Annotated in this window: 58 protein-coding genes and 1 pseudogene; 19 read left to right on the plus strand and 40 right to left on the minus strand. The window is 67.0% G+C overall.

Going from position 1 to position 54,978, the window contains the following annotated elements:
* Window positions 1-132 precede the first annotated feature (132 nt).
* Window positions 133-459 carry a hypothetical protein gene (locus tag BKG60_RS19705; protein ID WP_075909882.1) on the minus strand — a complete coding sequence of 109 codons (327 nt, stop codon included), beginning with the start codon at window positions 457-459 and terminating at the stop codon, window positions 133-135.
* A 10-nt stretch (window positions 460-469) separates the two neighbouring features.
* A complete protein-coding gene (locus BKG60_RS19710; RefSeq protein WP_075909883.1) occupies window positions 470-694 on the minus strand; it encodes a hypothetical protein in 225 nt (74 codons plus the stop codon).
* A gap of 96 nt (window positions 695-790) precedes the next feature.
* Between BKG60_RS19710 and BKG60_RS19715 the strand changes: the two genes are divergently transcribed.
* The gene (locus BKG60_RS19715; protein WP_075909884.1) at window positions 791-2,038 is read left to right on the plus strand and encodes a TetR/AcrR family transcriptional regulator; all 1,248 of its coding nucleotides are present in this window, start codon (window positions 791-793) and stop codon (window positions 2,036-2,038) included.
* Here the strand turns inward: BKG60_RS19715 and BKG60_RS19720 are convergent.
* The 7 genes from BKG60_RS19720 to thiC all read right to left on the minus strand — a co-directional run bounded on the left by BKG60_RS19720 (window position 2,005) and on the right by thiC (window position 8,924).
* Window positions 2,005-2,274 carry a DoxX family protein gene (locus BKG60_RS19720; RefSeq protein WP_070185627.1) on the minus strand — a complete coding sequence of 90 codons (270 nt, stop codon included), beginning with the start codon at window positions 2,272-2,274 and terminating at the stop codon, window positions 2,005-2,007. The two genes, BKG60_RS19715 and BKG60_RS19720, sit on opposite strands and share 34 nt — an antisense overlap.
* 16 nt (window positions 2,275-2,290) lie before the next feature.
* Window positions 2,291-3,775 (minus strand): flavin-containing monooxygenase, encoded by a 1,485-nt coding sequence (locus BKG60_RS19725; protein WP_070946571.1) that lies wholly within the window; start codon window positions 3,773-3,775, stop codon window positions 2,291-2,293.
* Window positions 3,776-3,853: 78 nt separating this feature from the next.
* The gene (locus tag BKG60_RS19730; RefSeq protein ID WP_075909885.1) at window positions 3,854-5,236 is read right to left on the minus strand and encodes a cytochrome P450; all 1,383 of its coding nucleotides are present in this window, start codon (window positions 5,234-5,236) and stop codon (window positions 3,854-3,856) included.
* A gap of 46 nt (window positions 5,237-5,282) precedes the next feature.
* Entirely contained in the window at window positions 5,283-5,828 is a 546-nt protein-coding gene (locus tag BKG60_RS19735) for a septum formation family protein (protein WP_070946569.1), read from the minus strand.
* The gene (locus BKG60_RS19740) at window positions 5,825-6,460 is read right to left on the minus strand and encodes an alpha/beta hydrolase family protein (RefSeq protein ID WP_070946568.1); all 636 of its coding nucleotides are present in this window, start codon (window positions 6,458-6,460) and stop codon (window positions 5,825-5,827) included. Before BKG60_RS19740 ends, BKG60_RS19735 begins: the two co-directional genes overlap by 4 nt.
* Window positions 6,457-7,293 carry a bifunctional hydroxymethylpyrimidine kinase/phosphomethylpyrimidine kinase gene (thiD, locus tag BKG60_RS19745; protein WP_070185153.1) on the minus strand — a complete coding sequence of 279 codons (837 nt, stop codon included), beginning with the start codon at window positions 7,291-7,293 and terminating at the stop codon, window positions 6,457-6,459. Before thiD ends, BKG60_RS19740 begins: the two co-directional genes overlap by 4 nt.
* A complete protein-coding gene (gene thiC / locus BKG60_RS19750; protein WP_075909886.1) occupies window positions 7,290-8,924 on the minus strand; it encodes a phosphomethylpyrimidine synthase ThiC in 1,635 nt (544 codons plus the stop codon). Before thiC ends, thiD begins: the two co-directional genes overlap by 4 nt.
* A gap of 323 nt (window positions 8,925-9,247) precedes the next feature.
* On the opposite strand from thiC, the gene BKG60_RS19755 reads away from it, so the two are divergent.
* The 3 genes from BKG60_RS19755 to BKG60_RS19765 are packed head-to-tail and all read left to right on the plus strand — an operon-like array spanning window position 9,248 to window position 12,443.
* The gene (locus BKG60_RS19755; RefSeq protein WP_207553889.1) at window positions 9,248-11,017 is read left to right on the plus strand and encodes an MFS transporter; all 1,770 of its coding nucleotides are present in this window, start codon (window positions 9,248-9,250) and stop codon (window positions 11,015-11,017) included.
* 50 nt (window positions 11,018-11,067) lie between these two features.
* Entirely contained in the window at window positions 11,068-11,709 is a 642-nt protein-coding gene (locus tag BKG60_RS19760; protein WP_070185155.1) for a class I SAM-dependent methyltransferase, read from the plus strand.
* On the plus strand, window positions 11,706-12,443 hold the full coding sequence (locus tag BKG60_RS19765; RefSeq protein ID WP_070185156.1) for an LOG family protein: 738 nt from the start codon (window positions 11,706-11,708) through the stop codon (window positions 12,441-12,443). The genes BKG60_RS19760 and BKG60_RS19765 overlap by 4 nt, the downstream gene beginning before the upstream one ends.
* Here BKG60_RS19765 and BKG60_RS19770 read toward each other — a convergent pair.
* From BKG60_RS19770 to BKG60_RS32070, 7 genes are all read right to left on the minus strand, one after another.
* Window positions 12,421-13,737, minus strand: coding sequence for a phenylacetate--CoA ligase family protein (locus BKG60_RS19770; protein WP_070946565.1), 1,317 nt, complete (start codon window positions 13,735-13,737; stop codon window positions 12,421-12,423). The genes BKG60_RS19765 and BKG60_RS19770 overlap by 23 nt on opposite strands.
* A complete protein-coding gene (locus tag BKG60_RS32065) occupies window positions 13,730-14,344 on the minus strand; it encodes a hypothetical protein (RefSeq protein WP_070185158.1) in 615 nt (204 codons plus the stop codon). Before BKG60_RS32065 ends, BKG60_RS19770 begins: the two co-directional genes overlap by 8 nt.
* Window positions 14,337-16,199 (minus strand): hypothetical protein, encoded by a 1,863-nt coding sequence (locus BKG60_RS19780; RefSeq protein WP_075909887.1) that lies wholly within the window; start codon window positions 16,197-16,199, stop codon window positions 14,337-14,339. The genes BKG60_RS32065 and BKG60_RS19780 overlap by 8 nt, the downstream gene beginning before the upstream one ends.
* Window positions 16,196-16,813 carry a hypothetical protein gene (locus BKG60_RS19785; protein WP_075909888.1) on the minus strand — a complete coding sequence of 206 codons (618 nt, stop codon included), beginning with the start codon at window positions 16,811-16,813 and terminating at the stop codon, window positions 16,196-16,198. The genes BKG60_RS19780 and BKG60_RS19785 overlap by 4 nt, the downstream gene beginning before the upstream one ends.
* On the minus strand, window positions 16,810-18,378 hold the full coding sequence (locus BKG60_RS19790; protein ID WP_070946562.1) for an AAA family ATPase: 1,569 nt from the start codon (window positions 18,376-18,378) through the stop codon (window positions 16,810-16,812). Before BKG60_RS19790 ends, BKG60_RS19785 begins: the two co-directional genes overlap by 4 nt.
* 93 nt (window positions 18,379-18,471) lie before the next feature.
* Complete coding sequence (locus BKG60_RS19795) at window positions 18,472-19,284, minus strand: exodeoxyribonuclease III (RefSeq protein ID WP_070946561.1); 813 nt, start codon at window positions 19,282-19,284, stop codon at window positions 18,472-18,474.
* Window positions 19,285-19,288: 4 nt separating this feature from the next.
* Window positions 19,289-19,459, minus strand: coding sequence for a hypothetical protein (locus BKG60_RS32070; RefSeq protein WP_165617840.1), 171 nt, complete (start codon window positions 19,457-19,459; stop codon window positions 19,289-19,291).
* Between BKG60_RS32070 and BKG60_RS19800 the strand changes: the two are divergent.
* Window positions 19,446-19,922, plus strand: a pseudogene (locus tag BKG60_RS19800) (SDR family oxidoreductase); the annotation flags it as partial. The gene BKG60_RS32070 and the pseudogene BKG60_RS19800 overlap by 14 nt on opposite strands.
* On the opposite strand, the gene BKG60_RS19805 reads toward BKG60_RS19800, so the two are convergent.
* Window positions 19,909-20,838, minus strand: a complete 930-nt coding sequence (locus BKG60_RS19805; protein ID WP_070946560.1) for an N-acetylglutamate synthase, CG3035 family — start codon at window positions 20,836-20,838, stop codon at window positions 19,909-19,911. The pseudogene BKG60_RS19800 and the gene BKG60_RS19805 overlap by 14 nt on opposite strands.
* A complete protein-coding gene (locus BKG60_RS19810; RefSeq protein WP_070946559.1) occupies window positions 20,838-21,431 on the minus strand; it encodes a peptide deformylase in 594 nt (197 codons plus the stop codon). Before BKG60_RS19810 ends, BKG60_RS19805 begins: the two co-directional genes overlap by 1 nt.
* A 138-nt stretch (window positions 21,432-21,569) precedes the next feature.
* Between BKG60_RS19810 and BKG60_RS19815 the strand changes: the two genes are divergently transcribed.
* The 6 genes from BKG60_RS19815 to BKG60_RS32205 all read left to right on the plus strand — a co-directional run bounded on the left by BKG60_RS19815 (window position 21,570) and on the right by BKG60_RS32205 (window position 25,155).
* Window positions 21,570-21,881, plus strand: a complete 312-nt coding sequence (locus BKG60_RS19815; RefSeq protein WP_036442184.1) for a nucleoid-associated protein NapA — start codon at window positions 21,570-21,572, stop codon at window positions 21,879-21,881.
* Window positions 21,882-21,956: 75 nt separating this feature from the next.
* A complete protein-coding gene (locus BKG60_RS19820; protein ID WP_070946576.1) occupies window positions 21,957-22,427 on the plus strand; it encodes a LytR C-terminal domain-containing protein in 471 nt (156 codons plus the stop codon).
* A gap of 10 nt (window positions 22,428-22,437) precedes the next feature.
* On the plus strand, window positions 22,438-23,148 hold the full coding sequence (gene sodC, locus BKG60_RS19825) for a superoxide dismutase[Cu-Zn] (protein WP_070946558.1): 711 nt from the start codon (window positions 22,438-22,440) through the stop codon (window positions 23,146-23,148).
* Complete coding sequence (locus tag BKG60_RS19830) at window positions 23,129-24,259, plus strand: glutamate--cysteine ligase (RefSeq protein WP_070946557.1); 1,131 nt, start codon at window positions 23,129-23,131, stop codon at window positions 24,257-24,259. Before sodC ends, BKG60_RS19830 begins: the two co-directional genes overlap by 20 nt.
* A gap of 39 nt (window positions 24,260-24,298) precedes the next feature.
* Window positions 24,299-24,925: an LON peptidase substrate-binding domain-containing protein gene (locus tag BKG60_RS19835; RefSeq protein WP_070185169.1), complete on the plus strand. Its 627-nt coding sequence runs from the start codon at window positions 24,299-24,301 to the stop codon at window positions 24,923-24,925.
* A gap of 17 nt (window positions 24,926-24,942) precedes the next feature.
* Window positions 24,943-25,155 carry an alpha/beta fold hydrolase gene (locus BKG60_RS32205; RefSeq protein WP_070185170.1) on the plus strand — a complete coding sequence of 71 codons (213 nt, stop codon included), beginning with the start codon at window positions 24,943-24,945 and terminating at the stop codon, window positions 25,153-25,155.
* 98 nt (window positions 25,156-25,253) lie between these two features.
* Here BKG60_RS32205 and BKG60_RS19845 read toward each other — a convergent pair whose 3' ends face one another.
* The 10 genes from BKG60_RS19845 to BKG60_RS19890 all read right to left on the minus strand — a co-directional run bounded on the left by BKG60_RS19845 (window position 25,254) and on the right by BKG60_RS19890 (window position 33,844).
* A complete protein-coding gene (locus BKG60_RS19845) occupies window positions 25,254-26,156 on the minus strand; it encodes an SAM-dependent methyltransferase (RefSeq protein WP_070946556.1) in 903 nt (300 codons plus the stop codon).
* Window positions 26,143-26,496 (minus strand): monovalent cation/H(+) antiporter subunit G, encoded by a 354-nt coding sequence (locus BKG60_RS19850; RefSeq protein WP_070185172.1) that lies wholly within the window; start codon window positions 26,494-26,496, stop codon window positions 26,143-26,145. The genes BKG60_RS19845 and BKG60_RS19850 overlap by 14 nt, the downstream gene beginning before the upstream one ends.
* On the minus strand, window positions 26,493-26,777 hold the full coding sequence (locus BKG60_RS19855) for a monovalent cation/H+ antiporter complex subunit F (RefSeq protein ID WP_070946555.1): 285 nt from the start codon (window positions 26,775-26,777) through the stop codon (window positions 26,493-26,495). The genes BKG60_RS19850 and BKG60_RS19855 overlap by 4 nt, the downstream gene beginning before the upstream one ends.
* The gene (locus BKG60_RS19860; protein ID WP_075909889.1) at window positions 26,774-27,313 is read right to left on the minus strand and encodes a Na+/H+ antiporter subunit E; all 540 of its coding nucleotides are present in this window, start codon (window positions 27,311-27,313) and stop codon (window positions 26,774-26,776) included. Before BKG60_RS19860 ends, BKG60_RS19855 begins: the two co-directional genes overlap by 4 nt.
* Complete coding sequence (locus tag BKG60_RS19865) at window positions 27,310-28,908, minus strand: Na+/H+ antiporter subunit D (protein WP_070185192.1); 1,599 nt, start codon at window positions 28,906-28,908, stop codon at window positions 27,310-27,312. Before BKG60_RS19865 ends, BKG60_RS19860 begins: the two co-directional genes overlap by 4 nt.
* Entirely contained in the window at window positions 28,908-29,369 is a 462-nt protein-coding gene (locus BKG60_RS19870) for a Na(+)/H(+) antiporter subunit C (RefSeq protein WP_070185174.1), read from the minus strand. Before BKG60_RS19870 ends, BKG60_RS19865 begins: the two co-directional genes overlap by 1 nt.
* Entirely contained in the window at window positions 29,366-32,218 is a 2,853-nt protein-coding gene (locus tag BKG60_RS19875; RefSeq protein ID WP_075909890.1) for a Na+/H+ antiporter subunit A, read from the minus strand. The genes BKG60_RS19870 and BKG60_RS19875 overlap by 4 nt, the downstream gene beginning before the upstream one ends.
* Before the next feature lie 234 nt (window positions 32,219-32,452).
* Entirely contained in the window at window positions 32,453-32,902 is a 450-nt protein-coding gene (locus BKG60_RS19880; RefSeq protein WP_075909891.1) for a DUF1707 domain-containing protein, read from the minus strand.
* A gap of 61 nt (window positions 32,903-32,963) precedes the next feature.
* On the minus strand, window positions 32,964-33,458 hold the full coding sequence (locus BKG60_RS19885; RefSeq protein WP_075909892.1) for a hypothetical protein: 495 nt from the start codon (window positions 33,456-33,458) through the stop codon (window positions 32,964-32,966).
* Window positions 33,455-33,844 (minus strand): hypothetical protein, encoded by a 390-nt coding sequence (locus BKG60_RS19890; protein ID WP_070946552.1) that lies wholly within the window; start codon window positions 33,842-33,844, stop codon window positions 33,455-33,457. Before BKG60_RS19890 ends, BKG60_RS19885 begins: the two co-directional genes overlap by 4 nt.
* 21 nt (window positions 33,845-33,865) lie before the next feature.
* Here BKG60_RS19890 and BKG60_RS19895 point away from each other — a divergent pair, with 21 nt between their 5' ends.
* Entirely contained in the window at window positions 33,866-34,447 is a 582-nt protein-coding gene (locus BKG60_RS19895; protein WP_070946551.1) for a TetR/AcrR family transcriptional regulator, read from the plus strand.
* Between the two features lie 10 nt (window positions 34,448-34,457).
* Here BKG60_RS19895 and BKG60_RS32550 read toward each other — a convergent pair whose 3' ends face one another.
* From BKG60_RS32550 to BKG60_RS19905, 3 genes are all read right to left on the minus strand, one after another.
* Window positions 34,458-34,766 (minus strand): ESX-1 secretion-associated protein, encoded by a 309-nt coding sequence (locus BKG60_RS32550; protein ID WP_242663639.1) that lies wholly within the window; start codon window positions 34,764-34,766, stop codon window positions 34,458-34,460.
* Window positions 34,763-35,425 carry an EspA/EspE family type VII secretion system effector gene (locus tag BKG60_RS32555; protein WP_242663638.1) on the minus strand — a complete coding sequence of 221 codons (663 nt, stop codon included), beginning with the start codon at window positions 35,423-35,425 and terminating at the stop codon, window positions 34,763-34,765. Before BKG60_RS32555 ends, BKG60_RS32550 begins: the two co-directional genes overlap by 4 nt.
* Before the next feature lie 240 nt (window positions 35,426-35,665).
* Window positions 35,666-36,379: a hypothetical protein gene (locus BKG60_RS19905; protein ID WP_131823435.1), complete on the minus strand. Its 714-nt coding sequence runs from the start codon at window positions 36,377-36,379 to the stop codon at window positions 35,666-35,668.
* Window positions 36,380-36,425: 46 nt separating this feature from the next.
* Here BKG60_RS19905 and BKG60_RS19910 point away from each other — a divergent pair, with 46 nt between their 5' ends.
* Entirely contained in the window at window positions 36,426-36,881 is a 456-nt protein-coding gene (locus tag BKG60_RS19910; protein ID WP_070946549.1) for an SRPBCC family protein, read from the plus strand.
* A gap of 48 nt (window positions 36,882-36,929) precedes the next feature.
* On the opposite strand, the gene BKG60_RS19915 is transcribed toward BKG60_RS19910, so the two are convergent.
* From BKG60_RS19915 to BKG60_RS19935, 5 genes are read right to left on the minus strand one after another with little or no spacing between them, the layout of a single operon-like run.
* Entirely contained in the window at window positions 36,930-39,143 is a 2,214-nt protein-coding gene (locus tag BKG60_RS19915; protein WP_070946548.1) for an AAA family ATPase, read from the minus strand.
* Window position 39,144: 1 nt separating this feature from the next.
* Complete coding sequence (gene pssA / locus BKG60_RS19920) at window positions 39,145-40,026, minus strand: CDP-diacylglycerol--serine O-phosphatidyltransferase (RefSeq protein ID WP_070946547.1); 882 nt, start codon at window positions 40,024-40,026, stop codon at window positions 39,145-39,147.
* Entirely contained in the window at window positions 40,023-40,721 is a 699-nt protein-coding gene (locus tag BKG60_RS19925) for a phosphatidylserine decarboxylase (RefSeq protein WP_070946546.1), read from the minus strand. The genes pssA and BKG60_RS19925 overlap by 4 nt, the downstream gene beginning before the upstream one ends.
* A gap of 39 nt (window positions 40,722-40,760) precedes the next feature.
* Window positions 40,761-41,957, minus strand: a complete 1,197-nt coding sequence (moeA, locus tag BKG60_RS19930) for a molybdopterin molybdotransferase MoeA (RefSeq protein WP_070946545.1) — start codon at window positions 41,955-41,957, stop codon at window positions 40,761-40,763.
* A gap of 2 nt (window positions 41,958-41,959) precedes the next feature.
* Window positions 41,960-42,883, minus strand: coding sequence for an SDR family NAD(P)-dependent oxidoreductase (locus BKG60_RS19935; protein WP_070946544.1), 924 nt, complete (start codon window positions 42,881-42,883; stop codon window positions 41,960-41,962).
* A gap of 64 nt (window positions 42,884-42,947) precedes the next feature.
* Here BKG60_RS19935 and BKG60_RS19940 point away from each other — a divergent pair, with 64 nt between their 5' ends.
* Genes BKG60_RS19940 through BKG60_RS19955 form a run of 4 tightly spaced genes read left to right on the plus strand, consistent with a single transcriptional unit; the run spans window position 42,948 to window position 46,756 of the window.
* Complete coding sequence (locus BKG60_RS19940) at window positions 42,948-43,943, plus strand: HAD family hydrolase (protein WP_070946543.1); 996 nt, start codon at window positions 42,948-42,950, stop codon at window positions 43,941-43,943.
* The gene (locus BKG60_RS19945) at window positions 43,940-44,434 is read left to right on the plus strand and encodes a PH domain-containing protein (RefSeq protein ID WP_070946542.1); all 495 of its coding nucleotides are present in this window, start codon (window positions 43,940-43,942) and stop codon (window positions 44,432-44,434) included. Before BKG60_RS19940 ends, BKG60_RS19945 begins: the two co-directional genes overlap by 4 nt.
* A 53-nt stretch (window positions 44,435-44,487) precedes the next feature.
* A complete protein-coding gene (locus tag BKG60_RS19950; RefSeq protein WP_070946574.1) occupies window positions 44,488-45,915 on the plus strand; it encodes a PH domain-containing protein in 1,428 nt (475 codons plus the stop codon).
* Between the two features lie 25 nt (window positions 45,916-45,940).
* On the plus strand, window positions 45,941-46,756 hold the full coding sequence (locus BKG60_RS19955; RefSeq protein ID WP_070946541.1) for an HAD-IIA family hydrolase: 816 nt from the start codon (window positions 45,941-45,943) through the stop codon (window positions 46,754-46,756).
* Window positions 46,757-46,761: 5 nt separating this feature from the next.
* Here BKG60_RS19955 and BKG60_RS19960 read toward each other — a convergent pair whose 3' ends face one another.
* The 4 genes from BKG60_RS19960 to BKG60_RS19975 all read right to left on the minus strand — a co-directional run bounded on the left by BKG60_RS19960 (window position 46,762) and on the right by BKG60_RS19975 (window position 53,011).
* Entirely contained in the window at window positions 46,762-49,038 is a 2,277-nt protein-coding gene (locus BKG60_RS19960; protein WP_083339392.1) for a DUF1214 domain-containing protein, read from the minus strand.
* A gap of 129 nt (window positions 49,039-49,167) precedes the next feature.
* Window positions 49,168-50,874 (minus strand): DEAD/DEAH box helicase, encoded by a 1,707-nt coding sequence (locus BKG60_RS19965; RefSeq protein WP_070946539.1) that lies wholly within the window; start codon window positions 50,872-50,874, stop codon window positions 49,168-49,170.
* Between the two features lie 177 nt (window positions 50,875-51,051).
* Window positions 51,052-51,963 (minus strand): hypothetical protein, encoded by a 912-nt coding sequence (locus BKG60_RS19970; RefSeq protein WP_070946538.1) that lies wholly within the window; start codon window positions 51,961-51,963, stop codon window positions 51,052-51,054.
* Window positions 51,964-52,087: 124 nt separating this feature from the next.
* Window positions 52,088-53,011, minus strand: a complete 924-nt coding sequence (locus tag BKG60_RS19975) for an SDR family NAD(P)-dependent oxidoreductase (RefSeq protein ID WP_070946537.1) — start codon at window positions 53,009-53,011, stop codon at window positions 52,088-52,090.
* Between the two features lie 114 nt (window positions 53,012-53,125).
* Between BKG60_RS19975 and BKG60_RS19980 the strand changes: the two genes are divergently transcribed.
* Window positions 53,126-53,677 carry a TetR/AcrR family transcriptional regulator gene (locus tag BKG60_RS19980; RefSeq protein WP_075909893.1) on the plus strand — a complete coding sequence of 184 codons (552 nt, stop codon included), beginning with the start codon at window positions 53,126-53,128 and terminating at the stop codon, window positions 53,675-53,677.
* Window positions 53,678-53,889: 212 nt separating this feature from the next.
* On the plus strand, window positions 53,890-54,720 hold the full coding sequence (locus BKG60_RS19985) for an LLM class F420-dependent oxidoreductase (RefSeq protein WP_070185067.1): 831 nt from the start codon (window positions 53,890-53,892) through the stop codon (window positions 54,718-54,720).
* Window positions 54,721-54,978: the final 258 nt, after the last annotated feature.

Below are 54,978 nucleotides of genomic sequence, written 5' to 3' on the forward strand. Positions count from 1 at the left end.
CTGGAAGTGCCTTTCTTGTGCTGGTCGGATTGTTGCGTAGAGAACACCAATCTTTCCAGCTCAGAGGGCACTTTCCTCATTCCGACACCCCAACAACCAGCCCATTCATCGGTGGATCAAGGCTAAGCCTGTCTAGTGCGTATCGCGCTTCGGCAGCAGCGTCTCGTGTGCCGAGGATGTAGCGGCCCGGAACAGCACCGCGATCAGGGCCAGCGCCCCGATCGCGACGATCGGGATGGTCCACAACCGACGCATCGTCAGGGCCGAACCGCACTTGTCCACATACTCCTGGCCGGCGGCGTTGGCCTGCACCAGGTGAGCGCTGTACCCGGAACCGCAGGGGATCTGCATGCCGAACTGATCGAAGTCGTCGAGGTAGACCGGCAGGCTCAACAGGTACAGCCCGATGAGAAACACCACCGCTGCGGCGATTCCGATATAGACGGCGCGAAAACTCACCGTGCCCCCTTCAGGTCATGCATACGTCGGTGAACAACAACACGGGCCACGAGACGATCGCCCCCAAGAACGACACCACCGCATCGAGGCTGTCCATCGATTGCAGATGGTCGGTGTGCGTGCCGGAGCAGAAGGTGCCGACCAACAGATACGGCACCCCGAGCACCACGGCCACCACGATCAGTTCGCCGAGTGCGACGCGGTAGGCCAGCAACGTCCGCAACCTGGCAAGCACTGCACCCCCATCTGAGCTTATTGCCGTCTATGTTAATGGCTATTCTCGGCCGAACTACCATTTTGACCCGGCTGTTCGGTCCGTTAGTGTGACGGAATGGCGCGCATCTCGCCCCGGTCGATCGACAGTGGTGCCAACGGTGTGCGGCGCCGCCCGAAAGACCGAAAGGCCCAGATAGCGCGGGCCTCGGCGGAGTCGTTCAGTGCCCTGGGGTATCACGGTGTGAGCATGGAGGCCATAGCCTCGCGCGTCGGGATCTCCGCGGCGGCGTTGTACCGGCACTATTCGAGCAAGTACGAATTGTTCCGCGACGCCGTGCTCAACCTCAGTCAGCAACTCGTCGACGGTACGGCGTTCGCTGAAGAGCCCGACGGGGACCCGCGTGACCAATTGCGCAGGCTCGTGGCCGCGCTGAGCGACACCGCCTTGGTGAACCGGGAATCCGGGGGCCTGTACCGGTGGGAAGCGCGTTATCTGCGCGGCGACGACCAGAGCACCCTGGACGCGCAGGTGCGCACCGTGCACCGCCGGATCCAGCGGCCGTTGATGGAGTTGCGGCCCGAACTCAATTCGCGAGCCCGGTGGACCCTGTCGACTGCGGTTCTCGGCGTGATCGGCAGCGTCGTCGACCATCGGTCCAAACTGCCCGCCGGTCAGATCCGCGCGCTGCTCGCAGAGATCTGCGACAGCGTGCTGGCCGCCGAACTGCCCGACTTTCCGAACGCGACAGACCCCGTCGCGCCACCTACGCCGGCTGTCAATGCGACGAAGTATGAAGCGCTGCTGACCGAGTCGATGCGGCTGTTCAACCAGAACGGCTATCGCGACACCACGATGGAGGACATCGCCGCGGCGGTCGGCATGCCCGCCTCGGGGATCTACCGGTACTTCTCCGGAAAATCCGACATCTTGGCCGCCGGGTTTCGCCGCGCCGCCGACCGGCTCTCGGCGGACATGTCGGAAGTCCTCGGCGCGGCCCAGGACCCCGAACAGGCGCTGGGTGCGCTCATCGACGATTATGTGGCCCGATCGTTCGACCGCCCCGAACTCGACTACGTGTACTACACCGAACGCCTGAACATGACTCCCGCCGACCAGAAGATTCTGCGCGACCTGCAGCGGGCTGCCGTGGAATCGTGGGTCGAGGTCGTGATGCCGGTGCGCCCGGGGTGGAGCGCAGCGCAGGCGCGGTTCGCGGTTCATGCCGCGATGGCCTTGGTGATCGACTTGGGCCGGCTCATGAATTATCAGAATTCGGAGCAGGCCCGAGCCGTCGTCGCCGTCATGATCGATCTGACCCTGTTGGGCCGCTACCGGTTACGGACGGCATTGCCGGCCAGGTAGGCCACGTAGCCGAGCGTGCCGATCTTGGCCAGCTTGCGGGTCTTGGGCAGCAGGAGGCCCAACCCGATCGCGGTCTCGATGCCGCCGTTGGTGTAGATGTGCTTCTGCGTGTCCTTGGGGAATGCCGGCTTGGTGATCGACTCGAACAGCTGCGGCTTCACGAAATGTGAGATGCCGGCGCCGGCCACGCTGAGGCCGACGAACTTGGCCAGCGTGGAGTTCTTGCCCTCTGTCATGTGTGATCCTCTCTGATCAGGCAAACGTGTAGTCGCTCAACGGGAATCGTGAAGCTTCGGCGACGGCCCGGCGGGTCGTCATCGGCCGGAGCAGCGTTGCCTCGCCGCTCGGATTGAAATAGTACGACCGTGCCGACGAGCAGTTTCCGAGGGTGAACAAAGAGTCGCCCAGCAACTGCGTCATCCGGTCCAGGTACCGGCGGTTGGCCGGCTCGGTGACCTCGAACATCGAGGCGTTGCGGCGCTGGAGTTCGCCGAACAGCCGGTCCATCAACCGCATCTGATACTCCATCGTGTTGAAGAAGTTCAGACCCAGGAAGGCGTACGGGCTCGCCAGGCTCAGGTAGTTCGGGAAATACGGCATCGATACGCCCTGATAGGCCTGGAACCGGGTTTCCCGCCACCACTTTCCGAGGTTGCGGCCCTCACGTCCGATCACCTCGATGGCCGGGAAGTTGGCGTCCCACAGATCGAAGCCGGTCGCCAGCACCAGCGTGTCGATATCCGTCCGGGTGCCATCTGCGTTGACGATGCCGTCTGCCTCGACGCGTTCGATGCCATCGGCCTGCAGGTGCACATGCGGTTTGGTGAAAGTGCGGTAGTAGCCGTTGGAGAACGTCGGACGCTTGCACCCGAAGTCGTAGTCCGGGGTCAGCTTGCGGCGCAGTTCCGGATCGCGGATCGAGACGAACCGGTGCAGTTTGGCCAGGTCGGCGGCCGCGATGTTGAACCGGCGGAAGTACCGGTGCTTGAGCACCGCGGTGTCGACCATGAACGCGTAGATGGCGTCGGTGACGGCCCGGATCACCCGTTGGCTGGCTGGTACGCGGGCGAACAGACGACGGGCCTGCGGTGGGAACTTGAGGTCGATCTTGGGCACGACCCAGATCGGGGTGCGTTGGTAGACGGTCAGGTCGGCGGCCTTCTTGGCCAGCTCGGGGATGAGCTGCACGGCCGTGGCACCCGTGCCGATGATCGCGATCCGGCGCCCGTCAGGCCGGTAGGCATCGTCCCAGTCGGTGGTGTGGATGACCTTGCCGGCGAAGTCGTCGATGCCGGGGATGTCGGGGGTGTGCGGCTGCGACAGGAAGCCGGTGGCGGTGAGCAGGAACTGGGCGCTCACCTGCTCGCCGCCGGTCAGCGCGATCCGCCAGCGCGAGGACTCCTCATCCCAGCGGGCACCCTCCACGGTGGTGTTGAACCGGATGTGGCGGCGTACGTCGTATTTGTCGGCGACCTCGTCGGCGTAACGCTTGATCTCGGTGCCGGTCGAGAACAACCGTGACCAGTTCGGATTCGGCTCGAAGAAGTACGAGTACGTGGTGGTCGGCACGTCGACGGCCAAGCCGGGGTAGTGGTTGACATACCAGGTGCCGCCGAGGTCGTCCTCGCGATCCAGGATCACGAAGTCCTCGATGCCCAGCCGTTTGAGCTGGATGGCGGCGCCGATGCCGGCGAATCCGGCACCGACGATGACTGCCTCGTAGTCCCCCGGGCTCATGGTGCAGACAGTACCGCAGGTACCGGGTACTTTGTCGAGGGGTCAAAGTCGAGGGTTCCCTCAGTGCGGGCCAGATCGTCAGGTTCTCCTGGTGATGCGGGCCGGGATCGGCCCGGCCGCGATGACGGTGAACGGCGTCTCCACCGGGAAGTCGTCATGCAGGGAGGTCATGGAGACCTCGCGCACGATGGTCGCCAGCGCGAGAGTGGCCTCCAGCATCGCGAAGTGATCGCCGACGCAGGACCGTGGGCCACCGCCGAAAGGCAGGTACTGCCAACGGTTTCGACCTGCCGACCGCTCGGGGGTGAACCGGTCCGGGTCGAAGGTCAGCGGATCCTCCCACAGGTCCGGATCGCGATGCATCGCATAGATGTCGACGCTTGCCATCGAGCCGGCCTCGACGCGGTAGCCGTCTATCGTCAATTCCTCGTTGAGTTGACGAATCATCCCTGCGGCCGGCGGGCACAGCCGCAGTGCCTCGTGCAACACCCGCACCGTGTACTCCAGGTGTGGCACGTCGTCGGGGGTCAGCACGCGATCGCCGAGCGCGGCGACCTCGGCGAAAACCCCGGCCTGGATGGCAGGGTGCCGGCCCAGCGTCCACAAGGAGTAACACAGGGTGGTCGACGTGGTGTCATGGCCGGCGAGCATGAAAAGCACCAATTCATGGCCGATTTCGTCGTCGGACAGCGCTTGCCCGGTGTTCGGGTCGCGGGCCTCCATGAGCGCACGCACCAATGGTGCATCCCGATCTGGATCGTTGCGCACCTCGGAAAGGATCTCGGCGGCCAGCCGGTGAAGCTTGGCGTTGGCGGCGCGGGCCCGGCGTTGGCCTGTGGTGGGGAACCACTGCGGAAGATTGACCGGTCGCACCGCGCGATCTGCCACCCACGAGAGCGCGGTGCGCAACGCAGGCCCCACCTCCTCGGCGCGCGCATCCAGATCCAAGCCGAAGACCGAGCGCCCCAGTGCGCGCAAAGTCAAGACGCGGCAGGCGTTGTCGAGGTCGATGGTTTGGTTGTGCGCCCATCCGTCAGTCAAAGACTGGGCCGCGGCCGACATGTGCCCGGCGTACCGGGGGACATGCTGTTTGGTGAACATCGGCTGCAATGTGCGACGCCGCGGCAGCCAGCGATCGTGTGGTAGGTCGAGCAGGTTGCCACCCATGAGACGTTGCATCTGCACCATGGTGGTGACACCGCCACGGTCGACGACCCCGTCGCGCCGACTCAGCACATCGCGTGCGCCCTGCGGCGACGCGACGAGCACGAGCGGGGGGATCAGCCACCGCGGGCCCAGCACGGCCCGGGTCACCGGACCGCCGGCGTCGTGCAGCCTCTGCTGGCCCGCGGCAAAGTCGCGCAGCGAGGTGAGCTGTTGCCGGTATGGCAGGGGGTTACGTGGCGCCAAAGGCAGCACGGTCGCTGTCGCCTGAGCGTGAGCCTGCTGTATCTCGACCATGTGGCGAGTGTCGGCTCGCCCGGTCGGCGGCGAATAGAGTAGCGCGTTACCCTACTTTTCCGGTGCGGGGATTCTTGCTGGTAGCGATGCATGTCACCGTGCGGTCCCCGCGTTGCCACGAGTCTGCAGTGGGGTACAGGACGAACAGCTGAATGCCGGATTCCGAGTTGGCGTCGGGGGCGTACCGAGCGAGTGCCGGCGCGCACTTGTCGGCGTACTTGACCACTGCGGGATCGCCCGGGAAATCCCCGTCGGGTAGCGCCAGCACCGCGAACACCTCACCCTTGTGCGGCTGATCGCAACTGACCGTCTTGACGTACAGCACACGGCTGCTGTCGGGAATCTCGGCCAGGCAGTCACCCGAGCGGACCTGGCTGGCCTCGGTGGCGCCACGATCTCGCGCGAGGTAGAACACCACGCCCGCGGCGACCGCGATCGCCACCAACACCACGACACCGAGCAGCACCCACTTGAGTGCCGACGACTTCTTCGGCGGTGCCGAGAACTGGTCGCCCCTCGTGGAATACGGCTGCGGAGGCGGTGGCGGGTAGTTGTGGCCCTGCGGGCCGGGAGGGCCGGGCGGGTAACTCATGCTTCGACGATATCGACTGCCCTCAGCGCCGCGTCGACCGCAAGGGCCGGCACGTTCAGGCGCTTGGATCCGAGGTCGTGACGGGCACCTTCGATGACGACGAGTTCGGTCGGTCCGCTGACCAATGCCGCGGCCGCCGTGAGCTCGTCGACCGTGCCGAACGGATCGGACGTGCCACAGGTGAATACCGTGGGGACGGTGATGCGGGGCAAGTGCTCGGTGCGGGCGCGTTCCGGCTTGCCCGGCGGATGCAGCGGGTAGGAGAACAACGTCAACACGTCGGGTCCCGCCCCGTTGTCCTTATCGGCGGCCACCATCGATGTCATCCGCCCGCCGTACGAATGCCCGCCCGCGATCACCGGGCCATCGGCCAGGGTGCGGGCCAGCGCGATCGCCTCGGCGATCCCGTCCTGGTCTCCGGTCGCAGAGCCCGAGGGTGGCCCCTTCGGTCTGCGGCGGCGGTACGGCAGGTTGTAGCGGATGGCCAGCCAGCCGCGCGAGGCCCACTCGTCGCAGAGCTTGACCAGCATTGCCGAGTCGCGGTTTCCGCCGGCCCCGTGGGTGAGGACGACGACGCCGCGCGCCGGCCGGTCCGGTTCGTGCGCGACGCCTGCGATCGCCTCCAGGTTCATGGCTGCAACCGGAAGAGCGCGTTCACCGGGCCGTGGCCGTGGCCAAGCGGATAGTTGGCCCGAATGCATTCGGTGACCCAGGCCTTGCCGAACTCCACCGCCTGTGGAACCGAATACCCGTGTGCCAGAGCGCAAGCCGTGGCCGCGGCCAGAGTATCGCCGGCACCGTGGTCGTTACCGGTGTCGACCCGAGGGGCTTGGAACTCGTGGAAATCGGTGCCGTCGAACAGCAGGTCGGGGCTGGCCGCCGACGAGCGGAGGTGCCCACCTTTGACCAACGCCCACTGGGGACCGAGCGCGTGCAGCGCACGCGCCGCGTCGCGCTGCGAAGCGGTGTCGACGACCTCGATGTCCACCAGCAACCGGACTTCGTCGAGGTTCGGCGTGACCAGTGTCGCCAGCGGGAAGAGCTCCGTGCGCAGGGCCTCCAGGGCGCTGTGGTGCAGCAGCGGATCGCCGTGCATCGACGCACAGACCGGGTCGACGACCAACGGTACGGTTGCGGCCAGTCCTTCTGCCCGCCAGGTCTCGGCGATCGTGGTGATGATCTCCGAGGAGGCCAGCATCCCGGTCTTGGCGGCCTGGATGCCGATGTCGGAGGTCACCGCCGAGATCTGGCCGGCGACGACATCGAGCGGGACCTCGTGGAAACCCTTGACGCCGACGGAGTTCTGCACGGTCACCGCGGTGATCGCGACGCAGCCGTGCAGACCGAGCATCGCGAAGGTCCGCATGTCGGCCTGGATCCCGGCGCCACCGCCGGAGTCCGAACCGGCGATGGTCATCACCCGCCGCGGGGTGTCACCCGCGGAGGCCAGCGGCAGGTAGTTCACGTCGTCAAGGGTAGATAGACGCGGTTACCGTGGTCGGCGAACTCTTGGGACTTGGCGGCCATGCCGGCCTCGATATCTTCGGGCGCGACACCGTCGGGGTAGGCATCCCGGATGTCCTGCGTGATGCGCATCGAGCAGAACTTGGGGCCGCACATCGAGCAGAAGTGCGCGGTCTTGGCCGGTTCGGCGGGCAGCGTCTCGTCGTGGAACTCGCGCGCGGTGTCAGGGTCCAGTGACAACGCGAACTGATCGTGCCAGCGGAACTCGAACCGCGCCTTTGAAAGCGCGTCGTCACGCTGCTGTGCGAGGGGGTGGCCTTTGGCGAGGTCGGCAGCGTGCGCGGCGATCTTGTACGCGATCACCCCGTCCTTGACGTCCTTGCGGTCGGGCAGGCCCAGGTGTTCCTTCGGCGTGACATAACACAGCATCGCGGTGCCGGCCTGGGCGATGATTGCCGCGCCGATCGCGCTGGTGATGTGGTCGTAAGCCGGGGCGATGTCGGTGGCCAACGGGCCCAACGTGTAGAACGGTGCCTCTTCGCAGAGCTCTTCCTCGAGCTTGACGTTCTCCACGATCTTGTGCATCGGCACATGGCCCGGGCCTTCGATCATCACCTGCACGCCATGGGATTTCGCGATCTTGGTCAGTTCGCCCAGGGTGGTCAACTCGGCGAACTGGGCCTCGTCGTTGGCGTCGGCGATCGATCCGGGCCGCAGCCCGTCGCCGAGCGAGAACGTCACGTCGTACCGGGCCAGGATCTCGCAGAGTTCTTCGAAGCGCGTGTACAGGAACGATTCGGTGTGATGGGCCAGGCACCAGGCCGCCATGATCGACCCGCCGCGGCTCACGATGCCGGTGACCCGCTTGACGGTCAGCGGGATGTAGCGCAGCAGCACCCCGGCGTGCACGGTCATGTAGTCGACACCCTGCTCGCACTGCTCGATCACGGTGTCGCGGTACATCTCCCACGTCAGCTTGGTGGGGTCGCCGTTGACCTTCTCCAGCGCCTGGTAGATCGGTACGGTGCCGACGGGGACCGGCGAGTTACGCAGGATCCACTCCCGCGTCTGGTGAATGTCCTTGCCGGTGGACAGGTCCATGATGGTGTCCGCGCCCCAGCGGGTGGCCCACACCATCTTGTCGACCTCCTCGCCGATGGAGGAGGTGACGGCCGAATTCCCGATATTGGCATTGACTTTCACGCCGAACGCCTTGCCGATGATCATCGGCTCCGCCTCCGGGTGGTTGTGGTTGGCCGGGATCACCGCCCGGCCACGAGCCACCTCGTCACGCACCAATTCAGGTGAAACACCTTCGCGCTCAGCGATATACGCCATCTCGGCGGTGATTTCGCCGGCCCGGGCCCGCTGCAGCTGGGTGCCGCGGTCCGTGTGCACCCCGGGCCGCGGCGGCAGGCCGGCGTTCAGATCGACCGCCGCATCGTCGTCGGTGTAGGGGCCCGACGTGTCGTACAGGTCCAGATGCTCGCCGTTGGTGAGGTTCACCCGGCGAAACGGCACCCGCATCGTCGTGCCGTCATGGTTGATCTCGCGATAGACCTTTGTGCTTCCGGTGATCGGACCAATCGTGACCGACGGGTCGACCGAGTCGTTCACAAATACACTGCTCATTTCATCTCCCTACGCCGGCATGACCCGGTCAGGTTCGTACGGTCGACGGGCGTACCCGTCCTCTCAGCGCGCTCGTGCGCACTCCCGCGTGTGGTTTGCAGGCCCCAACCTAGCGCAGACGTTGCGGTCTAGGGAACCGGGCGGCGGGGTTTTCGACGTCAGGGCTGGTCGAACGCTCCGGGGCGACCTTGGCGTCGAAACCGGCGAAGCCGGGGGCGGGGTTGCTCAGCAGTTCTCGGGTTGCCTCAGCTTGATTTGCATAGCTAATATATGTGTTTTGCACTTATTGGGCCCAGCCCTCGATGGCACTAGAGCGAAGACGGATGACGACTGAGATGACGAACACGGCCGGCGACGTCGACGCTGCCCAGGCCGCGACCGCGCGTCGAAGCGGAGGCCTGGACTCCAGCCCTCTCGACGACCATCCGTTCTACAAGTGGGTGGTGCTGTCCAACACCACGTTGGGCATCCTGCTGGCCTCGATCAACGCCTCAATCGTGCTGATCTCGCTGCCGGCGATCTTCCGCGGCATCGGGCTGAACCCGTTGGCTCCCGGCAACGTCAGCTACCTGCTGTGGATGTTGATGGGCTACCTGGTGGTGACCGCGGTGCTGGTCGTGCCGTTCGGGCGCCTCGGTGACATGTACGGCCGCGTCCGCATCTACAACCTGGGTTTCGTGGTCTTCACCGTGGCCGCGATCGCGCTGTCCTTCGACCCGTTCCAGCTCGGTGGTGGCGCCGTCTGGCTGATCGGCTGGCGCGTCGTCCAGGGTGTCGGCGGCGCCATGCTGATGGCTTCGTCGTCGGCGATCCTCACCGACGCCTTTCCCGCCAACCAGCGCGGGATGGCGCTGGGCACCAACATGGTGGCCGCCGTCGCCGGATCGTTCCTCGGGCTGCTGATCGGAGGCTTCCTGTCCGAATGGCACTGGAAGGCCATCTTCTGGGTGGGCGTGCCGATCGGCGTCGTCGGCACCATCTGGAGCTACCGCTCCCTGAAAGAACTCGGGGTCCGCACCGCCGGACGGCTCGACTGGGCCGGCACGCTGACCTTCGGGCTGGGTCTGACCGTGCTCCTGATCGGCATCACCTACGGCATCCAGCCCTACGGTGACTCGACCACCGGCTGGACCAGCCCGTGGGTGCTGGGCTCCATCGGGATCGGCCTGCTGCTCCTGGTGGCGTTCTGCTTCGTCGAGCTGAACGTGCCCTCGCCCATGGTTGACATCCGGTTGTTCAAATCAGCCGCGTTCGGGATGGGCAACCTGGCGGGCCTGATGTCCTCGGTGGGCCGCGGCGGGCTGCAGTTCATGCTGATCATCTGGTTGCAGGGGATCTGGCTGCCACTGCACGGCTACAGCTTCGAGTCCACCCCACTGTGGGCGGGCATCTACCTGTTGCCGGTCACCGTCGGGTTTCTGGTCGCCGCACCGCTCGCCGGGTCGCTCTCCGACCGCATCGGCGCGCGGCCGCTGACCGTCGGCGGCATGCTGCTGATGGCGGTCACGTTCGTGGCGTTGCTGCTCATCCCGGTCAATTTCGACTACTGGCTCTTCGCGATCCTGGTCTTCCTCAACGGCCTGGGCGGCGGCATCTTCACCGCCCCCAACACCGCGGCCATCATGTCGAGCGTGCCGGCCGGTCAGCGTGGCGCGGCTTCGGGCGTGCGGTCCACGTTCTTCAACGCAGGCAATTCACTGTCGATCGGCATCTTCTTCTCACTGATGATCGTCGGGCTGGCCAACACCTTGCCGACGGCACTGACCACCGGCCTGACCCAGCAAGGTGTTTCGGCCTCAGTGGCCCATGACGTGGCGAACCTGCCCCCGGTCGGCAGCTTGTTCGCGGCCTTCCTCGGTTACAACCCGATGGCCGAGCTCCTCGCCCCCTACGACTCGCTGCACCAGACCGGGGTGAACGCCGACGTGATCACCGGGCAGACATTCTTCCCGCAGCTGATCACCGACCCGTTCCATTCCGGGCTGACCGTGGTGTTCACCGCCGCGGCGGTGATGATGGTGATCGGGGCGGTGGCGTCGATGTTCAGTGCCGGCCGCTATGGCACGGAGGCCGGAGCCGACAACGAGGCCTGAGCGGCCGGAGCCGACAACGAGGCCTGAGCGGCCGACCTAGACTCGGGCTCGTGACCACCACACAGCGCCGTGGATTCAACGATGCCATCACGAGCTTCTGGAGCTTTGCCGCACCGGCCTACGATCAGGGCTGTCTCCAACGGTGGGTGTACCGGCCCGCCCAGGATGAGGTGATCGCCCAACTGCAGCAGCGCGGTGCCCGTGCGATCGCCGACATCGCTTGTGGCACCGGTATTCTGGCCGACCGCATCCAGCGGGAACTGTTGCCTGACGAGGTGTACGGCCTGGACATGTCCGACGGCATGCTCGCCCAGGCCCGCAAACGTTCCGACCGGGTGCGGTGGAAGTCCGCCCCGGCCGAGGAACTGCCTTTCGAGGACGGTTTCCTCGACGCGGTGGTCACCACCTCGGCGTTCCACTTCTTCGACCAGCCCGCCGCACTCGCGGAGTTCTCTCGGGTGCTGAGGCCCGGGGGGATGGTGGCCGTGACGACGATGAGCCCGCGCCGTACCTTCCTGCCGCTGCACGCGCTGTCGGCCGACTTGGGTGCCCCCGCGCACAGCCCCACCGAGAAGGAGATGCGCACGCTGTTCGAGGCGGCCGGATTCACCGTCGTCGAGCAACACCGGGTGCGCCGGCCGATCTGGACGCCGATCTCCGACGTCATCACGGTGGGCGTCAAACCCGCATGACCGAGAACGACGACAGCCCGCTGCAGATTCGCGGTTCGGTGCAACTGCGTCGCGAACGTTGCGCCGCCGCGACCGCCGACCAACGGCTGCTGGACCGGCGCGGCCCCACCGACTGGGTGCACACCGATCCGTGGCGGGTGATGCGCATCCAGGGCGAGTTCGTCGACGGCTTCGATGCCCTCTCTGAAATGCCCAGGGCTGTCACAGTTTTCGGCTCAGCCCGCACGCAGCCGCATTCGCCGGAGTACCGGTTGGGCGAGGAGCTGGGCATCGCGCTGGTGCGGGCCGGCTACGCGGTGATCACCGGGGGCGGTCCGGGCTCCATGGAGGCGGTCAACCGCGGAGCCAGCGAGTCCGGCGGCTACTCCGTGGGGCTGGGCATCGAACTGCCCTTCGAGCAGCGCCTCAACCATTGGGTCGATCTCGGCATCAACTTCCGCTACTTCTTCGTCCGCAAGACCATGTTCGTCAAATATGCGCAGGCATTCGTGTGCCTGCCGGGCGGATTCGGCACCCTCGACGAGCTCTTCGAGGCACTTACGCTGGTGCAGACCCACAAGGTCACCGAGTTTCCGATCATATTGCTAGGTGTCGACTACTGGTCGGGCCTGATCGACTGGATCCGCAACACGATGCTGTCCGGCGGAAAGATCTCCGAATCGGAGTTGGAGCTGCTGCATTGCACCGACAGCGTGACAGAAGCCGTGGAAATCATCGTCGCGTCGGCGCGATAGCGCAGGAGTAGCGCCGCGGCTTGCCGGGGCCCAGTTCGGCAAGTGTTGCCACCCGGGTGACCTCGACCGGGCGTCCCAGCAGGAGAGTCAGCGCCTCGGCCACCCGCCGGCGGTCACCGGAGGCGATCACCGCCGCGACACGGCCCGCCGAGTCCTGGTTGACGCTCCACCCGCGCGCACCGGCGGCCTGCAACTGCTGGGTCAGGTCGACGCACGGCACCGCGTCGTCGGTCGCCGACACGAAAACCGTTGCCTCCCGGCCTTCCAGATCGGCCAGGGCCGGACGGCCGCAATGGGTCACCAGGCGCGCGTAGTCGCCGGTGCGGTAGCGGACCAGCGGCAGGAACTGGTTCTCGCCGCACGTCACCACCACCTCGCCGGCCAGCACTTCGACATGCACGCGCCGCGCCGCCACCACGAACGGCCCGCCGTCGTCGCTGACCGCGATCGGCCGGGTCTCGTGCAGGCCGTAGACGTCCAGAACCGGACAGTCGTAGGCCACCTCGAGGGCCTGGCGCAACGGCCCGGTCAGGGTCATCGCCCCGGAGATCAGCGCCAGCGGCCGCAACGTGGCGACGAGCGCGGGTTCCAACAGCACTTCCAGCGACGTGGGCGTGCCGCTGATCACCTGGGGATCGGTGTGCCGCAGATACGCGTCGCGCTGCGCGCCGCCGCCTGCCCAGGCACCCGGATGCAGGTTGAGCCGGGCCATCAGGGCTTCCCCGAAACCCGGGACCACCGAGGTGTAGGTGAATGCCTGCCGTTGAAACACGGTTTGTGCCAGGGCTATTCGGCGCTCCAGCGGTTCCCAGTGGGCACCCACCAGCCCCCGCAGCCAGTGAAATCCGCGGGCCAACTCATCGGGGTCGTCGGGCATGACCAGGGCCGCGCCGGTGCTGCCCGAACTCGTGCCGTGCAGAATCCGGCTCAGGTCGGCACCGGGCGGGACGAACGCTGCGATGTCGTCGACGAGATCTTCGCGGCCGATCAGCGGGAAATCGGCGAGAGTGTCCAGCGGACCTGTATGGCGGCGATAGGCCGGCAGGGTGCGGGCCAGCGCGAGGTGTGACGGCAGCCAATTGTCCAGCGGCAGTTGCCGGGTGGCCTGCTGTTGCTGGTCCGGGGTGAGACGGTGCCCGACGCGGTGGCACCAGGCCGGTGCGTGCCGGTGCTGTTCCAGGGCGGCCAGCCGCACCCGGCCGGAGGCCGACAGGCCCGGCCAGCGCTGTTCGTCGGTGAGCGCCACCTGACCGAACGGCACGTAATCATCGAGCCGCAGCGGATCGTCACTCACTGTTGTACCGTGCCGCAGCTTCTTTGGCCTTGGCGTCGGCCAGGCGGCGTTGCACAGCCATGCGATGTTCGTGATCGGCCAGTGCCTGGGCCAGCGCGCCTTCGCGGCGCACCGAATCACGCATCTCGAACAACGACCGGGCCTGCACGGCGTCCTCGCCGTGCGGCAGTAGGCCATCCCAGAGCAGGAACGTGCGCACCGCCTCGTCCCGGCGGTCCGAATCGCTGAGCCAGCGGCCGGGCTCCACCAAGGGGGCCACCCGAAACGCCAACGCCAACAAGGCTGTCGCGGCCCTCCGCTCGTCGAGCGAGACGCTGAACGGGCCGATCAGATCCGCACTGGCGAACAACCACAACCCGATGGCGGCGCCGCGCCGCGAGGCCGGCGTCCCCCGCTCGGCGATGCGCTGGGCGGCGGCCGCACAGCCGGTGTGGTTGAACACGTCGCAGGCGAGGGCCACCACGTCGACCGTGTCGGCGAGGAACGGCTGCGGCGTGCTGGCCAGCCGGGCGGCGACCTCATCCACCGTGGGGCCGGGATTCAGGCCCGACCACACCGCCTGCTCGTCCAGCCCCTCGGCAAACCAGTTGGCCAATTGTTCAGCCACGCAACACCTCCCGCCGATATACCGCGATCCGTGCGGCCAACCTTGCGCAGACGGCCGGGGCATCTGCCATGTGGTCCAGATAATCGACCTCGTAGCCGGCCTCGGCGGCCGGAGCGGCCACCGACCGGCGCCGGTCCTGCACCAACAGGGTGGCGGTATCGAGTTGGCGCCGTACCGCGGCAGCCACCGTCGAGTACTCCTGCTGGCCTGCGCCGAACAGCGACTTCAAGCCATCATCGGACAGCACCACCAGGTGGCGCAGCTCGTCAGTGCCGTGGTCGCCGGGCGGGTACCGGTGTGCGAGCAGATCGAGGGGAAACACCGTGCCACCGCTGAAGAACGTCGTCAGTTGGCGCATGATCTCCGAGCGGTCGCGGGTGTACACGCTGTCACCGGCCACTTGACCCCGGCCCGACCATGACGTGACCCGAACGCGTCCACCACCTTTGAGTACCGACAGAGCGAGGATCATGCCGGCCAGCACGGCGGGGGAACCTCGATCGGGACGCGGCATCGAGCCGGACGAGTCGATGTAGAGATCCAGCGTCACCGCTTCGGTGGTGGCGACCGGATCGTCAGGCAGTTGGGTACGGCGCCGCGTCGTCACCCCGGGTACCACAACCGGGTTGGTGGCGAGGGTGGCCGGCCAGTCCAACTCGGTGGCATCGTCGCCGAGTTCCCACGTCTCCAGCGGCCCGGGGATCCCGTGAGCGGCGACGCCGCGCCCAGACTGCAGCAGCGGGCGGATCCACGGCCGGGCCTGCGACTCGTACCAGGCCAGCATCACGGCGTTGGGATCGGATCCGTCGAACAGGGCCAACGTCTCGGCGACACCGTAACCTTGGCCCGGCGCCTGACCCGTTTCGGTGGTTCCGACCGCGGCTGCTGCCGGGTGCACAGGTGGCTCGTCGAGCCGCGGGTCGGACAGTACCTCGGCGAGTTCGGCTGCGGTGGCCGGTGATCCGTCCTGTTCGGCACACCCGCCGCTCGGCATGCCCGCGCCGGCGGCCACCATCGATTCCAGTACCAGATAGGGCACCAGGACCATACCGAAAGTCAGGGCCCCGCCCACCGGATCGGCGGCGAAGGTGCGTACCGCCTGCGCCACGTATTCGGCATCGGCAACCGGTTGCACCGGCTGACTGAGCAGCAGTTCATCCTGCAGGGCACGTACCCGCAGGGCGGCCGCCCGGTGGATGCGTTCCTTCTCCTGCAGATCCTCGCGGACCATCGACACGTCGAGTGTGGCCGGGTCGATGTGCTGGCGGGCCCGGGCCTCCTCCCGCGCCGATGCCGGCAGCACAGGTGGTTCATTGGGGCACAACGTGTTCGACGGCAGGGACCACAGCAACTCGTAGGCACGCATCAGCACCCACCACGGCGCGTCTGCGGCCGGCTCCCGGGTGGTCAGCGTGCGCCACAACGCGATCATGTCCGGTTCGGTGCCCGGGTACTGCCGGCGCTGCATCCGCACCACCCGGTCGTTGATCAGCAGGTCCGACCACAGGTTGGACAGTCTCCGGGCCGTGCCGGTGACGGGAATTGCCCGGCGCGGATCGCTGGCCACGATGGCCCGGGCCATCTGTTGCAGGAGTTTGAACGAGACCACGCGGGTGCTCGGCGACAGCACGTGATGGCCGATCTCGTGAGCGAACACGCTCACCAGATGGTGCTGGGCCCCTTGGCGGGCCAACTCGTCGATGTCGATCGAGATCGACGGCGGGAACGTGAACCACGCGAAGGTACCGGCGGCGCTGTCCCGCACCATGTTCGGTGGGTGCAGCTGAACGTTCCACAGATCCAGTGCGGCCCGCCAGGCCACCAGCTCGGTGTCGGTCGGCGTCCGCCCGGTCATGCCGGCCAGATCTCGGCCAGATAGGAGGTCGGCCGCACGACCAATTGGGCGGTACGTGGGCCGGCGTCCACAGCGCTCTCAGTGGGTGCGAAGGCCACTACGTGGCCGAATACGTCGGCGTCGATCTGCCAGCGCTGCGTGCCGACGTCCACGGTCCACCGGCCCGGCCCGCACGGTGCGGGAGCGGTGGGTGGGTGATCCCACCTGCCGCCCAGGCCGGTGAAGCCGCCGATCCGGGCGATGAACTGACCTGGTGGGCGCAGCGGCCAGTAGAACCGGTCCACCGTCTGCCCATTGGTGAAGGGGACGACGGCATCGACCGGCAGGCCCAGCACCGTGGCCGCGACATCGATTGGCAGCAGCTGTAATCGGGACAGCGCATCGGCGCGGATCCCGAGCACCCCGGCCCGCCAGGCGGCAACCGCCGCGACGCTGACCATCTTCTCGGACGGCGACGAGATGCCGTGCAACGCATGACGGTACCGGCGTGGATCCCCGCCGAAGCGGGCCACGTTGTCGGCCGAAAGGGCCAAGTCGAGTCCTGCCATCGCGGGAAGGTCGACGGCCGGCGCGGGTAGGCCGAGGTTGACCTGGTGGACGGCCCGGGCAATCACCGGCCGCTCTCCAGCCAATGCAGATAGTTCGAATACCGTTGGTAGAGATACTTCAACGCCACCAGGTCATCGAAATCCCGGCCGTAGACCTTGCCCACGCCCGACACCGCCGCGATACGTGATTCGATCGTGGTGAGGCGTCGCGAAACCTCGAGTGCGTCCAAGCCGTCGAGGCCGCCGCCGAACTCGGTGAGCAGCTCGGCCACCGGGTCCTCATCCTCGCGGGCCAGCGCGACGTACTGGCGGCACGAGGTATCGAACAGGTCGGTCAGCCAGCTCGCCGGATCGGATGCCAGCTCGCGATCGGTGCCGGTGTCGAACCGGGGATGCGCAGCGTTCGGTAACAGCTTGCCGCGCAATGCGAACGGCACCATCGCGCGGACGTCCTCGAGTGTGACGGTGCCGTTGCCGCGGAACCAGGCCAGCGCCTTGGCGTAGAGCACCAGGTTCTGCAGTGAGCGCACGGACACCCCGTTGACGGTCTGCGCGCCGAGATCGACCTGCAGATCGGCACCGGAGTTGGCGTCGATGATCTGCTCGACCTCAAGACCGGCAGTGGCCACCACATCCTTGGTCCGGTATTCGAAGCGGCGGCCACCGTGCTGGACGAATTCGAAGTGGCTGACGAAGAACTCCAGGCGTCGGCGTACTTCGGTGGGTACCGGGATCGCGCGAATAGCCTCGACCACGGCGGCCTGCTCGGCCGCGGTGAACACCAGCTCGGCCGGCACGTTGTCCTCGGGGCGGTCACCGGCCTCGACCCGGCTCACCAGCTCGTCGAGGAACCGGCTGTTGAACCCGAAGGCCTGCACGGTCACGTCGATCCGGTCACGCAGCGCCTGGATCACCGGGAACGTGCCGCCGCCGCCGTCGTCGTTGGCGGTGAAGAACCAGCTCTGCACCCCATGTTCGGGTGCCGTGACGTGCATCTGGTCGTGGCTTTCGACGTACCCCTCGGCGACCATGGTCAGCAGCGCGGACTGGGTCTTGGTCGGAATCCGGTTGTACTCGTCGACGATCTTGACCGGCGCGGTCAGCCAGCTCTTCCAGGCGATGGTGATCTCGGCCAGGCTCCCGGCCTGCACCAGATCGCGGGGCAACGGAATCCCGACCAGGTCACCCACGGTCAGCTGCGGCTGCCCCTGCTGGACGTGGCGGCGCACGTCGGCGGGCGCCGAGCCCGCGAGGACGCCCATCAGCACCGCCAGTGTGGTCTTGCCGCGGCCCGGGCCGCCGATCAACAGACACCGGCCCCCGACCGCGAAAGTCAGCAGTGGCACAAGGACATTGGACGAATAGGCCGGATGTTTCGGCAGGCTCAGGGAGGCCCCGGCATCACCGAGTGGATAGTTGACCGTGGTGTCTGAGCCGAACTCGACGTCATAGAACGGGGAGATGACGGCTTTGTTGATCAGCCAGAAGTAGGCGCGGCGCAGCTTCTCGTCGAGAGTGACGTCCGGCGCAGTGGGCGGGGTGAACAGGTCGGCGGCCGACAGGCCCGCGGCCGGTGTGTGCTCCACCGGCAAGGTCGGCGATTTGGAGACCGCGCTCCACCTCGTCGTCATGTGGCCCCTCTCGTCGGGCCAATGTTAACTGCCCAGCCCGGCCGGTCATGGCGTTGATCCTGCGGCCAGGGCGCAGAGTCGACCGCGGAATGCTCAGCCGAGCTCGACCACGGCCGGGGCGTGATCGCTGGGCGCGGTGGTGCCCTTCTTGGGGCGACGTTCGTCCTTCACGATCTCTGCGTTGGTGACCCGCGAGGCCAGGCCGGGGGAGCCGAGGATGAAGTCGATGCGCATGCCGCGGCGCTTCTGGAAGGCCAGCTGGGTGTAGTCCCAGTAGGTGTAGATTCCCGGGCCTTCCGTGAAAGGCCGCACCACATCGGTGAATTGGGCGTCATGCATGGCCTGGAAGGCGGCGCGCTCGGGTTCGGACACGTGCGTGCTGCCGTCGAACGCGGCCATGTCCCAGACGTCTTCGTCCTTCGGCGCGATGTTCCAGTCGCCGACCAGCGCGATGGGCTGATCCGGATCGTCCTTGAGCCAGCCGGCGGCGGTATCCCGCAGGGCGGCAAGCCAATCCAGCTTGTAGGCATAGTGCGGATCGGCCAGGGTCCGGCCATTGGGCACATACAGGCTCCACACCCGCACCCCGCCGCAGGTCGCTCCGAGAGCGCGGGCCTCGGCGATCGCCTCCTCCTCGGGCTTGCTGCTCCAGGTGGGTTGTCCGGCGAATCCGATCTCGATGTCGTCGAGGCCGACCCGCGAGGCGATGGCCACGCCGTTCCACTGGTTGAGCCCGATATGGGCCACCTCGTAGCCCAGCGCGGCGAACGGCATCATCGGAAACTGCGCGTCGGTGCACTTGGTTTCCTGCATGGCCAGCACGTCGACGTCGGCCCGCTCCAGCCAATCGACCACACGGTCGACTCGGGTTCGGATCGAATTGACGTTCCAGGTGGCCAGGCGCATGGGGTTAGAGGTTACGGGCGCCGGCCAGACGCAGGAACGCCCGGGCAGCGGGGCCGGCGGCCGGGCCGACTGCCAGCGCCAACGTCCGGGTGGTCCGCGGGACCAGCGGGCGACTGACGATTCCGGGGTGCGAGCCGGTCAGGGACGGCAGAATGCTGACCCGCTTCGCGCGCATCGGCAGCATCGATCTGGACGACCTGTTCGAGACCTACGACCTCAACGTGCGGACCGCGGTTCAGGTCGTGCAGGCGGCGTTGCCGGGAATGCTGGCCGCAGGCTGGGGTCGCATCGTCAACGTGACCAGCCTGACCACGCTCGGGACCCCCGAACGCACGCCGTATGCCGCGGCCAAGGCGGCGTTGGAAACCGCCACCCGGATCTGGGCCGGTGAGCTCGCGTCGACCGGCATCACCGTCAACGCCGTCGCGCCCGGACCGACCGAGACCGAGATGTACCGCGAACGCAGCCCGCAGGGATCAGAACGTGAGCACCACATGCTGGGCACCATTCCGATGCGCCGGGTCGGAAAGCCGCACGAGATCGCCCACGCGATCTGCGCACTGCTGGACGAGGATGCCGGCTACCTCACGGGTCAGATCATCAGGGTCGACGGCGGGGGCAGCATCAGCGCGGCGTGACAATGTCGTCCACTGCGACATAACGGGTTTGGTGATGTAGCCGGAAACCCAACGAGGTGTACAGCGCGATCGCCTCGTGGTTGTCGAGTTCCACCTGGACGTAGGCCCGGCCGGCGCCAGCCGCAGCGCCCCAGGACAACAGCGCCTCGCACACGGCCCGGGCATGGCCCTGACGACGGTGGGCCGGACCGACGCGGACCGACGAGATCCCCAGCCAGGCGGTGCCGTCCGGGGCGGTGGTCACCGCACCCCGGCCGACCGCGCAGCCCGCGACCGTCGCGAAGGTCAACTCGCCGTCGGCCACGGCCGTCAGGACGTCGACGGGGACCTCGCGTTCGTAGAGCTGGAGCCACTGTGCGTCCGGTTGCTGCGCCAGCGTGACGCTCGGCGGCGAGGGTTGCGCAGGCGTGACGCTCGGGACGGGGACAGCCGGGAGCTCACGCACCATCACCCGCGCCGGTTTGACGCCCGGGGTCCGTATCGGCAGGAGCCGCTCGGGCAGCGCCAGCCAGGCCGGCAGGCCACGCTCCCGGTACCAGTCGCGCACCGCGGACAGGTCGGCGATCTGTGCCGACACACCCAATGGGATCGCCGAATTGGCGCGGCTGGTGACGCCGTGCCCGGCGCGCAACAGCCAACCGCCCAACCATTGCTGCTCGACGCCCGGCCAGGCCATCGCCGCGGCGTGTTCGAGCGCGCGGATCGCCGAGGTACGCACCGGGGCATGGGACAGCTCGCGCACACTGATGATGTCGGCAGCCGAGACCTCGACCAGCTCGCCGTCCTTGGCGCGGATCAGCACCGTCGGCTCGACGCGTTCCAGATGGCCGATGACGTCGGTCAGCGGCTTGGCCGACCCGGCCGGCAGCCGGTAGCGCAGGCTGACCCGGGACCCGAGCGCGGGCAGTGCCGGCATCAGTGCCCGAATGGGTCGGGAACCTCGCCCGGCATCCAGGACAGGCCGGGCACGCCCCAGCCGTTGCGCTTGACGGTCTTCTTGGCCGCCCGCGCATACCGGCCCACGAGGCGGTCGATGTAGAGGAATCCGTCGAGGTGCCCGGTCTCGTGCTGCAGCATCCGGGCAAACAAGTCGGTGCCCTCGAGAGTGACCGGTGAACCGTCGCCGTCCAGCCCGGTGACCCGCGCCCAGTCCGCCCGTCCGGTCGGAAAATTCTCCCCCGGTACGGACAGGCAGCCTTCCTCGTCGTCGTCGGGGTCGGGCATCGTCTCGGGGACCTCGGAGGTCTCCAGCACCGGGTTGATGACCACCCCGCGGCGGCGGGTGGTGTGGCCGCGGGTCGGTGCACAGTCATAGACGAACAACCGCTTGCCCACGCCGATCTGGTTGGCGGCCAAGCCAACCCCGTTCGCGGCGTCCATGGTGTCGAACATGTCCTGAATGAGTTGGGGCAGGTCCGCGGGCAGTGAACCGTCCGGGCCGACGGGCACCGGCTCGGTGGGTGTGTGCAGAACGGGATCTCCGACGATGCAAATCGGTAGGACGGCCATGGGGGAAGCTTAAAGTGGCAATGCTTCTCACCCGACTCGCGGGTTTATGTGTCAGCCGGACCCAGCAAGCCGTGGTTGAATAATCGCCGAACCACAGTGATGTCATTTCTCAAGTGTCGGAAGGGTCCAAGGAGCGATATGGACGGCGCCATGGCGCGGACTGAGCAATCCGGGGACGACTCTGACCTGAGCGATGGGCTCACCCGGCGCGAGCACGATATTTTGGCCTTCGAACGCCAATGGTGGAAGTACGCCGGAAGTAAGGAAGACGCGATCAAAGAGCTCTTCTCGATGTCGGCCACCCGTTACTACCAGGTGCTGAACGCGCTGGTGGACCGTCCTGAGGCGCTGGCAGCCGATCCGATGCTGGTCAAGCGGTTGCGGCGGATGCGGGCCAGCCGGCAGAAGGCACGGGCTGCGCGGCGGCTCGGCTTCGATATCAGCACCTAAAGATCTTCCCCGCACGCGAGGAGGACAAATGGCCGGAGTGAGGGATCGGGCGGTTCGCTCGATACAGTGGTGGCGATGAATCAGCGAGACTCCTCCGGGTTGCCCCTGCGTGCCATGGTGATGGTGCTGTTGTTCCTCGGGGTCGTGTTCCTGCTGGTCGGTTTCCAGGCCCTCGGCTCCGACGACGACTCGTCGGATCAGTCGTCGTCCGTGGCCACGACCACCACGACGACCACCACGAAGACCTCGGCAAAGGCCGAACCCGCACCAGAGGTCAAGGCCGACGTGCGTGTGTACAACGTCTCCGATGTTGCCGGCGCGGCCGAGACCACGGCCAACCGCCTGCGCGAGGCGCACTGGAATGTCACCGAGACCGGCAACCTGACTATGGAAGGTGTTGCCGGCACGACGGTGTTCTTCGGTGAGACCGAGGGAGAGAAGGAAGCTGCCGAGGCCGTGGGCAAGGCGATCCAGGCGCCTGTCGAACCCCGGCGTCCGGAACTTCTCGAGCAACCACCGGGCGTGATCGTGGTAGTCACCGGCTAGGCTTTGGGCCATGCTGAAGCCCGTCAGTGTTGCCATCCTGTTCGCTGCCCCCGTTGTCGCGCTGAGCGCCTGCAGTCCGCCCGGAGAGGTGCCGTCCGACACGCCCGGCACCACCCCGGCGATCTGGACCGGATCGCCGTCGCCCTCGGCCGCTCCCGGTGAGCACGGCGAGGGCCACGGCGCACAGGGCACCAGCGGTGGTGAGACCCTGACCGCGGAGCTCAAGACCGCCGATGGCACGTCTGTGGCAACTGCCGATCTCCAGTTCGCCGACGGATTCGCCACCGTCACCGTCGAGACCACCGCCCCGGGCAAGCTGGCCCCCGGCTTCCACGGTCTGCACATCCACTCGGTCGGCAAATGTGAGGCCAACTCGGTGGCCCCGACCGGCGGAGCGCCCGGCGATTTCAACTCGGCCGGTGGCCATCTTCAGGTGTCCGGACACTCCGGCCACCCCTCCAGCGGAGACCTCAGCTCGCTGCAGATCCGTGCTGACGGCTCGGGCAAGTTGGTGACCACCACCGACGCCTTCACCGCCGAGGATCTGCTGGGCGGCGCCAAGACCGCCATCATCATCCACGAGAAGGCGGACAACTTCGCCAACATTCCGCCGGAGAAGTACCAGCAGGTCGTTGGTGGCGCCCCCGGCCCCGATCAGGCGACCTTGGCCACCGGCGACGCCGGCAGTCGGGTGGCGTGCGGTGTTATCGGCGCCGGCTGACAGCCGGATCGATTTTGCCGGGTCGCCCCGGCCCACCGTCGGCGTCGAATGGGAGTTCGCTCTCGTCGACGCCGACACTCGTGATCTGAGCAACGGCGCCGCCGAGGTGATCGCCGAAGTCGGCGAGAGCCCGCACGTGCACAAGGAGCTGCTGCGCAACACCATCGAGATCGTCACCGGCATCTGTGAGAACACCGGTGAGGCGATGGACGACTTGCGCAGCACGCTCGGCCCCGTGCGCAAGATCGTGCACGACCGCGGCATGGAACTCTTTTGCGCAGGCACCCATCCGTTCGCGAAATGGTCGGCCCAACAGCTGACCGACGCGCCGCGGTATGCCGAACTGATCAAGCGCACCCAATGGTGGGGTCGCCAGATGTTGATCTGGGGTGTGCACGTGCACGTCGGGGTGTCCTCGGCGCACAAGGTGATGCCGATCATCTCCTCGCTGCTCAATCAGTACCCACACCTGTTGGCGCTCTCGGCGTCCTCACCGTTCTGGGACGGTGAGGACACCGGCTATGCCAGCAACCGGGCGATGATGTTCCAGCAGTTGCCCACCGCAGGCCTGCCGTTCCAATTCCAGACCTGGCCGGAATTCGAAGGCTTCGTCCACGATCAGAAGAAGACCGGCATCATCGACCACCTCAACGAGATTCGCTGGGACATCAGGCCGTCGCCACACCTGGGCACCGTCGAGGTACGGATCTTCGACGGAGTGTCCAACGTGCGGGAGCTGGGTGCGCTCGTGGCGTTGACCCATTGCCTGATCGTCGATATGGACCGCAGGCTCGATGCGGGCGAACAGTTGCCGACGATGCCGCCCTGGCACGTACAGGAGAACAAGTGGCGAGCGGCCCGCTACGGCCTGGACGCCGTGATCATCCTGGATTCCGACAGCAACGAGCGGTTGGTCACCGAAGACCTCGATGACTTGCTGAATCACCTTGAGCCGGTGGCCAAATCACTGGGATGCTCCGACGAGCTCGCCGCGGTGACCGACATCTACCGCGGCGGCGCTTCCTATCAACGGCAGCGCCGGGTGGCCGAGGAGAGTGACGGTGACCTGCGCGAGGTCGTTGACGCCCTCGTCGGCGAACTCAAGCTGTAGCGCATTGACCAACCCAGGGGCGAGGACCATCCTGGCCTCATGATGGTCTCACCGATGTTTCCTCTCGAAGTAGCCATGTTGCCCGGTCAGGAACTACCGCTGCGGATCTTCGAACCGCGCTACGTGGCGATGGTGGGCGACTGCATGGCCATGCCGGAGCCGTCTTTCGGGGTGGTGCTGATCTCGGCCGGCCGGGAGGTGGGCGGCGGTGACCGCCGGTGCGATGTCGGGGCTCTGGCCAAGATCGTGGACTGTCAGGAATTCGGTGTCGGCAAGTTTCGGCTGCTGTGTGTGATGGGTGAACGAATCCGGGTGCAGCGCTGGCTCGAGGACGATCCGTATCCACGCGCCGAGATCGAACTCTGGCCCGACGAAACCGACGGGCCGGCGGATGCCGCCCGCATCGGCGATGTCGAAGACCGGATGGTGGCCCTGCTCGACCGCATCGGCGAGGCACGCGGGACGCCGATCCGTAGCCGTGAGATTGTGGAATCGGCCGGAGTGGATCCGGAGAATCGCTTGTATGCCTTGGCCGCTCGGCTACCCATGGGGCAAGCCGACCGTTATTCGCTGCTGGCCGCGCCTTCAGAAGCGGCCCGGCTCGACGTGCTCAGTGAGGCGGTGGACACCGTCACCGCGATGGTGGAGTTCCAGCTTTCGGAGTAGACCCGGATACTCAGCTCATGGCTTCGCACCTGACCGCCTCGGACGGAACCGAACTGGTTGTTGAAGTCGAAGGCGTCGGACCGCCCGTGGTTTTCGTGCACGGGTCCAACGGTGGTCTGGATTCGTGGGCCGAGATCGCTGCGCGGCACTTCGCCACTGCCACGGTGCCGGACCACGTTGCCGATGTGCTTCAGAGCTTCTTTGCAGCTGTACACGGTTCGCGTTCGTAGCGCTGTGGCGGAGATTTCGCGATTCTGTCGCCACAGCGCTACGAACGCGGACACCAAACCTGTTCGTTCGCAAGGAAACCAGCTCGCCATCCCGAAAATTATTCGGTCAGAACACCTTCGACGAACTCGGTGGCCATCGATCCCTCGGTGATGTCGGCGGGCATGCTGCGGTGGTAGCGCGCCATCAGGTCGTCGGCCGGCAGTGCGCCCACCTCCCAGCAGTGTTCGCTGAGCCAGTCGGGGACGTGGGCGCGGTCTTCGATGAACCACAGCTGCTCCGGATCGGGCATGTCTTCACCGGCTTCGGCAGCCTCGGCGCGCATCTTATCGATGTGCACGCGACGGCGGGCCAGGTGATCCTCGGAAAAGAATCCGGCGCTGAAAGCCTCGACGGCGATCCGGCTGTCCCGCGCCGACAGTTCGGTGATCCGCTCGAACAGCAGGTCCTGCGCGTCGGCGGGCAGATACGGCAGCAAGCCTTCGACCGACCACGCCGTCGGCTCGGTCACGTCGAAACCCGCATCCAGCAAAGCCTTCGGCCAATCCTGGCGTAAGTCGACCGGAACGGCCACATGCCGGGCCTTGGGCACCACCCCGTGCGCCGCGAGGACCTCCTCCTTGAACTGGAGCACCTGCGGCTGGTCGATCTCGAAGACCACGCTGTCCTGAATCCAGGGCAACCGCCAGGCGCGAGCATCCAGGCCGGCCGCCAGGATCACCGCCTGGCGGATCCCCGCCGCGCCCGCGGCGACGAAGAACTCGTCGAACCACTTGGTGCGGGACGCGGCGTAACCGCCGATGGCGCGTATGCGCTGGGCCATCGCGCCGGTGGGCGGACTCCAGCCCCGCGCACCCGCGGCGTCGAGAAACATCTGGGCATACGGGTCGGTGAACAGCGGCGTTACGGCGGCGGACTCTGCAGCGCGAGCCATCGCCACCCCGAGCGCGGTGGCGCCCACGCTCTCGGTGACGTCCCAGCTGTCGTCGTTAGTTCTGGTCATCGGTTCCAGTCTCCCCGAACTCGGCCATCTCGTCTCGGGTCAGCAGGTTCTCGCGGTTGCGCTGCTCCCGGTAGGCCAATTGCCCGACGCGGTTGGCGATCACGGGCGCGGTGATCAGCGTGAACATGCCGGTGAGGATCACCATGCCGATATCGGTGTGGCCCCGCAGCCGGATCGCGGCGCCGGCCAGGACCAGCAGCAACCCCAGCACCTGCGGCTTGGTCGCCGAATGCATCCGCGACATGGTGTCGCCGAACCGCACCACGCCGATCGCGGCGGTGAGGGCCAGCGTCGAGCCGGCCAGGATCAAGACCGCGGTGACGATGTCGAGGATGTTCATGACGCCCGCTTCCGCCGCGGCTCATCGGTGTCGGGCACGCGGAAGCGCGCCACGCTGACCGAACCGACGAAGCTGATCAACGCCAACGCGGTCAGGCTGTAGGTCACCGTGGTGTCCAGGCTGTACGCCGCCCAGGTCCCGATGCCGCACAGCGTCACGGCTACCAGGGTGTCCAGCGCGACCAACCGATCCAAGGTGCTCGGCCCCGCCAACAGACGAAACATCGTGATCGCCGCGGCGGCGGTCAACATGACCGCGGCGATCGTCCACACGGTACTCATGCGCGATCCGCCTCCTTGTTGGCCACGGGACGCCAATCGGCCTCACGCTCGAAAGCCGCCACCAAAAGCCGCTCCAGGGTGTCGATCTGGTTGTGGAAATTTTTGATCGCCCGGTCAGAACTCACGTCGACGACGTGTACGTAGATCAACCGCCGGGTCTGATCGATCTCCAACACGATGGTTCCCGGGGTCAGGTTCAAGATGTTGACCCCGAGGGCCAGGACCAGATCCGACTTGATCGCCAGATGTGCCCGCAGCACCGCATTGACCGGCGGGGGTCCGGGGCGGACAGCAAGCCACGCCATCTGGAACGAAGACATGAACAGCCAGACGCTGACCCGAATGACCAACCGCGCCAACGACAACAGATGGACCCGGCCCTCCACCGGGACGGCGGGCAGTGGCAGCAAGTACGTGATCAGCAGGGCGATGGCCAGGCCCGAGAGAATGTTGGCCGCCGAGACGTTGCCCCACAACAGCATCCACACCAGGATCAGCCAGCACACGATCCAGGCCCGAAGCAGCAGCCACCTCATAGTTGAGCACCCCCCAGCACCGCCGAGATGTACTGTCCGCGATCCAATACCTCGGCCGCGGCGCGCTCGCTGTAGGAGAAGATCGGCCCCGCGGCCACGGTCAAGGCCAGCCCCACCACGATCAAAGCGCCGGTCGGAGCCAACATTCCCACCGGCATGCGCCCCACGCTGTCGCGATCGGCGAACGCGATGTCTTGGCTGTCGTCGAGCAACACGGCCGGGGCCGCCGCGGCCAGATGACCTTCGGGCGCATCAGCGCGGGCCCGCCAGAACGCCTTCGTCCACACCCGGGCCACCACGTACAGCGTCAGCAGGCTCGTGACCACACTGCCGGCGACCAAGATCCAGGCCAGCACGGAACCGTTCGCGGCGCCGGCTTCCAACAGCGCCACCTTGCCGATGAAGCCCGAGAAGGGGGGAATGCCACCGAGGTTCAGCGCGGGCACCACGAAAACGAACGCGAGCACCGGGCTGGCCGCGGCGAGCCCGCCCAACCGCTGCAGCGTCGACGCCCCCGCCTGCCGCTCGATCAGGCCGACCACCAAGAACAGCGTGGTCTGCACCACGATGTGGTGGGCCACGTAGTAGATCGCGCCGGACATGCCGAGTTGGTTGGCCAACGCGACGCCGAACACCATGTAGCCGATGTGGCTGACCAGGGTGAAGGACAGCAGCCGTTTGATGTCGCTCTGGGCGATCGCACCGAGGATGCCCATGATCATGGTGAGCAGACCCGCCACCAGCAGCACATTGTCCAGCTCACCACCCGGGAACAGCAGGGAATGTGCCCGGATGATTGCGTACACACCGACTTTCGTCAGCAAGCCGGCGAATACCGCGGTGACCGGTGCGGGCGCGGTGGGGTAGGAGTCGGGCAGCCACGTCGACAGCGGAAACACCGCGGCCTTGATGCCGAACGCCACGAGCAGCACCGCGAACAATGCCGTGCGGGTGCCCGTCGAGATGTCACCGAGGCGCAGCGCCAGCTCGGCCATGTTGAGCGTCCCCGTCGCCGCGTACACCAGCGCGATGCCGAGCAGGAAGATCAGCGACGACACCATCGAGACCAGCACGTAGGAGATGCCGGCCCGGACCCGGTCCTCACTGGCACCGATGGTCAGCAGGACGAAGCTCGCGGCCAGCAACACCTCGAAGCCGACGAACAGGTTGAACAGGTCACCGGCGAGGAAGGCGGTGCACACACCGGCCGACAGCACCATGTAGGTGGGCAGGAAGATCGACGTCGGCTGGCGTCCGTCGCCGTCGCGGATACCCTGCCCGATGGCGTACGCGACCACCGCCAGCAACACGATGGCCGAGACCACCAGCATGAGCGCCGAAAGCCGGTCCACCACCAGCGTGATGCCCAACGGTCCCATCCCCGGCACGCTCTGCCCCCACCCGCCGACGTGCAGCACCAAGGTGCCGTCCCGGTCGGCCAGGTAGACCAGCGTCGCGCACACCACGACCACGGCCGTCAGGGCGAACTGGGCGATGATTCGCTGCAACCGGGGACGGCGCCCGGCCACCAGCGTCGCCGCCGCAGCCAGCGCCGGGATCAACACCGGCAACGGGATCAAGGCCTGAGCGGTTATCACTTCGACCCCTCGAATCCCGGCAGCGCATCGAGTTCGTCGGGCGCATCGGTGTCGCGGTGCGGCTCGGCCACCGGAATGACTTCTTCTTCCTGAGCACTCGACCGCTGGGAGACGCGGGTGTCCTCAGGATCGTTACCGACCTCTTCGACCGTGGTCAGTCGATACGAACGGTAGGCCAGCGCCAGGACGAATGCGGCCAGCCCCATGCTGATGACGATCGCGGTGAGGATCATCCCCTGGGCCAGCGGATCGGCATCGGTGGTGGCGCCGTTGCTGGTACGCCCGCGGATCGGCGGATTGCCCCCCCGGCCGCCGACGGTCAGGATCAACAGGTTGACCGCATTGCCGATCAGCAACAGCCCCAGCAACATCCGGGTCAGATTGCGCTCGAGCAGCAGGTACACACCGGCGCTGGTGAGGCCGCCGATGATGATCAGGGTGATCAGGAACGTCGTCATCGGGCGATCTCCGTATCCACGCGGGCGCCGAGGCTACGCAAGATGTCCAGCACCAAACCGACGACGATGAGATACACCCCCAGATCGAAGAACAACGCGGTCACCATCTTGACCGAACCCAGCACCGGCACGTCGAACTGCAGGACCGCAGAGGACAACGCGGGCGCGCCCAACAGGATTGAGGCCACCGCCGTACCCGCCGAGAGGCCGAGTCCGGTGCCGAGGATCTTGCCCGCGTCGAGCGGCAGTGTCTCGCCCAACTCGTAGCGGCCACCGGCCAGGTACCTCAGCACCAGCGCCAGGCCGGCGGTCAGCCCGCCCGCGAAACCGCCGCCGGGGGTGTTGTGGCCGGCGAAAAAGAAATACGCCGAGAGCACCATGATGAGCGGGAAGATGACGCGCGTCGCGACTTCCAGTACCAGGGAGCGGTGTCGCGGGTCGCGTAGCTCACTGCCGCGCAGCCAGGTGACGTCGCCGACGGCCGGGCTGTATGCGCCGATGGGGCCGATGTCGGGCTGGCCGACGGCCGTGCTGACCCGCGGTGCGGAGCCGAATCGCTGATGCCGGAACACCAGCGACGCCACACCCGTGGCGGCGACCAGCAGCACCATCACCTCGCCCATGGTGTCCCAGGCGCGGATGTCGACCAGTAGCACGTTGACCGCGTTGTTGCCGTGCCCGCGGTAGTAGGCGGCGTCGGGAATCAACTCGGCGACACCCGCGCCCGTGCGCGCGGCCATCGCGAACACCGCCAGCGTCGTGACTGCGGCGCCCACCGCCAGTGCCAATGCCGCGCGCGGCAGCCGGTGCCGGTTGATGTTGGTGGCGTCGGCCTCGGCGGGCAGGATCCGGAGGACCAGCACGAAGATCACCAAAATCAGTGTCTCGACCAGGAATTGGGTCAATGCCAGATCGGGCGCACCGTGGAAGGCGAAGATCGCGCCGCAGCCGTAACCGGTCACCCCGACCAGCAGCACCGCGGCCAGCCGGTTGCGCATCACCGTCGCGCCGATCGCGGCGGCCAACATCAGCAACCCGACCACCACCTGCAGCGGTGAATCCCACAGCGCGATATCCGGACGGTCCCTCGCTCCCAGCGCCAGCATCACGATGGGCAGCACCACCAGCGTCGTCAGGATCACCGACTGGGTGGCCGGCAGCGAGCCGCGCTGAGTCTCGCCTGTCAGCCGCACCGAGGCGATGTCCAGGCCGCGGATCACCGCGTCATACATGCGGTCGGCGTTACCGAGCGGCCGATAGGCGAACCGGGTTCGGGGCAAGCGGTTCCGTCCGAAGAACACCGCGGTGCCGACGGCGAGCACCACCACCGACAACAACAGCGGCAGGCCGAGTCCGTGCCACAGCGCCAGGTGGTAGCCCGACCCGCCTGGCATGGTGTCGGCGTATTCGTCGAGCACCGAGTCCATCCCGGCCGGCCACAACCCGAAGCCCAGGCCGGCGGCGCCAAGGACCGCCGGTGCAGCAAGGAAAGTCACTGAAGGACGGTGCATTTCAGCGACCCGGGTGCTCGGCTGCGGCCGGCCCTTGTCGGAGAACGCGCCCCACATGAAACGCAAGCTGTACATGGTGGTGAACACCGAGCCGACGACGATGCCGGTCAGCACCCACGGAGCCGCTGAACCGAGCGCCGGGCTGTGCATGACCGTCTCGAGGTCGGCCTCCTTGGCGACGAACCCGAAGAACGGTGGCAGCGCGGCCATGCTCGCGGTCGCACACGCGGCGATGATCAGCAGCGGCTTGCACTGGCGCCCCAAGCCGGCGAGGCGGCGGATGTCGCGGGTGCCGGTGGCGTGGTCGATGATGCCCACCACCATGAACAGCCCGGCCTTGAACATCGCGTGTGCACACAACATGGCCAGCCCGGCCAGCATCATGTCGCTGCCGCCGGTGCCCACCATCACGGTGATCAGGCCGAGTTGGCTGACCGTGCCGAACGCCAGGATCAACTTCAGGTCGTATTCACGGACAGCCCGCCAGCCGGCCAGCAGCATCGTGAGCAACCCGAGGCCGATGACCATCGGCCGCCACAGCGGTGTCTCGGCGAAGCCCGGCGCCATCCGAGCCACCAGATACACACCGGCCTTGACCATCGCCGCGGCGTGCAGGTAAGCGCTGACCGGAGTCGGTGCGGCCATCGCGCCCGGCAGCCAGAAGTGCATGGGCACAATCGCCGACTTGGACAGCGCGCCGATGAGGATCAACGCTATTCCGATCGCGGCCGCGGTGCCGCCCGGGGGAGAGGCGATCAACTCCGAGAGCCGATAGGTGCCCGACAGGTGGCCCAGTATGACGATGCCGACCAGCATCGCCAGCCCGCCGAACGTCGTCACCAACAGCGCCTGGGTGGCCGCGCGTCGGCTCGTCGCGCGCTCGGCGTAGTGTCCGACCAGCAGGAACGACAACACCGTGGTGGTTTCCCAGAAGATGTAGAGCACCAGCATGTTGTCGCTGACCACCAGGCCGAACATCGATCCGGAGAAGGCGACCAACTCGGCGGCGAAGCTGGGCAGTCGTTTCTCGATCTTGCCGTCGTGGTGGTGGAAATACTCGCCGCAATAGAACAACACCAACGCGCCGATCGCGAGCACCAGCACGCTCATGATGGCGGCCAGCGAGTCGAAGCGCAGGGAGATGTCCATCGACAGCTCGTGCACCCACGGGATGCGCACGGTCGGGACGCGGTCGTGGCTCGGCCAGTTCATGCCGACCCAGATCAGGGAGCCGAGCGGCACCAAGGCCAGGGGATAGAACGCTCGTCGGCCCCATTTGGCCACCAGGAGTGGCGCCAGCGCGGTGGCGACCGCGTGGGCGAGCAGAACGGCGAGCATGGCACTCCGATCGGGTGTGGGTCGGGGTGTCGGCTACCGATGAGCGCTTGCGCGAAGAGCACCGGCAGAGAGCTATGTACTGATTAATGGCATTCTACGTGGGCCGTTTCCCGCCGCGAGAGTGACGCAATTGTTGTGAATTCGCCATGAGAGCGACCACTGCGTCACTCTCGCGCGATTGCGCATCGCCCGCAGAAGTGCCGCAGCCAGACCTACACCCAGGCCGGGGCGCCGTTATGAGAGCCGGGCCGGGCTCATCGAACCGTGAGCCCAGATCGGAATGGCATGTGACGCTACGCCGATGCCCCAACCCATGATCGGCCAGACCGGCCAGAAGTACCAGCCGCCACCGCCGAGTCCCACCGCCAGCCAGATGCCGAGCATGAGCAGCGAGCCGGCGACGTAGGCCGCGAGGTGGATCGTGACGCTCAAGCGCGCGGCCCGTTGTTGGGCGGCATGGCGTCGGGGATCGTTGCGCCGGAGACGGTTGACGGGTAAGTCGGCGACGAGGCGGTGCAACTCGCCGGTGGTCTGCGCCCGGAAGGCCGACTGCAGCCGATCCTCGTACTCGGGCATGGCCAGGTAGCCCTGGGTGAGGGCCTGGCCGAGGTCGTTGGCGGTGCGTTCGCGCTCCCGGTCGCCGGCGCGGGCGGTTTCAACGGTGTGTAAGGCGGTGTCGGCCATCGTCAACTCCCGTGAATCTAGTCAGTGACTAGTTGAACTATCCCACCGGAACTTGGCAGCGTCAAGATTTGGTTGTGGCCGCTTCTCGTTCCGCGAGGTCGCGCAGGGTGATCAGCTGTTTGCGCATCATCACCACGTCGCCCAAGGCCAGCGCCCATCCGACGACCCGCGGGCCGCCGAAGCGCACCCGCACGTGCAGCCGGGTGCCACCGTCGCCGCCGTGGACGGCATAGGTGACGGCGACCTGCCCAGACTGCAACGTCACATGCTCGTCTTCGCTGAATGAGCGCAGCGTGAAAATCTGCATGAATCGCTGGCCGGTGCTCAGCTGTGCCAGTGCCGGATCTCGGGTGTGTGGGCTGCGGCGGCCGAAGTTGTCGATCAGGTCGTAGCTATAGGGCGCGACGCGCAACTGGCAGAGCCAGCCGAACACGGTCGACGTGGGTGCGTCGATACTGATCGCCCTGTCCGCCGACAGCGCGGAACCGGCGAGCAGGGCGTCGCACGGCAGGGTGGCGCGCTGCTCCTGGGTCGTGGCGCCCCAGTTCAGGATCACGTCAGTACATCCGGACGCGGGCGCAGTTGTCCCGCAATGCGTTTCAGGGTCTGGCGCACCGCCACCGCATGAGCGCCCGAGCTGATCACCAGGGTGCGGTAGATCTTTCCGTGCAGGCCCGGGAATGCTGCCCAGGTCTGTGATCGCACCCGGGTGCGGTGCGGACCCAGATCGTCCAGTTCGAAGACCCATTCGTAGATCGAGAACGGGTGGCGACCCTTGAGGACCAGGCGCTGACGCGGCGTGCACTCGCCGATTTTGAAACCGAAGGGTGCGCGCGGCTCGGCGGGATCACCGCACATCGCCCGCAGAACCGCGGCCCATGTCGTCGCAACGTCGGCGTCGACGGTTATGGCATGCTCATCGATATAGGGTAAACGTTCCATATAGAAGGACTGTACTAGATCATGGCACCTCCGCGGAAGCATGAGACCGACGCGATCTTGGACGCGACGCGGGCGCTGGTGCTCGCCGAAGGCCCCAGGGCGGCAAGCGTCGCGGCGATCGCCAAGGTCAGCGGGGCCCCGGCGGGCACGCTGTATCACCGGTTCGGCAATCGAAACGGCGTGTTGACGGCGGCCTGGCTGCGGGCGCTGGAGCAGTTTCAGTCCCGGGCCATGGCGGCGACGGGCGACTCTCCGCTGGAGGCGGCGGTCGCCATGGGCGTGGCTGCCGTGGAGTTCGCGCGTGCGGGTCCCGCAGATGCTCGCCTGCTGCTGACCATCCGGCCCAGCGACCTGCTCGACGGGGCGCCGGACGCGGAGTTCACCGCGACGCTGACGGAGATGAACACCCCACTGGTCGAGCGGCTACGTGAGTTGGCCCTGGGAATTTTCGGTGACGACGGCGCCCGCACGATGGACGCCATGTCACGCGCCGTCGTCGACCTGCCCTACGCCGTCGTGCGCCGACATGCCAACGATGCCGAGTTGCCGGACTGGATGGAGGAGGACCTGGCCGACGCGATCCGGAAGTTGTTGGTTCGGTGACGGATTCGGATCAGCGCGGATGCATCTGGCCGCCGAGATTGCCGGCTTCCTGATGGTCGGTGCTGTCGTAGTCGGTGGCCGCCTTGTTCAGTTTGACCGATAGGTCGGTCGAGATCAGGTGCATCTTTTCGGCCGCTTCGCGGCGTGAGAGTTCTGCGGATTTGAGCGCCATCGCGGTGGGGGAGCAAACCAGGCCGTGGGTTTGGAAGACATGGCCCGCAGTGCCGTCCGGCGCCGACTTGGCGGTCTCGATCAACGACGCGGCTTCTCCCTGCGCGGTTGCGGTCGAGCGGATCCGGTCGGAAACGGTGAGTGTCATGCGGGGCTCTCAGGGCCGAAACCGCCGCCAGGAATCTCGGCATTTGAACCGATCGACTCGTATTGCGAGGCCAGCTCCCTGATCTTGCTCGCGTGGTCTCCGGAACGACTGGCCATCTCGTGGCAGCGCATTGTTGCGATCGGCACGGTGCCCGCAACTGCTGCCACCTCTATTGCGGTCGAGAGCGCGGGACCGACGACTGGGACAGCTTTGGCGACGAGCGCCGGAACAATGCTCAGGCTCAGTACCGTCTGCATCTGTGAAACGAAGTCGCGAGTCTTGCCGACCTGGTCGGCTTCCTCGGCAACGACTTTCTGAATTGCGGAATCGGTGGAAGACATATCGGCGGCCCGCACCCGTTGTTCTTTGTTTCTGTCGCCGTAGGCCGTTGACCCATCACCTGTCCAATCGTCGGGTGGCGCGGATTTCAACAGGGTCGAGTGCGCATCGACAAAGTGGTTGGCGCCCTCGGTGAATCGTGCGCCGTCCTCAGGTCGGCCGAATCCCAGCATGTTGCTTTCCATGGTCAGGACGATCAGCCCGGCATTGATTATCGGTGTGCCGGCGCCCTTGGCGAAATTCTTGAGGGACTGGGCCGAGGACGTCGCGCCACTTGCGGCTGCCGATTTGGCCAGTGCGCCGGCGCCCTCGGTGGCCACCAACTGACCCATGGACAGTAGGTCGGATCCGATGCCCGCCATTGCCCACGGCACGCTCGACTTAGCACCGGTGGCATGATCGACGACGCCGTACCCATAGTTGCCCTGCAGGTAGTAGAAACTTCCTACCCCCATACCGAATTCCGATCTTCGACGAGCTTCGTTCCGACGAGCCTAACATCGCGCCGAGGCCATCGCCTGCACCAAACGCTGGATGAAACCGCAGTTGGGAGCTGTTTTCTAGAGTGCGCGCAGTCGCTCGACGGCGCGCCCATCGGTGAGTTCGTCGCGCCGGTCGGGGTGTTGCCAGTAGAACCGGACCAACTCCACGAGCGCCGTGCCCTTGGGCGTGTACGTCCCAGGGGCCTCCATCAGCAGTGTTTGGCCGCCGGCCATCGTCACCACCATCGGGTTCCAGAATCGTTCTTCATTGGGCAGTTTGTCCGCAACGCTGTCGACCTCGTCCCACTTTCCGGTTTTTGGCTCTCGCAACGTCGAGAATTCAAATCCCTGTGGACTGAGGAAAAGGTAACTGAGACTTCCTTGTCTGAACATTTTGATCCAACACCACGTCAGAACTGCCGCGGCTGCTCCGGCGCAGAGGGGGAACACGTGCCGGGCGTTGCCGAGGGGGAGATACAGCACGCCGAAAGCCCAGGCCAAGAACATCAACCACGTCGACATGCCCGCGGTGACGATGAGTCTTCGAAGGTTGCCTTCTATTCTCTTGTCGGGCCGTAGCCAGGTTCCAGTGGTGTCGAATGATGCCTGGACTGCCACCGTCTGTGACTGTGTCATCATGAAAATCAAGTAAATGCAGGTCATCGCCAAGCCGACAATGACCACCAATGTAACGAGCGATAATTGCTTCGCGGCGTAAAACGCCCAGAATGCCAACATTGCAATAAAAACCAATGTCACCACAATCCCGAATCGTCTCGCGAATTTCTCCATTTCGCCCCTCATGTGTGCCCGCGGACGGGTGGGTATGGTCTGGCCTATGGATGATAAGGCCGACGCCTCAAGAGTTGTCACGGCCAGTCGCGAGATCGCCGCACCGGTGGAGGTCATCTTTGAGTTGATCGCCGACCCATCGCAACAGCCTCGCTGGGACGGCAACGCGAACCTGGCCGAGGCGCCGTCCGGGCAGCGGGTGCGCGCGGTCGGAGATGTATTCACCATGACGATCAAGCAAGGCGGAAACCGCGAGAACCACATCGTGGAGTTCGAAGAAGGCCGGCGGATCGCGTGGCGGCCATCCGAAGTTGGCAAGGAGCCGCCCGGCCACCTGTGGCGCTGGGAGCTGGAACCGTTGGGCGACAACCGAACCCGGGTCACCCACACCTATGACTGGACGCAACTCTCCGACGAGAAACGGCTGGTCCGCGCACGGGCGACCACCACGGACAAGCTGCAGGAATCCATCGACCGGTTGGCGGCTATCGCTGAGACTTAGGAACGGGGCCGGTCAACGCGGCTTGGGGAAACCCCGTGGCTGCGAACCTCAGCGCCCAGCCGCGAACTCCCGCAACGATTCCACCTGCGCCGCATCCAGTGACGGCCGCACGGTCTCACGCGCCTTGACGACGTCGGCCGCAGTGACGTCGGCCGCATCGATGGACCGGCGCATCGCCGTCAGCGCCGCCTCCCGCAGCAAGGCCACACAATCGGCCGCACTGTAGCCGTCCAACTCGGAAGCCAGACCGTCGAGATCGACGTCGGAGGCCAGCGGAATGGATTTTCCTGCGGTACGCAGGATTTCGCGTCGCGCCTCGGAGTCGGGCGGCTCGACGAACACCAACTTCTCCAACCGGCCCGGCCGCAGCAATGCGGGATCGATGAGGTCGGGGCGGTTGGTCGCGCCCAGCACGACGACGTCGTTCATCGGTTCGATGCCGTCGAGTTCGGTGAGCAGGGAGGCCACCACGCGATCGGTCACCCCGGAGTCGAAGCTCTGCCCGCGGCGCGGGGCCAACGCATCGATCTCATCGAGGAACACCAGTGACGGCGCCGAGTCACGCGCTCGGGCAAACAGCTCACGCACGGCTTTCTCGGAGGAGCCGACCCACTTGTCCATCAGCTCAGCACCTTTGACGGCATGCACGGACAGCCGTCCGGAACTGGCCAGGGCCCGCACCAAGAAGGTCTTGCCGCACCCGGGCGGGCCGTACAGCAGCACACCGCGCGGCGGCTGGACGCCGAGCCGCTGGAACGTCTCGGGGTGCTGCAGCGGCCACAACACCGCTTCGGTGAGGGCCTGTTTGGTCTCGACCATGTCGCCGACATCGTCGAGGGTCACCGAGCCGACCGACACCTCCTCGGCCGCCGACCGCGACAACGGACGGATCACCGTCAGAGCCCCGGTGAGGTCTTCCTGCCACAGCACCGGCTCATTGCCGTCGGCGCTGGCCCGTGATGCGGCCCGCAGCGCGCCCTCCCGGACCAGTGCGGCCAGGTCGGCCACCACGAAACCCGGTGTACGGTCGGCGATCTCGCCGAGATTCAGCTCGGCGGAGGGCACGCCGCGCAGCAGCACCTCCAGCAGCGACTTGCGGGTGGTGGCATCGGGCAGGGTCAGGGCGAGCTCACGGTCACACAGATCCGGGGCCCGAAGCCGGGGGTCTACCCCGATGGGAACGGCCGAGGTGGCGACGAACGCCACGCCGCGGGTGGCCACGGCCTCCCGCAGCTCGGCAATGATCAGGGCCGCAACAGGTTCGGGTGTCCGGTCGGCGGCAGTCGCCGGTAACAAGGCGTCGACGTCGGAGATCAGCAACACCCCGCCGCCGTCACGCACCGTGGCGACCGCGTCGGACACCCGGCCCAGCCGGTCATCGGCGGCCAGCGCCCCCACTTCCGGCCCGTCGAGTTCCACCAACCGCCGCTCGGCGCACACCGTCCGGACCATGGTGGCCTTGCCGACGCCGGCAGGCCCCGAGACCAAAACCCCGAGATTCGGGGCGGCGCCGAGGGTTTCGAGAAGCTGAGGCTCGTCGAGCGACAGTTTGAGCCACTCGGTCAGCTTGCCGGCCTGGACATGGGAGCCCTTGAGATCGTCGAAGCTCACCGCCGGCTCCGTGCGCGCGGGGCTGATCGTGTGCGCGCCGGTGGAATCCGACCTGCTCGGCTCCAACCCCGACCCCCACGACACCACCGAATTCGGCTGAATGCTCACCGGCCCGGCCGGGTCGACCCCGGTCACCGTCAGCAGCTCCGAGGTCCAGGTGATGCCCACCGAAGACGCCAGCGCCGCAGTGGCCGCCGATGTCGACGTGCCCGGCCCCAGATCGCGGGGCAGCAGTGACACGGTGTCGCCGACCGTCATCACCTTGCCCAGCAGGGCTTGCCGCAGCGTCGCCGACGAAATCGAGTCGGTCGCCAGCTTCGACCCGCTCACCGTGACCGCCCGGGCCCCGTACACCGTCACCGGCGCCACGATCACCGTGGCGGTTTCGCGTACCCCGGCATTGGACAACGTGACGTCATCGAGCAGGGCCGTTCCGGTCGGCGTACCGCTCGGGGCGACCCCGACGACAGCGGCCGTAGTGCGGGAACCGGTCAACGAAACCGCGTCCCATTCGCGCAGTCCCAGCGCTGCGATGGCCTCCGGATGCAACCGGACCACGCCGCGACGCGAGTCGAGGGCCGAAGTGTTCAGACGTGCCGTCAGGCGCAGATGCCCGAGCGCGTGATCCTCGTCGACCTCGAGCTGCGACATGTCAGCGGCCCGGCTTTCTCAGCCCCAGCCGCGCCATCGACCGCCGGTGCGGCTGTGCCCGGCGAATCGCACGCCGGGCGGCGCGGCGCTGTTGCGGCTTGTCGTCCCAGGATTCGGGGTGGCTGGCCACCCACTTCTTGGTGCGGATAGCGAACGGGATGTGGATCACGTAGGCCACGATGATCACCATGATCACGATGTAGCCGTAGAACACCGACGCTGCCACGCCGATCGCGACCAGCGCCAGCAACGGCGCCACCATGTTCGGCGACACCGAGAAGGTGTGGATCTTGCGCATGGGGATCCGGCTCACCACGAGCAGCGAGACGCCGATCATCCAGATCGAGACCGCCCACTCGCTGCTCCACCAGCCTTCGCCGAACTGCATCTTGGCGGCCAGCAGACCGATCGCGCCGATGGCACCGGCCGGCGCGGGCATTCCGACGAAGTACTCCTTCTCGTACGCGGGCTGATCCACGTCGAGCAGGGCGTTGAAGCGGGCCAGCCGTAACACGATGCACACCGCGTACAGCAGCACCACGATCCAACCGATCCGCGATTGCGACAGCAGCGTGCCGTACACGATGAATGCCGGTGCCACACCGAAATTCACCGCGTCGGCCAGCGAGTCGATCTCCTCGCCCATCTTGGAGGTGGCATTGAGCATCCGGGCCACCCGGCCGTCGAGCGCATCGAGGATCGCCGCGACGGCCAGAAATGCCATCGACTCGGTAGGCCGGCCGTCGAGCGCCATCTTGACCGACGACAGACCCAGACAGATCGCGGCCACCGTCATCGCGCTCGGCAGCATCCGCACGCTGAACGGCGGCGGTTTCATGCGGCCCCTGATCAACGACGGCGGCCTCACACGCGGTTTGATCATGGCAACTCCGCCAGGACGGTCTCTCCGGCCAGCGTCCGCTGGCCCCGGGTGACGAGCAGTTTCGAACCAGCGGGCAGGTAGGTGTCCAGCCGGGAGCCGTAGCGGATCAGCCCGTACGTCTCGCCGATGCCGAGCTTGTCGCCGACGTGCGCGTCGCACACGATGCGGCGGGCGATCAGCCCGGCGATCTGCACGGCGATCACCTCAACCCCCTCGGGAGTACGGATGACCACGCTGTTGCGTTCGTTGTCCTCGCTTGCGGCCTCGAGCTCAGCGGAGTGGAAGCGTCCGGGCCGGTGCTGCACGGCCACCACGTCACCGCCGATCGGGGCCCGCTGCACATGTGCGTCGAGCACTGACAGGAAAATGCTGATCCGCGGCCGCGGGGTGGCGGGCAGGCCCAGCTCCGCGGGTGGGACAGCGTCCTCGATCAGACACACCAGCCCGTCGGCCGGGGCGACCACCACCCCGGGGCGGGTCGGTGCCACCCGCGGCGGGTGACGGAAGAACGCCGCGTTCGCCCCGGCGGCCAAAAGGCCCGCGCGGCGCACCCAGCGCCGCTTGCGGCCCAGGGCCGCCACGGCGAGGCTGGCGCCCACGAACGGAAGGCCCGCCGAATGCATCGGCGGAACACTGGATCGCACCAGCGCCGCAAGGCGTTCTGGTCCGGACTGGAGGTCGGGGCGTCTGGCCATCGGGAGGATTCTACGTGCGCGGGGTGTCAGGATTGCGCGTCAGGATTGCCGGCTGAGGTCCCACACCGGAACAACCGACCCGGCCGCAAGTTCGGTGGTGTCCTCGGCGATCTCCAACAGGCAGTTCGCCGAGGCGAGCCAGCGCAGATGATGCGAAGCCGGGGGACCGTAGCTGCTCACCGAATCCCCGGTCAGCACACCCCGCCGGAACTGCCGCTTTCCGCGCGGCGACGTCAGATCCTCGCTCAACTGTGCGGTGCGCCGCGGCCGGTCCGGTTCGGCCAGGCCCATCGCGGCACGCAGCGGCGAACGGACGAACACCTCGAACGACACGAGCGCACTCACCGGATTGCCGGGCAATGTGATGATCGGGACCCCGTTGACGGTGCCCGCGCCCTGGGGCATACCGGGCTGCATCGCCACCTTCACGAACTCCACCTGATCCGACAATGAGTCCTTGACCACCTCGTACGCACCCGCACTGACGCCGCCGGTGGTGATGATCAGATCCGCATCGCCGGCGTGCTCGGCCAGGGCGGCGCGGAAGGCGTCGACGTCGTCGGCGGACATCGGGGCGATGGTGGCCTGGGCGCCGGCGTCGCGGGCCGCGGCGGCCAGCATCACCGCATTCGACTCATAGATCTGCCCCGGCTGCAGTTCTGCGCCGGGCGCCACCAACTCGGTGCCGGTGGACATCACCATCACCCGTTGCGGCGGCAGCACGGGCAGAGTGGCCAGCCCCAACGCGGCAGCCAGGCCGAGCGTGGCGGGGGTGATCACCTGACCGGCGTGCAGCACGGTGGTGCCGGCGGTGACGTCCTCACCGGCCCGGCGGATGTGCTGGCCGGCCCGGGCCGCCGCGCGGATCGTCACGGTGTCCGTCGCCGCATCGGTGGCCTCGACCGGGACCACCGCGGTGGCGCCGGACGGCAGCGGTGCCCCGGTCATGATCCGGTGCGCGGTGCAGGGCTGCAGCATCAGCAGGTCGGTGCGGCCGGCCGGGATGTCCTCGGCCACCGGCAGCCGCACCGGGGTGTCCTCGGTGGCGGACGCGACATCGTCGGCGACGACGGCATAGCCATCCATCGCCGAATTGTCGAAACCCGGTAGGGACAGCGGGGCCACCACGTCGGCGGCCAGCACCAACCCGAGCGTGTCGTTCAACGGAAGGTCTTGTGGTGGCCGGGCTTTGATCAGCCCGGCAACCACCAACTGGTGTTCTTCGACCGTCCGCATGGTCACACCGGGAAGGTGACGCCGGTGAGCTCCTCGGAAACTGCCCACAGCCGGCGCTGCAATTCTTGGTCGTGCGACTGCTTGCTGGAGGCGACGAGCTTCGGGTAGCCGCGGACTTCCCGGAATCCGTCCGGTCCGTAGTACTGGCCGCCGCGAACCTCGGGATCGGTGGCCGCGCGCAGCGTGGCCAAAGCGCCCTTCTGTGCGCTGTTGACGAGCAAGGCGGTGACCTGGTCGACACCGGGCAGCCCGGCGCCGGGGATGTGGCGGGTGAGCTCGGTGGCCGAAACTCCGGGATGGGCGGCGACCGCGATGGTCGGCTCGTCCTTGGCGGCCAGGCGGCGCTGCAGCTCGTAGGTGAACAGCAGGTTCGACAACTTGGACTGACCGTAGGCCGCGACGCGGTTGTAGCTGCGCTCCCACTGCAGGTCATCGAAGTGGATGGCGGCCTGGATGCGGTGCGCGACGCTGGCCACCGCGACGACGCGTGACCCGTCGACCGGCAGCAGGTGATCGAGCAGCAGCCCGGTCAGCGCGAACGCACCCAGATGGTTGGTGCCGAACTGCAGCTCGAAGCCGTCGACGGTGGTCTGCTTGGGCGGGTACATCACGCCGGCGTTGTTGATCAGCAGGTCGATCCGCGGATAGGCGGCCTTGAGTTCGTCGGCCGCGGTGCGGACCGAATCCAGCGAACCCACATCCAGCTGCTGCAGCTTGAGGTCCGCCTTCGGCGCCGCGGCGGTGATCCGGTCGATGGCCTGGCGGCCCTTGTCCAGGTTGCGTACCGCGACGACGACATGCGCGCCCCTGGCGGCGAGCACACGCGCGGTCTCATATCCCAGACCGGTGTTGGAGCCGGTGACGATCGCGATCCGGCCGGACTGATCGGGGACGTCGGCCTCTGTCCACTTGGAATTGGCGCTCATGAGTGTTGAACATACGGAACGCGGGTGCTGGACGGCACCCCGGAGCCATAGCAGGGTGGGAGTCATGCGCAAACTGCAGGCAGTCGTGCTCACCGTGTTGCTGTTTCTGGCCGGCTGTTCCTCGAACGACTCCGCCGCAGATCCGTTGTCCGCGTGGAACGACGCAGCGGCGAAGAATTCCATCACCGAGTTCGTCACGCGGGTCACCTCCGCGGACACGCCGGATTTCGTCGCGCCGCAGGAGCGCATCGCGGTATTCGACAACGACGGCACGTTGTGGGCCGAAGCGCCGCTACCGTTCCAGGCGGCGTTCGTCATCGACGAGCTCAAACGCCGGGCACCGCAAGAGCCGGCGCTGGCCGCCGACCCGATGGTGCAGGCGGCGCTGCAGGGCGATGTCGCGGCCCTGCTCGCCGGTGACCGGCATGAGGGGCTGCTGCGTGTGCTGGCGCTCACCCACACCGGGATGACCACCGACGAGTTCAATCAGCGGGTGACCGACTGGATGGCGACCGCGCGCCATCCCCGATTCGACAAGCCCTACGACCAACTGACCTATGAGCCACAGCAACAGCTTCTGAAATACCTGCGGGACAACGGTTTCCGTACCTTCATCGTTTCCGGTGGCGGAGCGGATTTCATGCGGGTGTTCTCGCAGCGGGTGTACGGTATCCCGCCCGAGCAGGTCGTCGGCTCCACCGGCACCACGAAATACGAACTGCGCGACGGTGAGCCGGTGCTCGTCAAGACCCTGGACTACGTGTTCGTCGACGACAAGACCGGCAAGCCGTCGGGGATTCACGAGTTCATCGGCCGTCGCCCGATCCTGGCGGTCGGCAACAGCGATGGTGACCAGGTGATGCTGGAGTACACCACGATCGACAACCCACGCCCCAGCCTCGGTGTACTGGTCCACCACACCGACGCCGACCGCGAGTACGCCTATGACGCCCACCCGCCGTCGTCCGGAAAACTGGTCACCGCGCTGCAGGCGGCCGGCCCCAACGGCTGGGCCGTCGTGGACATGAAGAACGACTGGAAGACGGTGTTCGCCCAGTGAAGTTGGTTGATCCGGCCCACCCGCCCAGCACCAAGGCGCCACTGGTCTGGGCGCTGAGCGCAGCCATCCCGTGGGCGGCGCTGATCCTGGCCCAGTTGATCTGGCTGGCAATCGATCCCCGGATGCCGTGGCTGCACGGTGCCGCTGCGGCCGTCACCGTCCTGGGTGCGGTGATGTTCATCGTGGTGGTCCCGATGTGGCGGTACCGCGTGCACCGGTGGGACATCAACGTCGGATCCGGAACGCCCGCGGTATACACCCGCACCGGTTGGCTGGTGCAGGAGCGGCGCATCGCGCCGATCTCCCGGGTGCAGACCGTGGACACCTACCGAGGGCCGCTGGACCGGCTCTTCGGGCTGGCCAACGTGACGGTGACGACGGCGTCCTCGGCCGGGGCCGTACGGATCGTGGCACTCGACGACTATGTCGCCGAGCAGGTGGTGGCGCAGCTGACCGATATCGCGGCGATCGGCGAGCAGGACGCCACGTGACCACACCGGCCGGGCCGGCCACCGACCGGCAGTGGCAGCGGCTGAGCCCCCGCATGCTGCTGGTCCACCCGGTCCACGAAGTCCTGCAACAGATACCGCTGCTGATCGGCGCGGTGGTGCTCGGCTCGGCGACCGGCAACCAGGGGTGGACCATCGCGGCGATAGGCCTCACCGTCGTCGTGGGTCTGGCACGGTGGTTCACCACCAGCTACCGCATCGAACCCGACGAGGTGCAACTACGCACCGGGTTGCTGCAGCGCAAGGTGCTCGCGGTGCCGCGCAACCGGATCCGGTCGGTATCCACCGACGCCCGGCTGCTGCACCGGATGCTCGGGCTGACCGTGTTGAAGATCAGCACCGGGCAGGAAGCCAAGGGCGACACCGAGTTTGCGCTCGATGCGGTCGAGGCGCAGCAGGTGCCCAGGCTGCGCGCGATCCTGCTGGCCGACGCCGAACCGGCCGCCGATGCGCCGGCAGGCCGCCAGCTGGCCCGCTGGCAACCGTCCTGGCTGCGCTACAGCCCGCTGAGTTTCACCGGCCTGGCCATGATCGCCGCCGCGGCCGGCGTGATCTACCAAGCCGGCGCGGGTGCGGCACTGCGGGCGCCGCTGGCGCACTATGGGATCGTGGTCGCCGAACGGCTGGGCGTGCTGGTCAGTGTGGTGGCCGGCGCCGTGGTGATCGTGATGGCCTCGGTGACGCTCTCGGTGCTGCGGTCCCTGCTCACCTACGGAAACTTGGTACTGACCCGCCGAGACATTCCCGGAAAGAGCGGAGTGCTGCACCTGCAGCACGGGCTGCTGCGGCTACGTGAGCACACCTACGACATGCGGCGGATGCGCGGCGGCACCTTGCGTGAGCCGCTCCTGGTCCGCGCGTTCGGCGGCGCGCGCCTGGACGCGGTGATGACCGGTATCGGCGGTGAGGGCGAGGCCTCCCTTCTGCTACCGCCGTGCCCGGCGGTCACCGCCCGGACCGTGCTGGCCGAATTGATCGACGATCCGGCGGCCGTAGAGGCCCCGCTGCAGGCCCACGGACCGGCGGCGGTGCGGCGGCGCTGGACCCGTGCCGTGGCCCTGCCGGTGCTGGCCGGTGTGGCGCTGGCGCTGGTGGGCGTGCCGGGGTGGGTGTGGGTGCTGTGGGCGCTGTTGTTGGGGTGCGCCTGCCTGATGGCTGCCGACCGGGCCCGGTCCCTGGGGCATCTGGTGCGCGACGGCTGGCTGGTGGCCCGCGCCGGAAGCCTGGAGCGCCGCCGGGATCACCTGGACACCGCCGGCATCATCGGATGGACGGTGCGGCAGACGTTTTTCCAGCGTCGCGCCGGAGTGGCCACCTTGATCGCCGCGACGGCGGCAGGGGAGAAGCGCTACCAGGTGCTCGACGTGCCGGCCGAACAGGCCTGGTCGGTGGCAGCGGCGGCCACCGCGTGGGTGGCCGACAACGCGTGGGCGACCGGGCCGGCAGGCCCCGAGTTGCGCTGAATTCGCGGGCGTTTACTGTCGCTGCATGGCTATCGGTGGAGTGCTGTTCGACATCGATGGTGTGCTGGTGACCTCCTGGCAGCCCATCGACGGGGCGGCCCAGACACTGCGGGTACTGGCTGACAACGAGATCGCCCGGTCCTACCTGACCAACACCACCACCCGCACCCGTGCGCAGATCGCCGACCTGCTGACCGAGGCCGGCATGGACGTCGCCGCCGACGAAGTCATCACCGCCGCGGCGCTGACCGCCGAATATGTGCGCGACCGCTATCCCGGTGCCCGATGTTTCCTGGTCAACAGCGGGCAGATCGGTGAGGACATGCCCGGCGTCGACGTCGTCTACTCCAGCGACTTCGCCGGACCGGCCGCCCCCGACACCCCGGACGTGGTGCTGCTCGGCGGGGCCGGTCCGGAGTACAACCACCTCACGCTGAGCTGGGTCTACGACTGGATGGCACAGGGTGTGCCGGTGGTGGCCATGCATCGCAGCACCGCGTGGACCACCACCGACGGGTTGCGGGTGGATACCGGCATGTATCTGGCCGGCATGGAGGAGACCTCGGGGCGCAGGGCCACCGCCGTCGGCAAACCCGCTCCGGAAGGATTCCTGGCCGCGGCCAGCCGGCTCGGTGTCGACCCCGAAGAGATGTACATGATCGGCGACGACCTGAACAACGACGTCCTGGCCGCCCAGGTGGTGGGGATGGCCGGGGTGCTGGTGCGCACCGGAAAGTTCCGCCAGGCCACGTTGGATCGTTGGGCCGCAGACGAATTCGCGATGCAGCCCAACTTCGTGATCGACTCGGTCGCAGACCTTCCCGAACTGTTGGGGCTGTAGCCCGGCTACACCGTGTAGCGGCGGTCGTACCCGGCCTGGCGATCGGCGATCTGCTGCGCGCGGTCGTAGGTCAACTGGTCGGCCGTGGTGTTGGGGTCGTTGGCCAGGATGTCCTTGACCTCCGAAACGTTCACCACCTGCGTCGTCACCGCCGGCATGTTCTCGGCATCGGGATCGACACCCTGGAAACGCATCGAGATGGTGCCCTGATTCAGCCCGCCGGTCGACACCCAATTGGCCACGCCCGGATCGTTTTTCGACACCACGATGGTGTACGTGCCGTCGGCGTTCTTGACCGCCTGACTGTTGTTCAAGCTGGTCTGCTGATTGCGGGTGTCGTTGGTGATGGTCCAGTCATTGGTCACCGGCACCACGAAGTACTCGGCATCACCGGGATCGACGGTGATGATCATCGCCTCGTCGTCGTTGAGCTGGAAGTAGCCGGCGCTCTGCAACTGCGTGGAGAGGAACTGGGCGTTGTGTTGCGGCTGAGACAGCGTGTTGGGCTCGCCGGTGGCTCCGGTGGCCACCGACATGTAGGTGTTCTCACCGCTGATCCCGGTGACCAACATCAAGATGGCGGTCTCGGTGGACGACACCAGCAGCGGTGCCTTGTCGAACGCCGGAATGATCGACACCAGCGAGAGCAGGAGCGGGTTCTTCACCACCGTCTCGCCGATACCCGGGATGGCGAACCCGCCGATCTGGCTGAACAAGCTACTGGGCGGCCCGGCGGTCTTCTCGATGGTCAGCCTCATCGGCGTCTCGGTATTCCAGTCGCCCAAGGTGTTTCGCGTGGCGAGGATGGTCGAGTTGGCCGGGGCCTGAATGTAGTTCATGCCCTGTTCAGGGTTGGCCGGCGCGGCATCCGGGCTCACCACGATGGTGAACGTCCCGTCGTCGCGGATGCTCAGCTGCTCACCGTCGAGGTTCGCCGCTGTCACACCGTTGATGCCTGTCAGCACACTGAAATTGGTGTTCGCGGAGGTGGGGTGCGTGCTCGGATCGTCCGGATCGTATCCCTCGATCGTCCCGTCGATCTTGTATGTCGACGCGCCATTGATCCCGGTGAATCGATAGACCGTGTCGGGGTTGTCGTACCAGATCCGGGTACCCCCGGCGTCCTGCCCGTTCCAGCTGTGCGGCGGGTTGACCTGCAGCAGCAGCTTCGGATCGTTGGAGTTGAGCAGCAGGAACTCGGTCGCCGACTGATTGGCGAACTCGGTGGCGGCCTCGTTGAGCTGTGACAGGTTCGTCCAGTCGGGGCCGCCGACAGCGGAGAAGTTCTTGGCCGCCTCCACGTACCAGGCCGCCATCAGGACCAGCTTGGCCACCTGGACGATCGGCGTGTTGACGATCTCGCTGACCTGCTGCTCGGCGGCGAGCTGATCCTCGGTGGCGAGGATGCTCGTCGCCTCGTCGGTCACCTCGTCGGTCACCTCGGAAGTAGTGACGACGCTTTCGGCCTGCTGGCCCTCCCAGCTCCGTCCGAACAGATCGACCGATGTGCCCGGTTGGCCGTCACGGCGCGACCAGCCCAGCAGCGCCGCCAGCCCGAGGTCCTGGACCGGATTCACCGGCGTGTCCGGGATGAGTGGCTTGAGCCGCTCCGTCACCGCCGCCACCATGTGCGGTATGGGCCGCGCCGCCGGTGCCTGGCTACGGGGTGTTGACGCCGGGATCAGATGTTCGGCAACGTCTTTGGCCACCGTCTTGGTGACGACCGTGAGCGTCTCGAGCGGAGCGGCGGCGGCGGTGTCGGCTTCGGTGGCGGCCGCGGGCCGGTTGTCCAGCGTGGCCTGCTGACTCGGGGAGACGTCCGTGGTCTTGGTGGCGGCACGCGAAACCGACTGCCGCAGTTTGCCGACGGCGGTCTCGACGGTGTCGGCCACGGCGCTGGGCTTGGTGGAGTCCTTACTGTCCTTGTCTTCCTTGGCTTTCCGCGCAGTCGGTGTGATCGACCCGGTAAAGGTTCGATGTGTGCCGGCCTTCGAGTTGCCGAAGGCGGACTCCACCTTCGCGGTCACCTCGTTGACCCGTTTGGCCAGCTTGTCCGGGCCTGACAACGACGTTTTGCGGGGGCCGCGCTTGGATGCGGAGCCCACTGATTTCGGGCTGCTGCTGGCTCCGGACGATGTGTCCGACGAATCCGAACCACCGGTCTGCGCGGATGCGACAGGGGTGCCGTTGGCAACCGCCACCCCGATCCCCAGGGCTACGGCCAGCGCCCCCACCCGTCCGATGAATCGTGCCCCGCCAGCGGTAGCGGACGTCGTCGTCATGTCGCCTCCCCCAACTGTTCTGACTGCTGCAGAACGCAATTGGCCGACTGTAACAAGTTGCAGTTCGGTCGCGGGTGAGTTTGGCGGACTCTGAATCTATTCAGCCGCTGACGACGTGCTCGGCCGTGGTCAGGCCTTCAGGTCCCGCACGGCTTCGATGCGCGCTTTGAGCTGATCGGTGGTCGCCGCAGCCACCGGCGGCCCGCCGCAGATGCGCCGGAGCTCGTTGTGGATCCAGCCGTGCGGCTTACCGGTGCGGTGGTGGGCGATGGTGACCAGCGCATTGAGCTCGCGACGCAACTCGCGCAGCTGACCGTGCGTGGTGCGCGGAGGTGGCGGGCCACCTGATACCGCGGCCTCGGCCGTGCGCTTGGTGATCTGTTCATCCTGCCTGCGGCGCAACAGGTCTCGCATCTGCTCGGCATCGAGCAGACCGGGGATACCCAGGTAGTCGGCTTCCTCGTCACTGCCGGCGGGTGTCGCTGTGCCGAACGAGGCGCCGTCGAAGATGACCTGGTCCAACTCGGCGTCGGCACCCAGGTACTCGACGCCGTTCTCCAGCTCGCTCTTCTCGTCCTTGCGCTTCTCGGCGGCTTCCAGTGCCTCGTCGTCCAGCCCGTCCGATTCCCGGTGTGGCTTGCCCAGCACGTGGTTGCGCTGAGCTTCCATCTCGCTGGCCAGCAGCAGCAGATTCGGCACCGACGGCAAGAAGATGCTGGCCGTCTCGCCGGTGCGGCGCGACCGCACGAAACGGCCGATGGCCTGAGCGAAGAACAACGGTGTCGACGCGCTCGTGGCGTAGACACCGACCGACAGCCGCGGCACGTCGACGCCTTCGGACACCATGCGCACTGCTACCAGCCACCGGCTGGTGCCGGCCGAATACTGGCTGATCCGATCCGAGGCAGCCGGATCGTCGGAGAGCACCACCGTCGGAACCTCGCCGGTGATCTTGGTGAGCAGATCGGCGTAGGCGCGGGCAGTGGTCTGGTTGGTGGCGATGATCATGCCCCCGGCATCGGGCACGTGCTGACGCTTCTGCTGCAGCCGTTTGTCGGCGGCCGCGATGACCGCGGGCATCCACTCTCCGGCGGGGTTCAGCGCGGTGCGCCAGGCCCTCGCGGTCTGCTCGGCGGTCAGTGGCTCACCGAGGCGCGCCGCATGTTCCTCGCCGGCGCTGTCCCGCCAGCGGGCCTCACCCGAATAGGCCAGGAACACCACGGGCCGCACCACGCCGTCGGCCAGTGCATCGGCGTAGCCGTACACATGGTCGGCCGTGGATTGTTGGAAACCGGCGCTGTCCGTTTCGTAGTTGACGAACGGGATCGGGCTGTCATCGCTGCGGAACGGGGTGCCGGTGAGCGCCAGCCGTCGCGTCGCGTCGTCGAATGCCTCGCGCATCGCGTCGCCCCAGGTCTTCGAGTCACCGCCGTGGTGGATCTCGTCGAAGATGACGAGGGTCCTGCGATTCTCGGTGCGCACCCGGTGCCGGGTGGGATGGCTGGCCACCTGGGCATAGGTGACGACCACACCGTGGTACTCGGCGGAGGTCTGTGAGTTGGAGTTGCTGAACTTCGGATCGAGCGCGATGCCGTTGCGCGCGGCCGATTGGGCCCACTGGATCTTAAGATGCTCGGTGGGCACCACCACGGTGATCGCGTCGACCGTGCCGTCACTGAGGAGTTCAGCCGCGATCCGCAGCGCAAACGTCGTCTTTCCCGCGCCTGGGGTCGCCACCGCAAGGTAATCCCGCGGTTTGGCGGTCAAATACTTCACCAGCGCTTTGCGCTGCCAGCCCCGAAGTGCCTGGGTGCTGGGCGCTGCATCAGCCCGCACCCGAGGCCTCCTCTCAGTCGGAAAGCAGTCTAGGCCAGTGGGTTCCGCCGGCGCATCTCTGCAGGAACATGCCGGGCGTGTCGCTTGCCGAACAGGCTACGGGGTCCTGGATCAAGCCGTTCCCGGACCAGCATGGGCCCGCGCCGGCCCCGACGGAGTGCGGCGCGGAGCAAACGCTCAGCAGCGCTCGTACACCTGCGCCAGCTGGGTCTCGAGCGGGCGCGGGACATGAGCCTTGTCGTGCTGGAAGCAGCCGCCGATCGTGACCTCCACCCAGCTGTTGCCGCCTTTGATGGTCAGATCGACCGGCCGGCCGAGCCGGGCCAACACCACCGCGATGGGGTCCGCGATCGCGTAGTCCCTGGGCTCGGCTCCGGGCTTGGCACTGATCTCGATCGCGGATGTCGCGACACCGGTCACCGGGTCCGGGCGGAATGTGCCTTTGACGAGATGCGGCCCCGCGATCCGGACGACCTCGGTCCAGGCCTGCGCAGTGGCGGCGTCGGGAATCACGCCGTATGAGGTGTAGGTGCTGGTCGACTCGAACGGGTAAGCCGGTGGCACCTGCAACAGCCACTGTGCCGTGCCGAGCTGCGGATGCCGGTGGACCAGTTCTTCCGTGGCGAGAGTGTCGACGGGCTGGCGCAATGTCACGATCGCGGGGTGGCCGGCAGTCATCGCGACGCGATCGACCACGGGAGACGACATCGTGTCGAACCACAGCGTGACAGCTGCGGTGGTTTGGCCGACGTCGTCGGCGAGCGGACGTAGCTCGACACCGCCCCTGTCGTTGCCGATGTGCAGCACGACGTAGTGGGAGTCGAAATCGACGTCGCCGGCAGCCGCCACGAATGTGTGGACCACGTCCTGGGCCTGCTGCGCGGTGGCTGCAGCGTCGAGCTCGACGTCGAGGTTGAAGTGCTCGCCGTGGGTGAAGCTGTCGTCATAGTCGACCTCGACGGCACCGACGCCGGGTAGCTCGCGGATCGTTGTGCCGATGGACCGGGCCTCGCTGTCTCGGCCGGATGCACAACCCGCGAGCATCGTGGATGCCAACGCGGCGCAGACGAGCATCAGCCGGCGGCTCACGCACTGATGAAGTGGTCGTCCTTCTCGATGAACCACTCGGCGTGCGCTCCTCCAGGGATGGGGCGGCACAATTCTGGGATCCCAGAGCGACACGAGCGCCAGCCTAGCCGCGGCGCGGTGGAAGTCAGGCGCGCGCGTCCTGCGGTTGGGGATAGGTCACGCCGGTGAGTTCCTCGGACACCGCCCACAGCCGGCGCTGCAGCTCGATGTCGTAGGACCGCTCGTTGGAGGTCACCACCTTCGGGTGGCCCTTCTGTTCGCCGAGCCCGTCGGGGCCGTAGTACTGACCGCCCAGGGCACCCGGGTCCGTGGCGGCGCGCAGGGTCGGCAGCGCACCCATGGCGGCCTCCTGGAAGAGCGGACGCAGCAGCGGGACGGCGCGCTGTGCGGCGCGGGGCAGATGGCGTGCCAGTTCGGTATCGGAGCCGCCGGGGTGGGCGGCCAGGGCGGCGGTCTGCTGCCCGATCAGGCGGCGTTGCAGCTCATAGGTGAACAGCAGATTGGCCAGCTTGGATTGACCGTAGGCGTGGAGCCGGTTGTAGCTGCGCTCCCACTGCAGATCGTCGAACCGGATTCCGGGCGTGAAGCGGTGGCCCATGCTGCTGACCGTGACGATGCGTGACCCGGTCACCGGCAGCAGGCGGTCGAGTAGCAGGCCGGTGAGTGCGAAGTGGCCGAGGTGGTTGGTGCCGAACTGCAGCTCGAAACCGTCGGCGGTGGTCTCCTTGGGCGGGGTCATCACGCCGGCGTTGTTGATCAGCAAATCGATGTGGTCGTGCTTGTTCCGGATTGCGTCGGCGGCTTCGCGTACCGAAGCCAGGGAGCCCAAGTCCAGGCGCTGCAGTTCGAGATCGGCGTGGGGGACCGACCGCGAGATCCATTCGGCGGCGGCCTCGCCCTTGGTCAGGTTGCGGACGGCGAGTACCACGTGGGCGCCCTTGGCGGCCAGGGCTTTCGCGGTCTCGAGCCCCAGGCCGGTGTTGGCCCCGGTGACGATGGCCGTACGGCCCTTTTGGTCCGGAATCTTGGCGGCGGTCCACTTGGTCATGAGAGACTCCTGGTAGGGGCTAAACGGGGCGAGCGCTCCGGTTGTGACCGACTATACGGAACGTGCGCCCCGGTTTGTCAATGCTCTGTCGATGGCTGTGTGAGGTGATGGCGAATGCGTGCTGATGCGGCACGAAACCGTGCCAGGGTGCTCGCGGTCGCCTATGAAACTTTCGCGGCCGACGGCCTGTCCGTGCCTGTCGACGAGATCGCGCGGCGGGCCGGTGTCGGGGCCGGAACCGTCTACCGGCATTTCCCGACCAAGGAAGCGTTGTTCCAAGCGGTGATCGCCGAGCGGATCCGCGGCGTAGTCGAAGAGGGACGGACCCTGCTCGCCGAGGCCGATCCAGGCGACGCGATATTTCTGTTCCTGCGGTCGATGGTGCTGCAGTGGGGCGCAGCTGACCGTGGACTTGTCGACGCGCTCTCGGGGTCGGGCATCGACGTCAACACCGTGGTCCCCGAGGCCGAGGGTGAATACCTCGCCGTACTCGGTGATCTGCTGGCCGCCGCGCAACGCGCGGGCACAGTGCGACGCGACGTCGCGGTGTCTGACGTCAAGGCGCTGCTGGTCGGCTGCCAGGCCATGCAGAGCTACAACGCCGACGCGGCCGAGCACGTCACCTCCGTGGTGTTCGATGGGTTACGGGCGAAGGGAACACAGTGACCACGCTGCATTTCATCTCAGGTCTGCCCCGATCCGGTTCGGGTGAAACCGCAGCCCAGGGAAACGCGGCGCCGCCCACCCCTCGCCATTTTCGACCCTGGGGTCGCTACGCCGCACTCGCAGCAGCCCACCGGTAGAAACCGGCGAGCGGGATGGCCCCGCCCTGCCCTTCGCCCACTGTCGGGCCTGCCTGCACGGGTAGCGTCGGCGAAATGAAGTTCGGCATCGCCACCTTCGTCGACGACGACAGCATCGATCCGGTATCGCTTGCTCGCGCGATCGAGGAGCGGGGGTTCGCCTCGCTCATCGTTGCCGAGCACAGCCACATCCCCGTGAGCCGCGAGTCGCCATATCCGAACGGCGGGGACCTGCCGGCGTGGTACTACAACACGCTCGACCCGTTCGTCACCCTTGCTGCGGCCGCCGCGGTGACTTCCACGATCGACCTCGTCACGGGCGTCGCGTTGCTGATTCAGCGCGACCCGATCCACACCGCCAAGGAAGCCGCGAGCATCGACCTGATCTCCGGCGGCCGGTTCGTGCTGGGCGTCGGCGCCGGCTGGAACCTGGAGGAGATGCGTGACCACGGCACCGACCCGAAAACCCGTGGCGCACTGCTGGACGAGAGCATCGAAGCGGTCAAGACGTTGTGGACCGACGAGCCGGCCGAGTATCACGGCAGCTACGTCAACTTCGATTCCTCGTACTGCCGGCCCAAGCCGGTCCGCCGACCACATCCGCCCATCTACGTCGGCGGAAACTCCGATGCCACGGTCAAGCGCGTGATTCGCCATGAGGCGGGATGGATTTCGAATCCACTGCCCAGGACGGAGCTGACCAAACGGATCGGACAGATGCGTGACGGCGGTGCCGACGACGTGCCGCTGATGATGTTCGGCGCACCCGTCAAAACCGACTACTGGCGTGCCGCTGAGGATCTCGGCTTCGGCCAGCTGGGCCTGTTCCTGCCGTCCGTCGGCAAGGATGAGTCGCTACGCCTACTTGATGAGTTCGCAGAACAGGTACGCCAGTACCAGTCGTAGGCCCATTGGTCTGGAGCGCTGGTGTCGCCGCTTTCCACCCAGGGGTCGCCAGGGCGCGCGGGCGACAGCGCAGCGGTAGATAGCGGGGAGGCGTAACCCCATGGCCGGGCCACGGCCAGACGACCTTGCACTCGCCCTGGTCGAGTGCTAAGAATGCAGTTGGCACTCTCGATCAGTGAGTGCTAGGTCGGGACGGTGAGACCGGGGCCGCACCTGCGGGAGCACACCCTGGTCGTCCGTCGCGGGCACTGAACCCGA

It is taken from the genome of Mycobacterium syngnathidarum (assembly GCF_001942625.1).
Lineage (GTDB): Bacteria > Actinomycetota > Actinomycetes > Mycobacteriales > Mycobacteriaceae > Mycobacterium > Mycobacterium syngnathidarum.

What these genes read in the sequence shown, in the direction of transcription:
- BKG60_RS19715 (WP_075909884.1), top strand. Translation starts at nt 791, where the DNA reads ATGGCGCGCATCTCGCCCCGGTCGATCGACAGTGGTGCCAACGGTGTG.
- BKG60_RS19720 (WP_070185627.1), bottom strand. Translation starts at nt 2,274, where the DNA reads ATGACAGAGGGCAAGAACTCCACGCTGGCCAAGTTCGTCGGCCTCAGC.
- BKG60_RS19725 (WP_070946571.1), bottom strand. Translation starts at nt 3,775, where the DNA reads ATGAGCCCGGGGGACTACGAGGCAGTCATCGTCGGTGCCGGATTCGCC.
- BKG60_RS19730 (WP_075909885.1), bottom strand. Translation starts at nt 5,236, where the DNA reads ATGGTCGAGATACAGCAGGCTCACGCTCAGGCGACAGCGACCGTGCTG.
- BKG60_RS19735 (WP_070946569.1), bottom strand. Translation starts at nt 5,828, where the DNA reads ATGAGTTACCCGCCCGGCCCTCCCGGCCCGCAGGGCCACAACTACCCG.
- BKG60_RS19740 (WP_070946568.1), bottom strand. Translation starts at nt 6,460, where the DNA reads ATGAACCTGGAGGCGATCGCAGGCGTCGCGCACGAACCGGACCGGCCG.
- thiC (WP_075909886.1), bottom strand. Translation starts at nt 8,924, where the DNA reads ATGAGCAGTGTATTTGTGAACGACTCGGTCGACCCGTCGGTCACGATT.
- BKG60_RS19755 (WP_207553889.1), top strand. Translation starts at nt 9,248, where the DNA reads ATGACGACTGAGATGACGAACACGGCCGGCGACGTCGACGCTGCCCAG.
- BKG60_RS19765 (WP_070185156.1), top strand. Translation starts at nt 11,706, where the DNA reads ATGACCGAGAACGACGACAGCCCGCTGCAGATTCGCGGTTCGGTGCAA.
- BKG60_RS19780 (WP_075909887.1), bottom strand. Translation starts at nt 16,199, where the DNA reads ATGACCGGGCGGACGCCGACCGACACCGAGCTGGTGGCCTGGCGGGCC.
- BKG60_RS19790 (WP_070946562.1), bottom strand. Translation starts at nt 18,378, where the DNA reads ATGACGACGAGGTGGAGCGCGGTCTCCAAATCGCCGACCTTGCCGGTG.
- BKG60_RS19795 (WP_070946561.1), bottom strand. Translation starts at nt 19,284, where the DNA reads ATGCGCCTGGCCACCTGGAACGTCAATTCGATCCGAACCCGAGTCGAC.
- BKG60_RS32070 (WP_165617840.1), bottom strand. Translation starts at nt 19,459, where the DNA reads ATGCGCGCGAAGCGGGTCAGCATTCTGCCGTCCCTGACCGGCTCGCAC.
- BKG60_RS19805 (WP_070946560.1), bottom strand. Translation starts at nt 20,838, where the DNA reads ATGCCGGCACTGCCCGCGCTCGGGTCCCGGGTCAGCCTGCGCTACCGG.
- BKG60_RS19810 (WP_070946559.1), bottom strand. Translation starts at nt 21,431, where the DNA reads ATGGCCGTCCTACCGATTTGCATCGTCGGAGATCCCGTTCTGCACACA.
- BKG60_RS19815 (WP_036442184.1), top strand. Translation starts at nt 21,570, where the DNA reads ATGGACGGCGCCATGGCGCGGACTGAGCAATCCGGGGACGACTCTGAC.
- BKG60_RS19820 (WP_070946576.1), top strand. Translation starts at nt 21,957, where the DNA reads ATGAATCAGCGAGACTCCTCCGGGTTGCCCCTGCGTGCCATGGTGATG.
- sodC (WP_070946558.1), top strand. Translation starts at nt 22,438, where the DNA reads ATGCTGAAGCCCGTCAGTGTTGCCATCCTGTTCGCTGCCCCCGTTGTC.
- BKG60_RS19835 (WP_070185169.1), top strand. Translation starts at nt 24,299, where the DNA reads ATGATGGTCTCACCGATGTTTCCTCTCGAAGTAGCCATGTTGCCCGGT.
- BKG60_RS32205 (WP_070185170.1), top strand. Translation starts at nt 24,943, where the DNA reads ATGGCTTCGCACCTGACCGCCTCGGACGGAACCGAACTGGTTGTTGAA.
- BKG60_RS19845 (WP_070946556.1), bottom strand. Translation starts at nt 26,156, where the DNA reads ATGACCAGAACTAACGACGACAGCTGGGACGTCACCGAGAGCGTGGGC.
- BKG60_RS19850 (WP_070185172.1), bottom strand. Translation starts at nt 26,496, where the DNA reads ATGAACATCCTCGACATCGTCACCGCGGTCTTGATCCTGGCCGGCTCG.
- BKG60_RS19855 (WP_070946555.1), bottom strand. Translation starts at nt 26,777, where the DNA reads ATGAGTACCGTGTGGACGATCGCCGCGGTCATGTTGACCGCCGCCGCG.
- BKG60_RS19860 (WP_075909889.1), bottom strand. Translation starts at nt 27,313, where the DNA reads ATGAGGTGGCTGCTGCTTCGGGCCTGGATCGTGTGCTGGCTGATCCTG.
- BKG60_RS19870 (WP_070185174.1), bottom strand. Translation starts at nt 29,369, where the DNA reads ATGACGACGTTCCTGATCACCCTGATCATCATCGGCGGCCTCACCAGC.
- BKG60_RS19875 (WP_075909890.1), bottom strand. Translation starts at nt 32,218, where the DNA reads ATGCTCGCCGTTCTGCTCGCCCACGCGGTCGCCACCGCGCTGGCGCCA.
- BKG60_RS19880 (WP_075909891.1), bottom strand. Translation starts at nt 32,902, where the DNA reads ATGGCCGACACCGCCTTACACACCGTTGAAACCGCCCGCGCCGGCGAC.
- BKG60_RS19890 (WP_070946552.1), bottom strand. Translation starts at nt 33,844, where the DNA reads ATGGAACGTTTACCCTATATCGATGAGCATGCCATAACCGTCGACGCC.
- BKG60_RS19895 (WP_070946551.1), top strand. Translation starts at nt 33,866, where the DNA reads ATGGCACCTCCGCGGAAGCATGAGACCGACGCGATCTTGGACGCGACG.
- BKG60_RS32550 (WP_242663639.1), bottom strand. Translation starts at nt 34,766, where the DNA reads ATGACACTCACCGTTTCCGACCGGATCCGCTCGACCGCAACCGCGCAG.
- BKG60_RS19905 (WP_131823435.1), bottom strand. Translation starts at nt 36,379, where the DNA reads ATGGAGAAATTCGCGAGACGATTCGGGATTGTGGTGACATTGGTTTTT.
- BKG60_RS19910 (WP_070946549.1), top strand. Translation starts at nt 36,426, where the DNA reads ATGGATGATAAGGCCGACGCCTCAAGAGTTGTCACGGCCAGTCGCGAG.
- BKG60_RS19915 (WP_070946548.1), bottom strand. Translation starts at nt 39,143, where the DNA reads ATGTCGCAGCTCGAGGTCGACGAGGATCACGCGCTCGGGCATCTGCGC.
- pssA (WP_070946547.1), bottom strand. Translation starts at nt 40,026, where the DNA reads ATGATCAAACCGCGTGTGAGGCCGCCGTCGTTGATCAGGGGCCGCATG.
- BKG60_RS19925 (WP_070946546.1), bottom strand. Translation starts at nt 40,721, where the DNA reads ATGGCCAGACGCCCCGACCTCCAGTCCGGACCAGAACGCCTTGCGGCG.
- moeA (WP_070946545.1), bottom strand. Translation starts at nt 41,957, where the DNA reads ATGCGGACGGTCGAAGAACACCAGTTGGTGGTTGCCGGGCTGATCAAA.
- BKG60_RS19935 (WP_070946544.1), bottom strand. Translation starts at nt 42,883, where the DNA reads ATGAGCGCCAATTCCAAGTGGACAGAGGCCGACGTCCCCGATCAGTCC.
- BKG60_RS19940 (WP_070946543.1), top strand. Translation starts at nt 42,948, where the DNA reads ATGCGCAAACTGCAGGCAGTCGTGCTCACCGTGTTGCTGTTTCTGGCC.
- BKG60_RS19950 (WP_070946574.1), top strand. Translation starts at nt 44,488, where the DNA reads ATGCTGCTGGTCCACCCGGTCCACGAAGTCCTGCAACAGATACCGCTG.
- BKG60_RS19955 (WP_070946541.1), top strand. Translation starts at nt 45,941, where the DNA reads ATGGCTATCGGTGGAGTGCTGTTCGACATCGATGGTGTGCTGGTGACC.
- BKG60_RS19960 (WP_083339392.1), bottom strand. Translation starts at nt 49,038, where the DNA reads ATGACGACGACGTCCGCTACCGCTGGCGGGGCACGATTCATCGGACGG.
- BKG60_RS19975 (WP_070946537.1), bottom strand. Translation starts at nt 53,011, where the DNA reads ATGACCAAGTGGACCGCCGCCAAGATTCCGGACCAAAAGGGCCGTACG.
- BKG60_RS19980 (WP_075909893.1), top strand. Translation starts at nt 53,126, where the DNA reads ATGCGTGCTGATGCGGCACGAAACCGTGCCAGGGTGCTCGCGGTCGCC.
- BKG60_RS19985 (WP_070185067.1), top strand. Translation starts at nt 53,890, where the DNA reads ATGAAGTTCGGCATCGCCACCTTCGTCGACGACGACAGCATCGATCCG.